The sequence below is a fragment of the bacterium genome (assembly GCA_021372615.1).
GTDB lineage: Bacteria > Armatimonadota > Zipacnadia > Zipacnadales > UBA11051 > JAJFUB01.
In genome coordinates, this window is sequence record JAJFUB010000014.1 from 1 (window position 1) to 40,648 (window position 40,648).

Below are 40,648 nucleotides of genomic sequence, written 5' to 3' on the forward strand. Positions count from 1 at the left end.
CCCACGCCGCGGCACCCACGACGTACCCTCGGCTAGCGCACGAACCTACCACGTGTACTAGCGCGTCTCTGAGAGCTTCTCCAGGCACTGCAGGACGCGCAACCGCACCTCGTCGGCGGCGTCCGGCCGCATCACATCGCCCTGGTGGGGGCTGTCCCCGACCACGCTGTCCACACCCGCCGCCAACAGCTCCTCCGCCTCCTTGGCCGTTGCCGGGCTGCCCTTCGGGGCGGCCTCGCGCAGCATGCGCAGGTACTCCACGTCCGCTATCCCCTGCCGCCAGGCCTCCCAGCGCTTGGAGTCCACAACCCGGTCGGGCCACCCGTAGATCAGCGCGTAGCTGACCCCCGAGGTGTAGTCGCTCGGCGTCGCGCAGTTGCCATCCACGTACACCCACATCCCCAGCCCGCCGAAGCCCAGCTTGAAGGCCTTCCAGGCCAGCCAGCGGTAGTAGGCGCAGGGATCGGAGTTCTTCTCGCTGGCGCACGCGTAGAGCCATGACGGCAGCTTGGTGCGGCGGCACACCTCCACCCGCGCGGTGTTGGCGACTTCCCCGATACTCGGGCAGTAGAGGTCGTAGCTCGGCAGGGCCTCCTCCAGCATCGCCGGGGTGACGCTCTCGACCGGGTTCTCCCAGGTCAGCATCTGCGGGTCCACACGCTTGAGGGCCTGGCTGGCAGGCACGCACTGCTCTCTCCATGCCTTGTCCCCCGGCTCGTCCCGCCAGTACCAGGCGAAGCGGTCGCGGCCGATGCCCTTCTCCGCCAGGTGATCGCGGATCTGCGTCACCCACTGCTCGAAGACCTTATCCCACACCGGCCCGCCGAACTTCGCCGTGCCCAGGCGGTCGAAGCCGAACTCGAAGCCCGCCCACAGGAGCCAGAAGCGGCACTGCGGGTTCCACTCGATCATCTGGTCCATCTTCGTGAAGTCCAGCGGCACGGTGAAGTTGCCCTGCGCGTCGGGCTTCGGGTACGGCAGGTAGCTGTGGTTGAGGACCAGCGAGGTGTTGTAGTGGTCGAGCAGGTTCTGCGCCACCTCGAGTTCCCGCCCGACCACGACCTTCTCGTTGAAGTAGCCCCAGGTGTTGCTCTGCATGGCCGGGGCGTCGGGGAAGCGCAGGGCGGAGACGCGGAGGCGGACCGGAACCTGGATGCTGTTCACGGTGAGCGTGGAGGTGTAGACGCCGGGCTTGAGGGTCAGGCCACGGGTCTTGAAGGTCAGCCAGAGGCGCTTGCTGAGCCCGGCGGGGAGGGCCAGTCTGGCCGTCAGCCCGTTCCTGGGCCCGGAAGCCGGCGGGGTGTCCACGGCGAGGGGCACGATGGCATCATCGGGGTAGTTGTAGCCGAAGGCTTCGGTGTGGATGCACTGGGCCAGTTGCGCGGTGGCGGCCGGGAGCACTTGCGGGCCCCGGAAGTCGGCCAGCCTGACGGTCAGTTGGAGCGGCAGTGCCGACGCGCTGGTGAGGTTGAGGCTGCTGCACGCGAACTCGTTCTGCATCATCTCGACGCGAATCTCGGGCTTGCCCGCCAGGACGGGCACCGCCACCGGATTGAGGCGGTTCCAGTGCTTGTCCTGCCAGACGACGACCGGCGTTGCCGGCCACATCGCATCATTCAGCGCCCCGACCGCCGCGAAGGCCTTCCGCTCCGGCTCCCGGTACGGCGGGCCCTGCCAGTAGTCGGCGGGGGTGACAGTCGCGGTGGCAAGGGCCTCGCGCCGGGCTTGCTCGATGGCCTTCGCCGCAGTGTCACAGGCAGCCGGGGGGGCCTTCATGGCGCGGAGTTGCTCGACGCCCCCCGCCGCCTGCCGCACGAGCGCCAGGGTCGTGTTCTTCTGGTCTACCCATGGCTTTCTGTCCAGGGCGTAGGCGGCGACATCGGCGGCGGCGATGGGCCTGTCGTCTCCCCAGGTGGCCTGGGCGGCCGTGTGATCGCCCTTGAGAACCTCGATTTCATCGCAGAACAGGTAGAACCCGCCCGGCAACAGCACGAAGCGCACATAGCGGCCCCAGCCCTTGATGCCGTCCAGGACGAAGCGATGGCTCAGGAACTTGTCCTGGGGGAGGGACTCGGTCAGAACGTCGCCCACAAAGCGGTACTCTCTGCCATCGCTGCTCAGGAAGACCAGCGCCGCCGAGGGGAAGGTGACCTGCGCGCCGCCCGTGACGGTATCGAGGGTGATCTTCCCGACGGGTTGCTCGGAGCCCAGGTCCAGGTCCACCGTGAAGCTCTTCGTGCGGCCCACACCCCAGCCAACGGTGCCCTTGTCGCGCCACTCACAGCCGTTGTAGACGCCATCGGTGAGGTCGGTGGCGTCGCCCGGGTCGGTGCACAGCCCGTAGTTCGGGGCAGGAGAGAAGGTGCAGGGCTTGCCGAGGGCAAGGTTCACCCCGGGGGAGGGCTGAGGCCGAGGTGCGGGAGCTTGCTCCTGAGCCGCAGCCAGAGAGATCAGACAGCAACAGACTGACGCGAACAGCATCCGGATTGCCATGGTGGACCTCCTGCAGAGACGCGAGGCGGTTCGCCGCCGGGCCGCCGCAGGCCTGCCTGCGCGGGGACTCTGGCGTCTTTGACAATCCCTCGCTGCCGGAATATAATGCCGCCGTCAGCGAGCCGGCCATGCCACCCCAGCAGCCGGCTGTTTTGGTGTGCGTTGCCTACCGGGGCCTAGCGCCCCTGCCACGACATATCGTCCGCTCTCCGGAGGCCCCCCATGCGCAAGATCAAGCGAGCGTTGCTGAGTGTGAGCGACAAGTCCGGCATCGTGGATTTCGCCCGGGCCCTGGTGGAGATGGGCGTGGAGATACTGTCCACCGGCGGCACCCGCCGGCAGCTCGCCGAAGCCGGCGTGCCGGTCCGTGCGGTCGAGGAGTACACGGGCTTTCCCGAGATCATGGACCACCGAGTCGTGACGCTGCACCCCAAGGTGCATGGCGGGCTGCTGGCCGTCCGCGACAAGCAGACCCACATGGCCGAGGCGGAGCAGCTCGGCATCGAGATGATTGACATGGTGGTGGTCAATCTCTACCCCTTCCAGCAGACGGTGGCGCGCGAGGGCGTGACGCTGCCGGAAGCGGTCGAGAACATTGACATCGGCGGGCCGACGATGCTCCGGTCGGCGGCCAAGAACCACAAGTATGTCGCCGTCGTGTGCAGCCCCGCCTACTACGACGCGGTGCTCGAGGAGATGCGCGCCAACGGCGCCGCCCTGAGCGAGAAGACGCGGCAGAAGCTGGCCCTGGAGACCTTCGCCCACACCGGGCAGTACGATGCGGCCATCGCGCAGTACCTCTCGATGGCCTTCGCCGAAGAGGCAGCGACTTTCCCCAAGTACCTGGCCCCGTGGTACGTCAAGCGCGGCAGCGACCTTCGCTACGGCGAGAACCCCCACCAGGCCGCGGCCCTGTACGCCCACCTGGGCGCCCACGAGCCGGGCCTGGCGCTGGCGGAGAAGGTCTCCGGCGAGAAGGAGCTGTCCTTCAACAACTTCCTCGATCTGACCGCCGCCATGGAAGCGGCGCGGGACTTCTCTGAGCCGACCGCGATCATCGTCAAGCACCTCAACCCCTGCGGCGCGGCTTCGGGCGCGACGCTGGCGGAGGCTTTCGCCGACGCCTGGGCCGCTGACCCGATCTCGGCCTTCGGGGGCGTCATCGGCGTCAACCGCGTCGTGGATGTCCAGACCGCGCAGATGATCGGCAACGCCCAGATGCTGCAGGATGTCATCGCCCCCCGCTACCGCGAGGAGTCCGGGGACTTCGAGAGCACGATCCTGGCGGCGTTCGTCGAGGCGATCATCGCGCCGGGCTACGAGCCCGAGGCGCTGGAGCTGCTGCGCAAGCACAAGAACATGCGCGTGATGGTGCAGCCGGACTTCGCCCCCGCGGGGCGCGGGAAGGACTTCGACATCAAGAAGATCCCCGGTGGTCTGGTCGTGCAGACCCCGGATGCCCAGAGCGTCAACAAGCTCGACCTGAAGGTCGTCACGAAGCAGAAGCCGACCGACGAGCAGCTTGAGTCGCTGCTGTTTGCGGACAAGATCGCCAAGCACGTCAAGAGCAACGCCATCGTGCTGGTGCAGGGCAAGCGCCTCGTGGGGTGCGGCGCGGGGCAGATGAGCCGGGTGGACAGCTCGGTCATCGCGGCCCGCAAGGCCGGTCAGCGCGCGGCGGGGTCGGTGCTGGCGTCGGACGCGATGTTCCCGGCGCGCGACGGCCTGGACGCCGCGGCGCAGACAGGCGCGGTGGCGATCATCCAGCCGGGCGGCTCGATCCGCGACGCCGAGGTCATCGAGGCGGCCGACGAGCACGGGCTGGTCATGGTCCTGACGGGGATGAGGCATTTCTGGCATTGAGCGGGGGGCATGATGGCGAGAAGCGTTCGGCTTGGTCGACGACGTGAGCCGACGGAGCACTGGAGCGACAGGACCATCGCGTGGTGCGGAGTGATGGTCGGGTTCCTCGGCATCCTCCTCGGCGCGTTCTCATGGCTCGCCGCCCGCGAGGCTAACCGGATCGCGGACGAGGCCAACGCACTCGCCCGAGAGTCCAACCAGATATCCAGGCAGGCCTGCGACCTGGCAAGCAAACAGACGGCTCTCCAGGAGAGCGTCGAGCAGCGTGAACTCGCCCAGCAGACGGTGCTTCGGCTGGACGCCATCAAGTTCGAGGGTGTGCGAAAGCCGCTGCAGGTTACGTTCAAGCCCGTGGTGCAGGGCGGCTCGGTTGTTAGGAACGTGCAGGTCACTCTGGGCCTGCTCAATGCGAGAACACCTGAGGCTGGGCTCGCCAGACCCGATGGTTTCTTCAGCGGATGCTGGTGCCTGCAGAGGCATCTGTCCAGTAGCGAGAGCCCCTTCACTGTAGCGGCGACCGTCAACGACCTCAGCTATGGCATTGTGCAGTTCCGCTACCGAATGACGTGGCAATATGGGGAGGCAGCGACGGGCAAGTGCTACGGGGAGATCAGCTATCTGCACGTGTCCCGCTGGGCAGCGGTTCGTAGAGTGGCGGCGCCTGTAGCCGGCAGACCCGTACCCGATCTTTCGTCCTTGGTCGTCGCGACTTCGGCGGCCAAGAACGGCTACGTGCCAGTTTCCTGGATCGGGCGGCAGGACGGGCAGGTCCACACGGGTAATGCCCGAACAGACTCCCTGCAGCGGCAAGGGCTCATAGACAACATGTCGTCGAGCGGGCAGGGGACGGTTGATGCGGGGACCGGCTATCGCGACGTTGGCGCGCGGTTCGGCCCCGGGACCGACGAGGGCGAAGCCGGCAGGCTCATGGCGGGGACGACAGTGTGCTTTGATTGCCGTGTAGGGGACTGGCTTCACCTGTCTGACAATCGTTGGGTTGCTGCGCGGTGTGTCAGGTACAACGTGGGTCTGAGCAAGGGCCAGATGGTTCGGCCGACAGAGGGCTACACGCTGTTAGGGAAGACCTGGTGGTGTAGCGTCAACGGGCTCTCGGGAGCCGGCCCCGCTCCGTGAACAGGCGTCCGCGCAAGTACCGGCCTCGGACCACATCGAGCTTGGCCATCTGTTGCCTGCTGCTCGCTGCGGTCGCCCGAAGTTGACAAGATCGATGCCCTGCCGATCCAGCCGGACTTCGTGGTCGCGCTCGGTGGCAACATCGCCGGCGGGCAGGACCACGCGGTGCTGCAGGACGCGCGCGACGGCTTGGACGCCGCGGCGCAGACGGGCGCGGTGGCGATCATCCAGCCGGGCGGCTCGATCCGCGACGCCGAGGTCATCGAGGCGGCCGACGAGCACGGGCTGGCCATGGTCCTGACGGGCATGCGGCACTTCTGGCACTAGACGGCAGACAACCGGGGTCTGGGAGCAGGGAACTGGAATCCTCTCGCGCAGGAGGATGCAGTGACCGAGATCAGCGACTTCAAGCAGTTGGATGCCTGGCAGAAGGGGCGGGACCTCGTCCAGATCATCTACGGGATCACGTTGCGCTTCCCTGGAGCCGAGCGCAATGCGCTGGCCAGCCAGATGCAGCGGGCAGCGATCTCCGTCCCTTCGAGCATCGCCGAAGGCTACGGCCGCGGCACGCGGCAGGAGTACATGCATTCCCTGCGTCTCGCCCGGGGCTCGCTGTGCGAGCTGGAGTCCCAGTTGATCCTGGCGCACGACCTGGGGCTCATCGCCGACCCGGAGCCGATCAGCGTCGTGATCCGTGACACGCACCGCCTGTTGCACGGTCTCCTGAGGGCGCTGCATCGGCCCCCCGGAGACGGGAAGGAAGTCTCACAGTGACGTCTCACCCGTCCGTCGGACGGACGTTCCCGGTTCCCCGTTCGCAGTTCCCTGCCTTTCCGGCCAGGGGCGGTTGCGGTATTCGCCCCGCGCGGTAGCCATACCGGCGCGGGGCCAACTGATTGCGCGCGTCCGCCACGGACGCGCCCACGCGCACCCTAGCACACAACTCAAGGAGCCCCTCCATCATGATGAACCGCACACTGGCCCAGGCCGACCACGAGATCGCTCGCATTCTGGCTGACGAGCTGGAGCGCCAGAAGTATACCTTGATGCTTATCCCCTCCGAGAACTACGCCTCGCGCGCCGTCATGGCCGCGGCGGGCTCGGTGTTCACCAACAAGTACGCCGAGGGCTACCCCCGCAAGCGCTACTACAACGGCTGCGAGAACTACGACCGGCTCGAGCAGCTGGCCATTGACCGTGCCAAGGACATCTTCCGGTGCGACCATGCCAATGTTCAGGTCCACACCGGCTCGCAGGCCAACATGGCGGCGTACTACTGCCTGCTCAACAAGGGCGACCGCATCCTGGGCATGAGCGTCGCCCACGGCGGTCACCTCACCCACGGCCTGGACCGGAACTTCTCGGGCCTGTTCTACGAGAGCCATTCGTATGGCCTCAACCCCGAGACGGACCGGCTGGACTACGACCAGATTCTCGAGGTCGCCAAGACGGTGCGCCCCAAGGTGATCGTGGCGGGCGCCAGCGCCTACCCGCGCATCATTGACTTCCAGCGCTTCCGCGAGATCGCCGACGCCGTGGATGCCTGTCTGATCGCCGACATCGCCCACATCGTGGGCCTGGTGGCGGCCGGCTCGCATCCGGACCCGGTGCCCTACTGTGACATGGTGACCTCGACGACCCACAAGACCCTGCGCGGGCCCCGCGGCGCGCTCATCCTGTGTCCGGACAAGTGGGCTGACAAGCTCGACCGCGCGGTCTTTCCCGGCGTGCAGGCGGGGCCGCTGATGCAGATCATCGCCGCCAAGGCGGTGGCCTTCAAGGAGGCGCAGGAGTTCGGCTTCCGCGAGTACCAGCGGCAGATCATCCGCAACGCGCAGTTCCTCGCCCAGGCGCTGCTGGATGAGGGCTTCCAGCTCGTGACGGGCGGCACTGACAACCACCTGATGCTGGTGGACCTGCGCAGCAATAACATCAGCGGGCGCGACGCAGCGAATCTGTGTGAGATGGCGGGCATCGTGGCCAACAAGAACCTGATCCCCGGCGACCCCGCCAACCCCGTGGAGACCAGCGGCATCCGCTTTGGCACGCCGGCCGCCACCACTCGGGGCATGAAGGAAGCCGAGATGGTGCAGATCGGCCAGTGGATCGCGCGCGTGATCCACGACGGGCGCAACGAGGACGGCAGTCCGAATGAGGCCGTGCTGGAAGACATTCGCGGCCAGGTCCGCAGCCTGTGCGAAGCCTTCCCGATCTACGAGGACCTCGACGTCAGGTAGTTGACTCGCTCACCGGGGAGCCGCCGGCGGTTGCGCCGGCGGCTCTCTCGTTCGTGACGCGGAGGCGACCGATGTCTCGGACGAAGCCACCGTCGCGGCATAGAGGGATCGCGCCCAGGCTCATGGTGCTGCTGGCCATGTGTGGTGTGGCCTATGCCGGCGCGAGCCTCCTGCACCGCGCCACGACCGGCCAGACGGACTTCTCGGTCTTCTACCGCACGGCAGAGGCCATCCGGGGAGGCGCCCCGGCCGAGTTCTACGCGCGGAGGGACGAGGCCACCGGCTTCCACCGCTGCATCTCCCCCTCCGGGACGGCCCTGTTCTTCTACATGCCCTGGCTGAGCATACGCGGGGCAGCCCTCGTGTGGATGGGGCTGAACCTCGGCCTGCTGGTGGTGTCGGCCTGGTGCCTGTGGCGCGTCTTCGGGGCCCTGGAGCGGCAACGCCGGCTGTACCGGGGCACATGGCTGTGGGCTTGCGCGGTCCTGATGATCCTGTCGGTAGACTGTCTGCAGGTCGGGCAGTTGAGTCTGCTGTTCACGACCTGCTGGCTGGTGTACCTGCTGGCCGGCGAGGGACTGCCCGGGGCCGTGCTGCTCATGCTGCCGACGGCCATCAAGCTGTACCCGGGGCTGCTCTTCGCCGTGCCGGTGGGGCTGCGCCGGTGGCGGCAGGTGCTGTGGCTGCCCGTAGCGGCCATCCTGGTCGGCTGGCTGCTGGCATGGCTGCCATACGGCGGGCACCTGCCGGGGATGTGGGCGGGCTTCTTTCGCTACATGATCCTCGGCGGTGAGAGCAGCCGCGCCCTGGCGATGGTAGACCCCTACCTACCCAGCAACCAGAGTCTCGATGTGACCGTGCTGCGCTACCTGGCGGACCTGCCGGGCTTCAGTCAGGCTCACCCCCACTTCCCCCACCTCACCCTCGACCCGGCCGTCGTCATGCGCCTCATCCTGGCGCTCAAGTTGGTCATTCTGGTACTCACCGGCATCGCCGCCTGGCGGCTGGGCAAGCGAGCCGCGGCCCGGCCGCACTGGACGGCGCTGGTGATGCTGGCCCTGTGGTCGGTGACGCTGTACCTGCTGCTGCCGGAGACGAAGGCGCGCTATGCGGTGTATACGTTCCCGGCGTGGCTGCCGCTGCTGGCGATGACCGGCGCGCAGCGCCGACGACGGGGGCCGTACCTGGGCCGCTGCGCGCTGATTGCCCTGGGGCTGGCCGCGCTGCTGGAGCTGCTGCCGGATGAACTACGGCTATACGGCACGGCCTGTGTGGCCACAGTCGTGGTGTGGGGGATGCTGCTGAGTGCCTCGTGGCGGGGGAACCTCGGGCCGCCACGGGTGTCAACACATTGAGAGTGTGTCTCCTGTAGCCGCCGCGACATCAGCCGCCGGGAGGGGTTCCATGCGCGCTGTCAGCCTCGTCGTGTGTCTGGTCTGCCTTGTCTGCTCCGTCGCAGCCGCCGTGCCCGTGACCGGGAAGGTCTCCGATGCCGCCGGCAAGCCGTTGGCCGGGGTGCGCGTCTATGTGCTGGTCATCGCCGACCGGGACGCCGAGAGCTTCCGCGCCCCGTGGAAGCAGGTGGTGACCGGGGCGGATGGGGCCTTTGCGCTCGATTGGCCGCTCGCGCCGGAGAAGGTCTCCTACTCCATGGCCATGGTTTACCAGCCGGGGCTGGCGGTGGACTTCGTCTCCGGGGGGAGGCTCGTGCCGCTGAGCTTCGTGCTCAAGCCTACGGTGCCGATCAAGGGGAGTGTGCTGGGGGACGATGGCAAGCCGCTGGCCGGAGCGCGCGTGACGCTGGACTCGTGCTATGAGCAGAGCGAGGGCAGCTACAAGCATGGCCAGGTCCCCCCCGAGTTGCGAGACGTGCTCGCGGTGCGGACGGACGCCAACGGGCAGTATGCGCTGGAGGTCGTGGCCACCGGCGTACGGCCTACGCTGGCGATCAGCGCTCCCGGCTACGGGGAGGCGCGGATCACCTTCGAGAAACAGGTGACGCCGGTGAGGCTCACACGGGCCGGAAGCCTGCGGGGGCAGTTGGTCTGCACCGATCCTGCTGTCCCACTGGCTGGCTGGACTGTGTCCGTCTACGGCACTGGCCCACCGGGCGGCAACACCCACTCGTACTACAACAGCGTCTGCCAGACGCAGGCGCAGGGGCAGTTCTCGCTCCCGGAGTTGCCGCCGGCGGACTACCAGTTCCGTGTCACCGCGCCGTCCGGGGTCGGTTACGGCGCGCGCGAGGGCAAGGCGACCGTCACCTCAGGCCAGACCGCCGAGATGAAGCTGACCGTCGAGAAGCTGCTGCCGGTCAAGGGGCGCGTGGTGGGGGCAGACACCAAGAAGGGCCTCGCCAACATCGGGGTCAGTGTCGGCTCGTCCGGGGCCCAGACCGGCCCGGACGGGACGTTCCGTGTGCAGTGTCTGCCGGGCACAGTCACCGCGTACGCCTATGACCGTGACTCCAACTACCGCTCCTCCGACTACCGGAGCCCCAAGCAGTACACGCTGGCCGCGCCGGGGCTCGACGTAGGAGACATCGTGCTGCAGCCGGCGTTCAGAGTGTCGGTGCAGGTGGTGGATGAGGCGGGACAGCCGGTGGCGGGAGCGAAGCTCAACTACCAGCAGTCCGGTGACGATGCCCTGCCTCCCTTCGCGCGCAGCGACCTGGCCACCGATGCCACGGGCAGCTACACGCTCAAGGGGCTGACGGGCGACACGCTCGTCGTGTCGGCGACGAAGGACGACCTGGCCTCGGAGCCCGCGCAGGTGGATGTTGCCAAGCAGCAAGGGCCGGTGAAGCTGGTGCTGCGGCCCGGGCTCATGTGCGCCATGACGGTGACGCTCCGCGACCAGGACGGGCGGCCGATCACCGATGCGGCCGTGCAGGTCTACGAGCAGACGAACCAGTACGGCAGGAACCGTGCCGCTCCGCCGGCGGATGCGACAGGATGCATCACGGCGGTGCGTCTGACGCCGGGCAACGGCTACAACTTCGAGATCGAGGCGCCCGGCTGCTGGCCCATGGGCACCCCGAAGTGGACCGCCGTGGCCGGGCAGACGCATGACTGCGGGGTCATCACACTGACGCGCAACCGGGGCCTCGTGGCGGGGAAGGTCGTGGACGCCGCGGGGAAGCCGGCTGCGGGGATGATCGTCGTCTGCTCTATGGAAGCGCCCCAACCCGCGTCAGCGACCACCGGGGCAGACGGGAGCTTCCGACTGGCGGGGCTGATGGAGGGGCCGGTGTGCCTCTTCGTGCACAGCGGCGGGCTGCGCTGCACGGCGCAGATAGCCAAGACGGGGCAGGAGGACGTGGTGCTGCAGGCGCCGGCGGCGCGGCCGCTGAGGTACAACGCGGGCGAGGCCGCCCGCGCTACTGGTGGAGGGGGTGAGGCCGCCGGTGCTGGTGAGCCATCTCCCCAAGCGGCCCAGCAGGCGCAGGACCTGATCCTCGAGGCACTGGAGAAGACGAAGGGCGGAGACACCTGGGATCGCTGGCGGCTGCTGCTGGCGCTGGCCAAGCGCGACCCGCAGTTGGCGCTGCAGACTGCGGCCGCCCACGGCGACAAAGATGACGGCGTGCGGGCCGTCGTGGCCATGCAGCACCTGTGCGATGCGCCGCAGGATGCGAAGCTGATGTTGCAGGCCCTCGATCCCGAGCAGGTGCAGCAGAGCATCATGTATGCCCATGGGTGGCACCTCGGCCGGGTCGCGCCGGAGATGGGGGCGAGGATCGGTGAGGCGCTGCTCGAGAGCGCCCGGCGCCAGCGCGGCAGCGAGAGCGTCTCGGGATGGGCCCTCGCGCTGCGGTGGCTACAGCGGTACGACCCGGCGCAGGCCGAGGCGCTGATCCCCGGGTTGCTGCTGCGGGCCCAGACCCTCGGCGTCTCCGAGCGCGATGCCTATGCCCGGACCATGGCGGCCCAGATCATCGTGGGACAGGACCCGGCGGCGGCGCTGGAGCTGCTCAAGCCCATCGCCGATGACAACGACCTGCAGCGCTACACGGCCAAACTGGCGCCGTGCCTGGCCGGCCGCGACCCGAAGCGCGCTGTGGCCCTGCTCAAGGGCCTCAAGCAGGACTGGTACCGGGAACAGGAGATGCCCGAATGCCTGGCGGCCTTCCCGGCGGCCCAGCGCGACCTGGCGCTGGCCGAGGCGCGGCAGCTCAAGAGCGCCTACGCGAAGGCCCGGGCACTGGCGAAGCTGGCGCAGTTGCTCCCGCGCGAGCAGGCACCGGGGCTGCTGACGGAGGCCGCCGAGGCGCTGTTGCAGGGCGGCGACATGCGTGGCTACCCGATGCAGGAGAACGTGACAGGCTTGTTGTGCCTGGGGCTCGTCGCGCAGCGGCTGGGCTGTGAGGAGTACCGAGAGATCGTCTGGCGCGGCGTCGCCGCGCACGCCCCCAACGCCGACTATGGGCCGCGCCCTGTTTCCGAAAGCGCGCGCACGCAGGTCCAGTTGGCCTCGCGCCTGGGAACGTGCGACCCGGTTCTGGGGCGGCACATTCTGGAGTTGGCCCTCAAGCGCGTGGGCGACTGGCGCCAGGAGGAAGCCTACACGCAGCGGAGCATCGTCTCCGCGGCGGCGGCGATTGACCCGCAGTGGGGGCTGGAGCTGGTGCGGCAGATGCCGCTGGACCCGGACGTGAAGAAGCGGGACGGGTGGACCGCCGGGATGCTTGCTGTCGCCGGCCGCCTGTGGCAGAGCGAGGCGGAGCGGACGACGGCGCTGCTGCAATCCGACGGCATGGGTCGTTCATGGCTTGCGGAAGACGACAGCCTGGATTAGGATAGGCACAGGGAGGCTATGATGCGTCCGGCTTTCGGGCTGTTAGCGTTATGTGTGGTCACGGCCAGCTCGCACGTTGCGGCAGCGGCGGCGCCGACGCCCCTGCAGTTCGTGGACGAGTGGGCCGCCCTGGGCACGCCGCTGTACGGGCAGCAGGCAGTGGCGCTGGGGGCGCCGCAGCAGGTCGGCGGCGGCAAGCAACTCGAGGCGACCTTCAAGTTCAGCGGCACGAAGGGCGCTGTCGTCCCGCTGAAGGTGGTGCTGGTCGAGGGCGTTCAGGACACGTCGCTGCTCGTGGACAGCAATGGCGATGGGACATGCACACCCGAAGAGGCCGCGGCGGTCGCGACCGACGCACAGCGTCCCCCCGGGTTCGCTCCACCCACGCAGCAGGTGTGGGTGGCGGAGCTGCAGCAACCCGTCAAGCGCACGGTCGCCTTCCGCCTCAGCGCCATCCCCGGGATGATCGCCATGGCGCTGCGCGGCTATGCCGCCGGTGAGGTCGTGTGCGGCGGCGGGGCCCATCGTCTCTTCGCGGCGGATACGAATGCCAACCTCGTGCTCGATGAGGGCACGGACACGCTCACCGTGGACCTGAACAATGACGGCAAGCTCGACGGGCCGGGCGAGCGGCTCTTTGTGGCGTCGTCGGTGGACATCGCCGACCGCCTCGTGCAGCCCACCCTCGGTGCGTCGTTCCAGAGCCTCGCCCTGACGGTACAGCCTGCCGGTGAGGTGCCCGTCCGCTTCGCCCTCGCGGCACTCAAGACGCCGCCGGTCAAGCTGCTGGCCTCCGTCCAGCGACAGGGCGGTGGCGCGATCCTGCTGCAGAGTCTCAGCCAGCCGGTGAAGATGCGCACAGGCGACTACAGCATCGAGAGCCTGTCGGTGGGAGTGCGCGGGGCCAACGGCAAGAACATGTACTACAACTTCGAGCGGACGGGGAAGGGCGTCAGCTTCCCGGTCCGGATCGGCGGACCGGCCAGCGTCGAGATGATAGGGAAGCTCAAGCTGGTTCCGCGCTGGAGTCTGGAAGGCCCGAACGGCGAGGCGCTCAAGAGCGCCGCGCCCGGGGCGGAGTTGCGCTGCGAAGTGGATGCTGTGACAGCCACGGGGCTGAAGCTGACGGGGTGCAACACGGGCAACGCGGAGGAGAACTATCCCACCCAGGTGCCGCCGCGGATGGCGCTGCTGGACCCGGCCGGCAAGGTGCTGTTCAGCGGCGCCATGACCTTTGGGTGAGGGAACTCCATCTCGGGCTCCGTGCGAGTCCCCTCCGCAGCTGCACCCGGCAGCTATACGCTGCGCATGTCATATGACCTCGGCCCGCTGGCGGGAACCGTCGTGGGCGAGACGACGGTGCCGGTCGTGAAGTAGTCACTGCCCAGGGGGATCCGGGCAAAATGCAGGGGCGTTGTCTCCCGCTGCTCTTCATCTCAGTGTGCCTCGCCGGCTGTGCGGTCAGACCGACCGAGCCGACGATCTTTCATGCCGCCCGCGCCGGTGATGTGCGGGCGGTGCGCTTCTTCCTGCGCGAGACCGAGGTGGGCGCCGCCGACCGCTCGTGGCAGATGACGGCCCTCCACCACGCAGCCTGCGCCGACCAGACCGCTGTCGTCACTCTGCTCCTGCAACGCGGCGCCGACGTCAATGCGACCGATCGCGAAGGCCTCAGCCCGCTGCACTGGGCCGCGGCCCACGGCCGCGAGCGCACCGCCCAACTGCTGGTCGCCGCCGGGGCCGATGTGAACCTCCGCAGCAAGGAGGGGGTGCGCCCGCTGCACTGGGCGGCCCTGGGGGGCTCCGAGGCGATCGTGGCCCTGCTACTGGACAAGGGCGCCGACCCCAACGGCGGCGATATCGCTTTCAGCAAGACCACTCCCCTGCATCTGGCCGCCTGCTACAACCGCCTGGCCATCGCCCGCCTGCTGCTGGACCGCAAGGCGGATGTGAACGCCTGTGATGCCGCCGGCAACACGCCGCTGCACGAGGCGGCCGGCAACGGCTACGCCGACATGGCGCAACTGCTCCTGGCCCACGGCGCTCGCGTGGCTGCCTGCGCGGCCGATGCGGACGCGCTGGGGACACCCCTGCACGAAGCGGCATTCTACGGCCGCACGGACCTGGTCAAGCTGCTGCTCGCGGCGAGGGCGCCGGTGAATGCCCCCAACGTGCAGGGGGCGACGCCACTTGTGGCCGCCGCCGCGGGAGACCAACCGGAGACGGCCCAGGCGTTGCTGGACGCCGGCGCCCAGGTGAACGCGACTGACCACAACGGCGACACGGCGCTCTTCGCGGCGGCGGGGGCAGGGGACCCGGAGATCGTGGCGCTGCTGCTGCGTCACGGGGCTCGGGCTGACGTGACCGACCGGGCGGGAAGCACACCCCTGCAGGCAGGGGTCGAGAGCGGGCGCGCCGAGGTCGTGACCAAGCTGCTGCAGGCCGGCGCCAACCCCAACCGGATACTCTCCCCCACCTCTCGGACCATGGTCTTGCATGAAGCTGCCCGGCGCGGCTACACGGACATCGTGCAGGCGCTGCTGGAGCGCGGGGCGCAGGTGAACGCGCGCGATGGGCAGGGCCTGACGCCGCTGTACTGGGCGCGCACGAAGGGCTTCGACGAGACGGTCGCGGCGCTGGCGGCCCGCGGGGGGAAGCCATGAGGCGACGAGTGAGATGCTGCGTGGGCCTGCTCCTGGTCGCGGCGCTGGCGCTGTCCGGCTGCCGACCGCGCCCACGCGCGAGCCAGCCGGTCATGCCCCTCGTCGGCCCCGAGAGCGGGGAGGACATCAAGGCCTTCGCAGCGGCACTCAGCCGATCGAACTACACCAGAGCGGCCGAGCTGGCCCGGATCGGGCATGTCCTCAAGGAAAGGGACGAGTCGGGACGCACGCCTTTGCACCTGGTGACCGCGCGCAGCGGGCCCGATGGCGTGTGGCGCCCGGACGGCGACTACGAGGCCTACGGCCTGCGGGGGACGCCGCTGATGGCCCAGCACCCCATCTTCTTCCTGGCCGAGGACCTGATCGAGGCCGGCGCCGATCTGGAGGCGGTGGACAGCCAGGGCAACACGCCGCTGCTGGCGGCGGCACAGGTCGCCGGGGCGCAGATGGTCACGCTCCTGGTCAGCAAGGGCGCCAACGCGCGCGCCGCCAACAGCCAGGGACAGACGGGGCTCCACCTGGCGGCGTTTGCGGCCAGCGCCGACACGGTGCTCGCGTTGCTGGGGGGCAAGGCGGACGCCAACGGCGCCGACCACGAGGGCAACACGCCCCTGCATGTCGCGGCCCGCGAACCGTCCGAGGAGGTCATCAAGTACCTGCTGCAGGCCGGAGCACAGGTGAACGCGCGCAATGGGCAGGGAGAGACCCCGCTGCACGTGTGCGCGCGGACCTGGCACACGGTCACGGCCCGGGCGCTGCTGCAGGCCGGCGCCGATGTCAACGCCGGGGGACCCGGCGGGGCGACGCCGCTGCACGTGGCGGCGGCGAACGCTCAACTGGAAATGGCGCGGCTGCTGATCGAGCAGGGGGCGTCGCTGCAGGCGCGGGACGACCAGGGGAGGCGGCCGGCGCAAGTCGTGGCCGCGTCGGCCCGGCCGCAACTGGCGGCTCTGCTCGGGGGACAGCAGCAGACCCGCCGGACCCTTGACCCGGCCCTGGGGCAGCGCCTCTACGACGCTGCCGGCCATCGCGACACGGACACCGTCCGGGGGCTGATCGGTCAGGGGGCCGACCCGAACTGGACGGGCCCGGACGGCCGCACGCCCCTGCACCAAGCCGTGGAGTGGCAGGAGAAGCCCGAGACCACGAGACTGCTGCTGGACGCCGGGGCGAGCCCGGACGCGCGGGACGCCGGGCCCGGCAAGACAGCGCTGCACCTGGCTCTCGACAAGCGGCACCCGGAGGTGGCCAAGCTGCTGATCGTGCGCGGGGCCGACGTGAACGCCCGGGACCGCCGGGGGCGCACGCCGCTGCACATCGCGGCGGAGCAGGGCTATGCGGACGTGGCGAAGATGCTGCTGGACCGGGGCGCGCTGGTGGACGCGCGGACGAAGGACGACGGTGAGACGCCCCTGTGGCAGGCGCTGGCGCCGGGCGACCTCGCGACGGTGAAGCTGCTGGTGGACCGTGGCGCGGACGTGCGCGCGCACCCCTACCGCACGATCACGACGATGACGGAGTACACACACCAGCCGGAGATCAGGGCGCTCCTGGTCGCCCACGGAGCGCCGCCGGATAACTGACGCACCAGGTGAGACATACCGATGACCTTTGCACAACGCCTGCGGACGATCGTCCGCTCGTGGCTCCACGCCCGCCGCGGGCGCTCGACCGACACCGGGAAGCGCGTGGCGGCCATCGTCGCTGACATCGCGACCGCGGTGAACGAGGCCAAGCTTGCGGCCGCGCACGCGTCGGCCGAGGCCAAGCGCCTGGAGCGCACCCGCGAGCGGACCCGGACCGAGGCCGAGGAGTGGGCGCGACGGGCGACGGTGGCGCTGGGCAAGGAGCGCGACGACCTGGCGGCCGAGGCGGTCAAGCAGGAGGCCGCGCTGCGGCAGGCGGCCGAGGACCTGCAGCCGACCATCAAGGCCCTGCAGGAGCGTGCCACCGATCTGTATGCGCGGGTCCAGCCGCTCGAGACGCGACTGACGGAGGCGCGGCTACGACTGACGGAACTGCGGCTCCGCGAGGGTTCGCTGGAGGCGGCCCAGACCGTCCAGGGGGTGCAGGAGCAGTTGGCCGACCCCTGGCGCACCGGGAAGTTTGATGAGCTGGACCAAGCCATGGACCGCTGGGCGGCCGAGGTGGGAACGCGGGAGCTGATGGAACTCGATCCCATGCAGGCCAAGCTGCGCGTCGTGGACCGGCACCTGGCGGAGATCGAGCAGCGCCTGGCGCAACTGCGTCGGGCGGAGCAGAAGCCGTAGCGGCGCGATTCATCGCGCCCCCGGGGGGCGGGCGGTTACCAGGCGCGCCAATGCGCACCATCACGGGAGGGGCCACATGCTGGCCAGCCGAGGAGTCCATGTCGTGCTGGCGCTGGCAGTCGCCATCGTCACACTCTACGCCGGGAGAGCGCTCAGTCCGTGGCTATACGTGCCGGGACTGGTGCTGTTTGCGCTCCTGGCGATGTCAGCCACCGACCTCATCGAGACCATCGCGATCCAGCGTGCCTGGCGTGAACTGAAGCGCCACGAGCGTTTCGCGGAGCTACTGGCCGACGCGGACAGGCTACTGGCTGAGGACATGCCCGAGGAAGCCGAGGAGGCCTACCTGGCGGCCTCGGAGTTGCGCGATGACCCGGCCGTGGTGATTGTCCGGTACATGCAGATGGCGAACCGCTCGCGGGAGATGGGAGACTACAAGGAGGCCGGCAAGTGGCTCGAGCGGGCCAAGCGTATGACCAGGTCGTAGGTCGGCTGGCGGCCTGGGGGGCGCTGTTAGTGGAACGCTACCGCCCCGCGGCGCTGCGCGGGCTGCAGTGGGCCCGGGAGCGCTACCGGACGCTGCCGCCCTGGTGCCATCAGGCAGTGGCCACCGGGCAGCGACTGGGGGCGCGCGGTCTCGTGCTCGGCAAGCAGTGGCTGCTGGACTTCCCGGTGCATCCGGTGCGCACGCGGCGGCCCCTCGCGGCGGCGGCGCTGGCCTATGTCGCGCTCCTGGTGCTGTGCCTGGTGGCCTGGCAGAATGTGATGGTGGACGTCGAGACCAAGCCGGAGCAGAAGCCCTGGGAGAAGGAGATGGCCGAGGCGCCGGACCTGCCGACGAGCTACGACGTGAACCCCTTCATCCTGATGGCCGGCGACCGAGGCGGATGCCGCAGGCCGGACCAGGGCATGGTGGCCATACCGGCCGGAGCAGTGATCCTGGGGAGCGACGAGTACGACTTCGGCACCCAGGGCAATGAACTGCCACGCCACCGGGCGAAGGTGGCCGCCTTCGAGATGGACAGGACGGAAGTGACCAACGAGCAGTTCTACCGGTTCCTCCAGGCGACCGGGGGCGAGATGCCGAAGGCGTGGGGCGGCCGGCCCCCAACGGCAGCCATCGCCTGGCGCCCCGTCGTGGGCGTCCCCTTCGCCCAGGCGGAGGCCTACGCCGCGTGGGCCGGCAAGCGCCTGCCCACGGAGGCGGAATGGGTGCGGGCCGCACGTGGCGATACGCTGCGCACCTACCCGTTTGGCGACATCGAGCGGGACCGTGTGGCCTGCGGCTGGTGGCACATGCCCACCATCGCCGGCTCGATGGACGATGACCGCAGCCTCTATGGCGTGCGGGACATGACCGGCAATGCGGCCGAATGGACCAGCGACGTGTACCGCACCTTCCCGGGCAATCCGCAGCCCGTGCTCGACGAGACGCAGCGCGTAGTGAAGGGCAGCAGCTACTGGGGATCGGTGGACGAGGGCCGTTGTGCGGCGCGGGTGGGGGTGCCCCTGTCGGGGGAAGGCAAGCCCGTGGGCATCCGCTGCGTGCGCAGCCTGGCCCACTGAAGCAGACGGAGCGTAGCAGATGTCGGCAGCCATGCGAGCGATGGCAGCGTTCCTGGGCCTGGCGTGGGTGGTCGTGCTCCCGCTGTGGATGATCGGCGAGAGCATCCCGTCCACGCTGCGGTCCGAACGCGTGCGCGCGGCCGACTGGCAACGGGCCATGCAGGCCGAGATGGACCTGCCGCACCGTTGGCAGTCCGGTCATGGCCGCCCGCCCCTGCTGCCCGTGGATGGCAAGCTGTCGTGCCGGGGCTCCCAGGTACTGCTGACAGGCACCGCGCTCGTCCCGGGGACGTTCCGCACCGACAGCATCGCGCTGGCGGTGGCGGGGCCGGGGGACCCCGAGGCCCCCTATGTTCCCCCCCGGCCGCCGCTGATCCCCTTCCTGGGGCCGCCGCCCGAGAAGATCATCCCCACCCAGGTCCTGGAGCTGTGTTGCGGCATACAGCAACCCGGAGAGGCGCAGCGCCAGGGCCTCCGCGTCCGCTATGCGAAGTACGAACTGACGGTGTTCGGCGCCGATGCCGAGACGCCGCTGTTCCCCCCGGCCAACGTCTGGCATAGCGGGATGGATGACGCAGCGCCGGTGCTCGCGCTGGCAGTGCAGGACAACCACGTACAGGTGCGGCTCAATGGCCGCCTGGAGTTGGACTTCCACACGACGGCGCCGCTGCCGGGCGCGGTGGGAGTGACAGCCCGCGACGGGGCGCTACTGCTGGGCCGGATCGAGGTGACGCGCCCCCGCTAAGATGCGCACCCGCAGCCGCCTGGCCATTGCACTCGGCAGTATCCTCTGGCTCCTGGGCCTGTCATGCCTGATCGTCTGGCACCAGATCTGGGCGCCCGTCTTCGCCGCCCCCGGGCAGACGACGAGCACTGTCACCCCCTACTACGCAAACGACCCCGGCGGCTCGTTCCGCGACGACTTCGATGCCAATGAGCCCCTGGAGCGCCGGGAGGTGGACATCGTCCACCCGCGGCACGGCCCCTTCGCCTGCGAAGCCGATACTCCGGGCGGCGGGCAGGCGCGGCTGACGGGCGGGGCCCTGATGGCCGCCACCCGGCCCGTGCAGGACGGGACCGTGTCGGTGCGGTTCAGCCACCCCGACGGCGGCGACCCGACGGCCGGCGTCTTCGTCACCGTCTTCGGCCGCGTGCAGGAGGAGACGCAGCCGACGCGGCGCGACCTGCTCCCCTACCAGACCGGCTACGCCTTCGAGTGGGACATGCACGATGGGCGCCAGCGACTGTGGGCGGGCAACACGCTCCTGGCCGAGCGCCCGGCCCCCGGTGACAGCCATCCGCACAGTCTCGCCCTGGTCATGCAGGGCGCTGCGCTCGAGGGCCTGGTGGATGGCGCTGTGGCCCTGCAGGCCAGCGACAGCCGCTACCAGACCGGCCTGGTCGGGTTCGGGGGCCACGGGCGGCTGCCGATCGTCTTCACGCGGTTCGAGCTGGCGCGGCCGGGCCAGGGCGGCCCCAAGCCACCGGTGGATGTGGGGGCGCCCTTCGGCCTCACCGAGGCTTTCAACGGCCTGGGCGACGAGCCGGAACAGGACAGGAACAAGGAGACGTACTCGTACGGCAGCTCGGGCAAGCCGATTGTCTACAGGCCCTGGTATGCTGTGCACGGGAGCTACGGCCAGAATGTGCGCCGCCGCCGCGACGGCGTGAATCAGGTGGTATTGGCCGAGTGCTTCTATCTGCCGATTGACAGCAAGCACGCCCGGACCTGCACCGTCACGGCCTCCTGCGGCCGCATCCGCCTGATGCCCCGCGAGCAGGCCTACACGCCATCCCTCGAGCACGCCACCGTCAGCACGTTACTGGTGAGGGTCCAGTCCGCCGATGCGCCCCTGGCGGGGTGTTACGGTCTGGACTACGACTGGCAGCAGCAGAGGCTGCGGCTCTTCCGGTCGGACGCCACCGGCCCGCCGTCGCGGGAGCGCTGGCCGCGGCGGACGCCGACACGGCGCGTGGAACTGAAGGCCGCCCGGGTAGCGCCTGCGGTGGACCCGGCGCTGCTGGTGCTGTCGGTCCAGGGCACGACGATCAGCGGCGGCGTCCAGGGGCAGCCGCTGCTCACAGCAGTGGACGCAACGTACGCGCAGGGCTACGTGGGCTTCGGCGCCGCCGAAGACACCACGGCGGTGTTCGACTGGGTGAGGATGACGGGGGAGTAGCGCGAGAGGGTGCACCACGCCATGAGTGACGACCAGCCGACGTACACGACGCTGGATGGCTCGCTGATCCGCGAGATCATTCGCCCCGAGCGGCAGGGCAGCCGCCACCTGAGCCTGGCCGAGGCCACGATCGCGCCCGGCCAGTCCACGACGCGCCACCGCCACCGGCAGTCCGAGGAGGTCTACTTCGTGCTAAGCGGCGAGGGGATCGTCGAGGTGGCCGCGCGGCAGCAGCCGGTGCAGACGGGCGACGCGGTGCTCATCCCCCCCGGCGCCGAGCACCGCGCCACCTGCCTGAGCAACACCCCCCTCCGCCTCCTGTGCCTCTGCAGCCCGCCCTACCAGCACGAGGACACGGAGCTGACGGAGGGAGTCGTGGTGTAGCGGGACGGGGAGTTAAGTATGGTGTCCCCGAGATTCCGGGATTCCCGAGATGCCTGATCTCCGGGATCAGACATGACGGGTGCGTTCGAATGGGCGCAGGTTAGCCCGGGTGGGAGGGTCCTCGTGTCTACACGCGAAGCCATTGCCGCCATACGCAAGCGTATGGAGAGACTACAACCGGTGGTTCTCCTGTGGCAAGATAGCCAGCACGAACAGGCGTCGGCCTGGGCGGACGTGTGTCCCCTTGATGACAGTACCGTAGCTCTGGCACCGATCCGCGGGACCAAAGGCATTCCGGGTGGCGTCTTCCAGGCCCGAGTCGTGTTCACAGTACCCCACTCATCAACCGTCATGGAGATTGCGGGGACAGCTTCTCGCGAGGAACTGCCGCCCTTGCACACCGGACTGACGAAGGCCCTCTCAATGGGGTCACACGGCGGCCCGTGGTCTCGAGACGTCGGCCTGTCTGAGGCAGTGAGAATGGTAGTCGATGGCGCACGGGAGTGCGCTATTGGCGCCTGTCCGCCTTCGCACTTGGCCGAACTGGGTCTGCGCGTACCCTTCAGCCTCCCGTTCACCGATGCAGCCTCACTGGACACGGCTTCGCGTCTGCTGGAGGAGACGCTGTACGATCCGTGCTGGATCGACCATGATGAGAGTCAGCAGCAAGTGCGACTGAAGCTCTGGGAGGTGGACGCCGGAATATGCCGCCACGGTATGTGTGCTGCCGTGCCCTGGGAACTGGAGATCAACTCAGTCGTATCGTTGCGAGTCCGCGATGAGACAGCTCTCGGTATGGTCGACTTCTGGGGCATGACCTATACCTCACGTTCCCAGGTCATGCGTTTCCGGCGTAGACCTAGGTTTGGCCTGACCACTTGGAGGTATCCGCTTGTGGAACTGCGGGTAGCAGGGCTTGAGGGCGCTGTGCGCTCCTGCGGTCAAGCCACATGGGCGTGGGCGGAGAGCGACAGGGCGCGATCGCGGTAGCAGAGAGCGATGGCCTCAACCTGCCAGAGCGGGAACGCCTGTGACAGGCTCTACGCCGTGACGGCCACTGCGTCCAGCGACTACTTGCGGGACTACCGCCCGCCCGGCAACCAGCGTTGACGCAGTTGGGGGACGCCATACTTGACTCGCGCCGTCGGGGCAGGGGCATGCGAGGGCCGAACACCGCGCCACCTGCCTGAGCAGCACCCCGCTCCGCCTCCTATGCCTCTGCAGCCCACCCTACCAGCACGAGGACACGGAGTTGACGGACGAGGTTGTGGCGTAGGGGGAGTTAAGTATGGTGTTCCCGAAATAGAGGAGGCGTGGCGTGACATCGAAGGAGCGCGTGCTGCGTAGCATTCGCCACGAAGCGGTGGACCGGACGCCCTATTACTACCTGGGGGGCCGCGTGGATGCGGCGCTGGCTCAGCGTCTGGGGGTGGCGGCGGGGGACAGCGAGGCATTGCTGCGATGCCTGGGCGCCGATGTGCGGTATGTGTGGCCGCGGCTGGTCCAGGCTCCCGGTGAAGTGCGGTACGGGTACAACTGCGGGGCCGTGCATGCCCGGCTGCACAACCAGCCGGGGGGACAGGGGCCAGCCATCTACCCCGTCGGCACGGCGCAGAACGTCGCGGACCTCGACCAGTGGCGCTGGCCCGACCCGGACTGGTTCGACTACGACGTTCCTGCCGACGTGGCCGCCGCCTGGCGCGACCAGGCGGTGGTGGCCTATGACATGGGCATCCTCTTCCTGTTCGCCATGGGCGTGCGCGGCCTGGAGCAGCTCATGATGGACATGGCGTGCGAGCCTGATCTGGCGCACGAGGTGTTCCGGCGCATCGCGGAGTTCAACCTGGAGCGCACGCGGCGCTTCCTGACGGCGAATGCCGGGCTGATTGACATCCTGGGGCTGGGCGACGATGTGGCCGGCCAGGGCGGCATGGTCATCAGCCCGGCCATGTGGCGGGAGTACATGAAGCCCCACCTGCAGCGAATGGTTGACCTGTGCCGCGAGTTCGCGGTCATCCCCTACTTCCACGGGTGCGGGGGCTTCCGCGACCTGTACCCGGACTTCATCGAGATGGGCATCGCGTGCACGGGCAGGCTGCAGACCGAGGCCAGGGGGAACGACCTGGGGGACGTCAAGCGCCGGTTCGGGCGGGACCTGTGCCTGTGGGGCGGCATTGACGGGCAGCAGGTGACGGTGCGAGGCACGCCCGATGAGGTGCGCGACCACGTGCGAGCGGTGCTGCGCATCGGGGCGCCCGGCGGCGGCTTTGTCGCGGGCCCCACCCACAGCTTCACCGAGGACACCCCGATCGAGAACATCGTGGCGGTGTACGAGGTCCTGCGCCAGGCGGCTGAGTGAGCACCGCCGGGACGCGCCGTCGGTACGCAGCCAGTTATCCCCAGACCGGCCATGCTTGGAAGGTAAACATACCCTCTTAGGCGAATGCCACCAGTAGCAGTGGGTGCCAAGCGTCGTCGCCCTCGCCGTTGCCATCTCGTTCGCAGCGCTCACACGTCCGGGCACTTGCTGCCATGTTCCCGTTTGGGAGGTGTTCGGCATGCCACGGATGCGCGTGCCTCGCCCTTGCTGGGTATCTCTCGTCTCTGCCGCCCTGACTGTGCTGTTGCTCTCCGCTTCATGTGTGACTTCCCAGCCGCAGCAGGCGATTGCCTTCACCAGCTACCGCGACGGCAACGGGGAGATCTACCGCATGACCGGCAGCGGTGAGGCTCAGACGCGCCTCACCTCCGATCCCGCCGAGGACCGCATGCCCAGGTGGTCGCCGGACGGCCGGACGATATTGTTCGTCTCGGCGCGGGACGGCAACACCGAGCTCTACTCGATGCGCGCCGACGGCGGCGAGCCGACCAACCTCACCCGCAACGCCGCCAATGACGACAGCCCGGCGTGGTCGCCGGATGGCTCCCGGATCGTCTTCGTGCGCTGGACGGCCGCAGGCAAATGGGACGTCTGGGTCATGGACGCAAGCGGCGGGGAGCAGCGTCAACTCACCCGCAGTCCCGAGGACGACATGTGTCCGGCCTGGTCGCCGGACAGCCAGTGGCTCGTGTACATGGGCAGCCAGGGGGGGCGCTTCCAGATCTTCAGGGTGCGAGCCGATGGCGAGATGCTCACGCAACTGACCCGCGAGGCGCCGGGCGCGGTGGATCCCGATTGGTCGGCGGATGGTGACTGGATCGCCTTCATGAGCGACCGCACTGGGGACTGCGAGATCTACAAGATGCGCCCTGACGGCTCAGCCCAGACGCGCCTCACCCACGCTCAGGGGATCGACCGCTACCCGCTGTGGTCGCCCGACGGAGTTGAGATCGCCTTTGTGAGTCAGCGCGACGGCAACAAGGAGATCTACAGCGTCCGCGCCGACGGCAGTGGCGAGAAGAACCTGACCAACAACCCGAAGGATGATTGGGACCAGGAGTGGTCCGCCAACAGCGAGTACCTCCTCTTCGTCACTGCCCGCGACGGCGCCGACGAGGTCTACGCCATGGACCGCTATGGCGCGCGGGTGCAGGCGATCTCGCGACATGAGGCGGGCGATGCGATCCCGCACCTGGGGCCGCCCCTCGCCGCCCCCCCGCCGCCGGTGGCGCAGCCGCAGCCCGGCCGAGGCATCATCGCCTTCAGCCGCGGCGGGCAGGTCTTCCTGATCAACCCCGATGGCAGCAACATGCGCCGTGTCGAGGGTATCGGGAACCTACAGGGGCTTTGGGCAGGACCCCGCCTGTCACCGGACGGACAGGCGGTGGCCTACGCCCGCGTCACCGATCCTGCTCGGAACCGGTTCCTGACGGATCTGTTTGTCTACTATCTGCCCAGCGGGCCCGAGGTGCCGGTAACGCGAATGCCCAGCGCCTACGGGAACATCTCGTGGAGCCCGGACGGAAGGCGACTGCTTGCCTGGTCGAACAGGGACCCCAACAACGACTTCAGCCTGGCCACTCACTGGTGGTTCCCGTTGGACGGTTCCCCCCGGGCAAAGCTACCCGCCCTGTACCCCGGGGACCGGTACTTCAGCTCCCAGTACGCCGACCTGTCACGCGACGGGCAGTGGGTTGCATATCTGCACGGATCCCAGGCCTCGGCCGCGAGGCTGGACGGAAGCAGGGCGCACCGCCTCTATGACCACAGCCAATCCCCCTGGGACTATGGGGACAGGACGCTATGCTTCAGCCCGGACGGAACCCAGATCGCGTTCCTGCGCTTCCCCGGCAAAGACCCTGATGCCTGGGGGCCCAGCCCACTGCGCGACGGCACTAAGACGGCGCTGAAGCATGAGTTGTGTCTGGTACCTGCGACCGGCGGTGTACCGCGGATCGTTGCTCAGGGGCTGGAGATCACCTTCGGCTGTACCGTCTCCTGGTCACCCGATGGCAGCGAGATCCTGATGGTGTGTGGGCTGGTCTCCGACCCGAACGACCGGTACGCCCTGCACATTGTCAACTTGGAGACCCGTCGCGTGCGCAAGCTGGTGACAGAGCCCGTCAACCAGCCGATTGTCTCGGCCGACTGGCGGTAGAACATCAATTCGGGGACACCATACCTAACTCGCGCCGTCCGGGCAGGGGCACCGCGGTAGCCGAGGACCGCGTGGTCTATCCGGGAGTTAAGTATGGTGTCCCCGAAATAGACCTACCCGCCGGGGAGGGCATAGCTCCAGAGGTGGGAGCCGATCGCGAAGTAGATGTGGTCGCCTACGAGGGCCGTGCCGCCGGTGATGGTCGCGGGCGGGGCGGCCAGCTTCTCGACCGCAAACCCCCGCTGTGTCACCCGTACCACTCCCCCACTCAGCACCGTGAGCAGGTGACCCTGGCCGTCCGGGAGCAGCGCGCTGCCAAACACCGCGCCCCCGCAGTCGGGCAGAGCCTGCGACCGGACCACCCTCTTCTCCTTCGGGTCGAACACGAAGAACGTGGCCGGGCTGGCCAGGCCGTAGACGAGGCCGTCGCTGCTGGCGTGCAGGGCCGCGATGCTGCTAGAACCGGGCACCGGCACGAGTTGGTACGCGACCTGCTTCGTCGGCCAGTCCAGGACGAAGAGCACGCCCTCCTTCGCGGCGGCGACGGTGCCGTGGCCGCCGGCGACAGTCGTGCCGCAGATCACGTTGCCATCGGGCAGGGCCGCCATCGCCGCCACGCTGTGGTCGGGGATGAGCTGTTTGTGGGTCAGCAACTGGCTCTCGTTGGTCTCCAGGTTGTAGAGGCCGATGCCCCCGCCCAGGTAGCCGTAGCCCGGCTCGCCGGACATCAGCAGGTGCTTGCCGTCGGGGTAGGCCAGGGCGCCGACGGGGACGTTAATGTCCGGGGCGTACTGCTTAAGCAGGCGGGGGTTGTCCGTCGCTGCCGTGCCGGGCCCGGTCCACGGCTGGCGGGTGTCGTACAGCCACAGCTTCCCGCCGGTGTATTCGTTGCCCATCACGTATGGGCCCTGGAAGGCAATGGATTTCCAGGCCTGGTGGCCGGGCTTGACCTCCAGCTTCTGGGTGCGCGGATCGAACGTGCAGGCGAAGGACGGGTGGGCCGAGGAGCCGTAGACGAGGCCATCCGGCCCGCCGGCGAGCACCCGGAGGTGCGTGCCCTCCGACTGGTAGTCGAAGGTGATCTTCCTGACGGTCTTGGCTTGCGTGTCCTCGACTTCCAGCCACTTCTGCTCAAGGTCATAGGCGCGGACGCGACGGCCGTCGGGCAGGTTGCTCAGGAGGGTGCCCCAGCCGATGTTGTGGACTGCCGCGCGGGGGCCCATCTGCTCCTTGGTGATGGGCGTGGCCTGGCCCCCGAAGAGCTGGAAGTGACTGTCCTTGAACTCGCCGTAAGCCTTGCCGTCGGCGCCGGGGTAGACGACGGCGGTGCCGATCTGGCGGTCGGCTTCGGGGATGAGCTGCCGCCGCTCGCCGGTGGCCGGGTTGAAGGCGACGATGTTGTGCCGGGCGGTGCCGATGCCCGCGTACACCCAGCCGGCGCTATCCACCGCCAGGTGCGAGGGGTACTGCTGCACCGGGTCGAGACGGCCGCAGTCCTTGATTTCGCGCGTCTTGGGGTCGAAGCAGATCAGGTGACAGCCGGAGCAACTGCCCGCATAGACGCAGCCATCGGGGCCTTCTGTGAAGCCCAGGTAGCACTGGCCGGCGACGGGGGCGGCGTGGAAGGTGAACTCGCGGGTGGCGAGGTCGAGCTCCAGGAACGTCGCCCCCTCACAGGTGTAGAACTTGCCGTTGCTGCCCAGGAGCGAGCCGTAGGGCGGGGAGTTGGGGGTGCCCTCGGGCATGAACACCTGGGTGGTCACGCCGGTGTCGAGGTCGATGACCAGCACCCAGGGACGAGGGCTGAGGTCGAGGCTGCAGGCGACGGCGACGTGTTTGCCGTCGGGCGTGCGGGTGGCGACGACCCCGCGCCGCTCGGCGAGCGGAACCGCCGCGCCGTGATCCATGAAGCCTGTCTGGGCGAAAACGCCCGTTGCGGCCGCACTCAGCGCGAGCATCGCCATCGTGATCGTCCCCCGTAGCGAGGTGGACATGGTTGCACGTCACCTCCGTCAGTGACCGACGCGGCGAGTGTCTCAGCCGTCGCGGCGCAGCACCCGGCCGAAGTGCCCGGCGGCGGTCACGTCGTTGTCGACCGCCACCTGCCCGTTGACGAGGACGAAGGGCATGCCGGTGGGGTACTGGTGGGCGTTGGTGAAGGCCGCGTTGTCGGCGACCGTGGCCGGGTCGAAGATGACGAGGTCGGCGAAGTAGCCGGGGCGCAGCCAACCGCGGTCGCGCAGCCCGTAGCGCCGAGCGGGCTTGGAGGTCATCTTCTCGACCGCCTCGCCCAGGGACATGAGCCGCTCTTCGCGGACGTACTTGCCCAGCACGCGAGGGTAGGTGCCGTAGTTGCGCGGGTGGGTGGCATAGCGGCCGAAGACCTCCAGGTGGGCATCGGTGCCAACCATCACGAGCGGGTGCGCCAGGATGGTCTTCAGGTTGTCCTCGCTCATGGTGAAGCCCACCGCGCCGATGGCGTTCTCGGCATTGCGGCGCTCGATCTCCAGGGAGACATCAATGGCTTCGGCGCCCCACTGCGCCATGAGGTCCGCCACGGTCTTGCCGTCCACCTCCGGGTCGGGCTGCTTGAGGGAGGTGAACATGAGCTTGTCGGGGCCGCCGTACTGGGCCAGCAGGCTCGCGATCTCCTGGCGGAAGTGCTCGATGACGTCCGGGTCCTTCAGGTGCTCGCGCCCCCCGCGCTGCTGTGCCTCCTCGTAGCACCAGCGGTTCATGATGTTGGTGGAGCCACCGTGCCAGCCGATGTACGGATAGCGGTCGGCGGCCACGTCGAGGCCGCGCGCCACGGCGTCCTCCATCATCTCCAGGACGAGGTCGAGCTTGTCCCAGAAGGCGGGCCCGTCGGTCTTCAGATGCGAGATCTGCACGGCGATGCCGGTCTGGTGGGCGACCTCGATGGCCTCGGCCACCGCCTGGAGCAACCCCTTGCCCTCGGAGCGGATGTGGCTGGCGTAGATAGCCCCGGCGTCCGCGGCCGGGCGCGTCACGTCCACGATCTCCTCAAACGTCTCGTGGCGCTGGGCATAGCCGACCGTGATGCCGATGGCGCCCTCCTCCAGCCCCTGCCGCACCATGTCCTGCATGGCCACCGTCTGCTCGTAGGTCGGCCACGGGCTCTCGCTGCCCTCCATCGCCACGCGCCGGATCGTGTGGTGGCCGACCAGCATGGCATAGTTGCTCTTGAAGCCCTCGCGCTCGACCTTGGCCAGGTGCTCGCCCACCGGCCAGCCGGAGCCGCCGCAGTTGCCCGCGATGACGGTGGTGATGCCCTGGCGGAGCAGGTTGTCGGAGTGCAGGATGTCCTTGTCCACATCCACATGGCAGTGGGTATGGGGGTCAATGAAGCCCGGGCAGACGGCCAGTCCGGTGGCGTCAAGGGTGCGCGGCGCCACGGCCTGCGACAGGTCGCCCACAGCCTTCACGCGGTCCCCCGCCACGCCGACATCAGCGCGGAAGCCCTCGCTCCCACTCCCGTCATAGACCGTCCCGCCGGTGATGATGAGATCGAGATCCATGTCCATACTCCCTCTAATTCGGGGACACCATACTTAACTCGTCCGGCCTGCGGTCTCTACAGGAACCCGACGCCGCGGCCCTCCAGCAGGCCCCGCAGTTCCTCCCCGGGCAGGTCTCCGGGCATCGCCCCTGTCCGCGCGGCCCAGGCGGCGGCCAGGCCGGCGGCCTGGCCCATCGCCATGCACGTGCCGGTGACGCGGTAGGAGGCGTGGGCCTCGTGGCTGCCGGAGATGCAGCGGCCGGCGAAGAGCAGGCCCTGCACGTTCTCGGGCAGCAGGCAGCGGTACGGGATCTCGTAGGCCTGCATCGGTGCGCCATGGCCCGAGGGGACGCCGGCGCCGGGGGCGGGCTCGTGGACGTCCACCCCGAAGGCGCAGCACGTCACGGCATCGGGGAAGCGCCGCCCGGCGGCCAGATCATCCAGCGTCAGGCGATAGCGCCCACACAGGCGACGGGTCTCACGCAGGCCGAGGGTGGGGGCGGTGCGGACCAGGCGGACGCCCTCGAGCCCTGGCACGTGGCGCAGTGCCGTGACCAGGTCGTACGCCTGCCGGCGGGCCGTGACGATCCCCTCCGTCACATCGCGCGGGTTCAGCCCGTTGAGGCGGTAGACGTGGGTGGCCTGCACCATGGCGCTGCCGGGGCGGGGCATGGTGATGATGGCCGGGGCGTAGTTGACGCGACCGATGGGCAACTCAACGCCGAGGTCGTATGCGGCGATGGCCTGCGCCAGTTGGTCGTACGTCTCCTCGGTCGCCCCCTGCTCATAGCCGCCGAGGCCCTCGATCTCGAACATCAGCGTCATGGGCTGCATGAGGCCATCGGAGAGGCGGCCCAGTTCGTAGGGCACGCCGGCGCGGGCGGCCACATCGCCGTCGCCCGTGCAGTCCACCACGACCGAGGCCAGGACAGCCTCGCGCCCCGCCTTGCTCTCGATGATGACGCCCCGGACCGCGCCCTCGGTGACGATGGGCTCGGTCATCAGCACATGGTACCAGAAGGTCGCCCCTGCCTCGGCGAACATCGTCTCCAGCAGGCGCACCATGGCCTCGGTGTCGAAGGTGGCGCGCCAGGCGTGGTGATGCCAGGCGCCCTCGGTCTGCAGGCGCTCGACCAGCTCGGCCACGAGCCAGCCCTTCTTGCGGAACTCGAAGAAGGGATTGACCAGGCCGGCGGTCCACATGCCGCCGAGCATCCCGTGACGCTCGAGCAGCAGCGTGCGCGCCCCCTCACGGGCGGCCGCGAGCGCCGCGCCCACGCCGGCCGGCCCTCCCCCCACGACCAGCACGTCCACCTCGGCCACGACGGGCGTGTCGCGCGGGGGCTCCGTGACGATGTCGCGCCCTGTGCCCAGGCGAAGGGCTCGGGGCTGCTCCTGGTGCAGACGAGGGTTGCTGTCAGTCATCGCTCGGCTCGCTACTTGATGTCGAAGTAGAGGCTGCGGCTCACGGCCTGATCGCTCTTGGGCACCGTGACGCCGTGGTTGCGCGGGTCGCTGACCTTCTTGCCCTGATAGGTCATCGTGACGTACAGGGCGCTGAAGTTGTCGTAGCCCCCGGCAGCGAGCGGCGCCGAGACGAACTCCACCGTGTTGAGGCGCCGCAGCGCCGTGGCCGGCACTTCCAGGCTGAAGTTCTGGCGTTCCTTCGCATCGGCAGGGAGCGTGCCGATCTCCTGGCCATTCACCTTGACGAGGTTGGCGGCCTGGACCCCGAACAGCATCATGCTCAGCTTGGCCGGGGCCGTGGCCGCGAAGGGCTCCTCCCGACCGGTGAGGACGAGGAAGGGCTGGCGCTCGACCATCGGCTCGCCAGGGCCGTGCAGCGTCAGGACGAAGTCGTGGACGCCATCCACCAGCGCGGGCAGCTTGAGCGCACAACTGAACCTCCGCGTCAGGCCGTCGGGCCGGAAGTCCGTCACGGCCTGCTTCGCCTCACCCAGGCTCACGTCCACCGAGGTGACTTCGCTTTTCAGGTCCAGAAAGCGCACGTCGCAGGCGGCCTCGTCCCTGAGGGTGGCGGAACGCGCGGGGGAGACGACCGTCACCGGGTAGCGCTCGGCCCAGTCGCCCATCACGTCCTCGAAGCCATCGGGGGTGATCTTCACGAGGTGGTACGCCATCGCGTTGGGGGCGAAACTGCTGCCGTGCCAGGCGTAGCTGACCGCCCCGCCCTCGGTCTCCATGCCGCCGGCGAAGGGCACGCGACTGAGGCTGTGTCCGTGCCCGCACAGCGCCATGATGACCTTCCGCCCCTGCAGGAGCTGCTCCACTTCCGGCTTCTGGGCGAGCGTGAAGAACTCCTCGTGAATCATCATCACCAGCGGTGTCGCCATGTCCACATGCGGCAGGTAAGCTTTGAGCCACGCCATGCACTCCTGGGGGATCTCGTACGCCACCTTGCCGCTGCTGACGTCGGTGCCGTCCATAGCGATGAAGCCGACCCCAGCGTAGTTGAAGGCATAGTGCATCGGGCCGAACAGCCGCCGGTAAATGCCCTTGCCCCAGTCGGGCTCGGTGCGGGGCCCATCCAGGCTGCCCGCCCCGGCGTGCTCGTGGTTGCCGGGCAGGTTGAACAGCGGCATCTTCAGGGGCGCGACCATCTGCTGATAGAGCTTCAGGCGACGCTCACCCTCGGGCAGCGGGCATCCGGTGGTGTCCACGGCCAGATCGCCCGTGTGCACGACGAAGGCCAGCGGCACGGGCAACTCGTTGAGGGTCTTGACGTACTGGGCCATCTGCGCCGCGGCGCTGTCCTGGATGTGCAGGTCCGTGCCATGCACGAAGTAGAACGGCGTCTTCTGCTCCTGCCGCACGAGGGGGAAGTCGGCCTGTTCCGCGCCAGTGGGGACATTGCGGTAGAAACCGGCCGCGGGCCACGTGCCGGTGGGGTTGACCACGAAGACGACCTGCGGACCGTCGGGGGACTGGAGCTGGTAGGCGCCGTCCGCGCCGGGGGCGACGATGGCGATGCCGTCGCTCACCAGCACACCGGCGGCGGGGGGCTCGCCGGCCTGGTACTGGCCGTCACCGTTGGCGTCGAGGAAGACGTGGCCGGAGATCGTGCCGGCGTAGACGAAGGCGGACAGGAACACCAGTAGCAGGGGAAGTGTCAGTCGGCGCATGGGGTGTACCTCAGCGTGTAGATGGCGCTGTCTTCGCCCCGGCGGGTGCGAATCCCTCGCCGCGCAGGATTCCTCGGCCCCGGCCGGGAAGCCACAGGGGTGACCCTCGACGAGCGATTGCGCGCGGCGGAGCGGCGCCTGGGCAAGCGGATCGTGCTGCGCGGGGTGCGCGACCCGGACCCGCAGTGGCGCGGCCGCCTGACCGAGCGCCCATCACACTTCCTGCTGGAATACCGCGACGCCACCGTCGGCTTCTTCTGGCACCACGACATCATCCGCGAGCTGCTCGACCTGCTGGAACAGGGGGAGACGGCGGCAGTGTTGAGGGATGAGGAGTAGGATGGCGGGATGGGGAGATGGGGAGATGGTCGCGTGGGCGCGCGTGTCCCCACGCGCGCAAATGCGTTCGCGGACAGCTGCGGCTCTGGAGAGCCGCGCTCCAGAGGCCCCCTCTCCCCCGCCTCCCTGGCAGGACAGCGGTATGGCACGACACACGAAACCCGACCTATGACCAGAGCTTACCTGAAGTACAGTCTCCTCCTGATCGGCATCATCGCCGTCGCCATTCCTGTCGCCTGCCTGTCGCAGCAGCGAGTGCTGGTGCGCGTCAACGACCAGCCGATCACCGAGGAGGACCTGCAGCGGGAGTTGGTGGTGCAGGAGGGCGCCAAGCTACTGCTGGAGATGATTGACACGCAACTGATCCTGCAGGCTGCGCGGCAGGCCAATGTGTCCATCACCGAGCCGGAGCTGGACATGAAGGAGCAGCAGGCCATCGCGCGCATTGGCTCGGAGCGGGACTTCGCCGAGGAGCTGCGCAAGAACCGCCGCACCAAGGCGGAGTTCCGGCAGGAACTGGCGGCCGAGGCGTTACTGGAGCGCCTGGCGATGGCCAACCACCCCCTCGACGACACAGACCTGCGGCGCTACTACGAGGCCCACAAGTCGGAGTTCTCCTACCCCGAGCAGGTGCGCCTGCGCCTGATGCTGTTCCGCGACAAGGCCAGCGCCGACGCCGTGGCAACGGCCCTCCGTGACCCGCAGGCGGACTTTGCCGGCCTAGCCAAGGCGTTCTCGGAGGACCCCGCCACCAAGGACGACGGGGGGGACACCGGCTTCGTGAGCCGCGGCGATTTCGCCAAGCCCATCAGCGACCGCGCCTTCGCGATGCAGCCCGGACAGATCAGTGCAGTGCTCCAGGTGCCGGACGGTTGGGCGATCATCAAGCTGGAGGCGAAGCGGCCGGCGGGGGCGCAGTCGTTCGCCAGCGTCCGGGAGACGCTGAGGGCGCGGGTGCAGGTCGAGCAGTTGGAGCAGGCCACGACGGACTGGCTGGACCGCGCTCGCTCCCGCGCGCAGATCACGATCCCCGACCCCTTCCTGGCCACGCGCGTGCAGGGCCTGATCGCGATCCATACTCCGTTCCAGCCCAGCAACCTGGTGCCCGACATCCCGATGGCGCCAAGATAGCGAGACACGGGGGGCCGGAGCGCCGGCGGCGCCGCCCGGCCCCGCGACCACGCCATCCAGGAGACAGCCATGAGCCCCTCTGCCGCGACGCTGCTGCTGGTTTGGGCCGTGCTACTGCTCGGCAACCTGGCCGCCGCCGAAGACCAGGTGCTGTATGGCTTTGAGGAGGGCTTCCAGGCGGCGAAGCTCCCGGCCCGCGGGGTGCAGGTGGAGCGGGTCAGTCGCGACGGCCACGGCGCCCTGCGGCTGACCACCGGGCACGCCCAGGACTGGCCGGGGATTGACCTGCCGGCGGCCTTCGGCCCGTGGGACCTGAGCAAGCACGAGTACGTCGCCGTGGATGTCCGCAATGTGGGGACCAACGCCGTGACGGTGTGCTGCCGGGTGGACAACATGGGGGCCGACGGCATCCGCAACTGCCTCACCAAGCAGCTCACGCTCAAAGCCGGGGAACAGGGCACAGTCCAGGTCCCGCTCAGCCGCCTGGCGCCGGGGATGGAGCAGATCAAGCTCTTCGGGATGCGCGGGCTGCCGTGGGCGATGGCGACGGACAAGGTCATCAACCCCGCCGAGGTCGTCAACCTCGTGATCTTCGTGCCCAAGCCGCAGGAAGACCACGCCTTCGAGATCAGCAACGTGCGCGCCGGGGGGACGTACCAGGCTCCGGCCGAGATCGGTCTGGACGCCGCCACGTTCTTCCCCTTCATTGACGAGTTCGGCCAGTACATCCATCGCGACTGGCCCGGCAAGACCCACGCCCCAGAGGACTTCGCCGCCCGTCGCCTGGCCGAGGCGGCCGACTTACAGGCCCGCCCCGGCCCCGAGGGCTGGGATCAGTACGGCGGCTGGCAGAGCGGGCCGCAGCTGGAGGCCACCGGCTTCTTCCGCACGGTGAAGCACCAGGGCAAGTGGTGGCTGGTGGACCCCGAGGGGCGGCTGTTCTGGGCCCACGGCGTGGACTGCGTGACCCCCTATGAGGGCGGAACGCCCCTGGACGAGCGCGACAACTGGTTCCGCAACCTGCCTGCCGCCGACGGGGAGTTCAAGGCCTGCTACGGCAAGACCTGGCGCGTCGTGCACGGCACCTACACCGGCAAGCAACCCCGCACGTTCGACTTCGCCCGCGCCAATCTCATGCGCAAGTACGGCGCGGACTTCATGCCCGCCTTCGCCGATGTCAGCCACCGCCGCCTGCGCAGTTGGGGCCTCAACACCATCGCCAACTGGTCGGACGCAACCATATACCTGCAGCGCAAGACGCCGTACACCGTCAACCTCGGGTTCAGCTCCAAGCAACTGGAGGGGAGCCAGGGCTACTGGGGCAAGTTCCGTGATGTGTTCGACCCGAGCTTCGCCGACGCCCTCGCCAAGGCCATGGCCGGGCAGGTCGGCAAGTCCGCCGACGACCCGTGGTGCCTGGGCTACTTCGTGGACAACGAGCTAGGCTGGGGCGATGAGACCTCCCTGGCTCTGGGGGCGCTGCTGTCGCCGCCGGAGCAGGCCGCCAAGCAGGCGTTCATCGCCGACCTGCGGGCCAAGTACGACGATATCGCGCAGCTCAATGCCGCCTGGGGCACGACCCACGCCTCGTGGGAGGCGCTGCTGCAGTTCCGCGGCGTCCCGGACAAGACGAAAGCCGGCGCCGACCTGAAAGCCTTCTACACCCGCACGGCGGAGACGTACTTCAAGACGATCCGCGATGGCATCAAGGCAGTCGCACCGCATCAGCTCTACCTGGGCTGCCGATTCGCGTGGGTCAATGACCGCGCGGCGGCGGCAGCAGCTAAGTACTGCGATGTCGTGTGCTGCAACCTGTATCGTCCCTCGGTGGCTGACTTCAAGCCCGCCGGCGGCGCCGACGTGCCGCTGATCATCGGCGAGTTCCACTTCGGGGCGCTGGACCGGGGGATGTTCCATACCGGGCTGGTGCCGGTGGCGAACCAGGAAGCACGGGCCAAGGCGTACCGCGAGTACGTGCAGGGCGCGTTGCGCAACCCGTACTTCGTGGGCAGCGGCTGGTTCAAGTACATGGACGAAGCGACGACCGGCCGGCCGCTGGATGAGGAGAACTACCAGATCGGCTTCGTGGACTGCTGCGACACGCCGTACGGCGAGACAATCGCGGCGGTGCGCGAGGTGGGATACGGGATGTACCAGTACCGGTTCGAGGGGCGATGAGTCGCCCCTCCGGGGCTCACACGGCAAGGCAAGGGGGGGGGAGGCCGTGGGACGGGGGCTTCCGCCCCCGCCGAGGTTGAGCCGCGCCTCCGGCGCTGGACGGCCACGGCGCTGGACGACCACGGCGCACGACGACACGGCCACGGCGGCCACGGCTCGCCTCCGATGCGAGGCGGATGGTGTGTGCGAGGCCCGGAGGGCCGACTCAGACTAGGCGGGGGCGGAAGCCCCCGTCCCGGCGCGCATCTGCCCTTCCCTCCGGCCGAAGCCCCGGAGGGGCGACGGTTGATGTCATCAACCTGCCTACTGGAGGCACACGGTGAGGGCTTACTTGCTGCCGCTGTTGATGCTGGGCGCCGCGCACCTGGCGCACGCGGAGACGCTCATCTCGCTGGACTTCGAACAGTCCACGGACGTGAAGGCCTACCCGGTGCTGAGCTTCAGCGGGTCAGTCACGGGTGAGGTGGTGCCCGGCGGTCCGGACGGCAAGGGCCAGTGCCTGAAGTTCACCAACGCCAAGCCCGACAAGTACTGCCAGGCCAGCATCAAGCTCGATCGTCCCATGGTCAAGGACCTGGCGATCTCCTTCGACCACCGTGAGGTCATCGAGGAGGGCAAGAAGCCCAACTACCTGGGGATCATCTTCGACGGCCCCGGAAGCAGCCAGTGGTTCAGCAGCGACAAGTTCACCGACCAGTGGCGGCATGTCGAGGTGTCGCCGGCGGACCTGGAGTCGCCGACCAAGACGACACTGACGCTGGAGACGCTGCTCTCGCGGGTCAACCTGTATGGCCGGGCCGACAACGAGACCCAGGCGATCATGACGGTGTGGCTGGACAACATCCGCATCCATACCGATCCGCGCCCCGCGCAACTGTCCGACCGTGTGCGCACCTCGTATACGGCCGCGCCGTTCTTCCACTGGGCGCGCAACATGGGCCCGGTGCGCCTGGAGTACTCGCCGGACCCGGCCTTCCCGGCGGCCCAGACCACGACGGTGGAGACGAGCCGCAACTGGGTGGTGCCCGACAAGGCGCTGGCGCCCGGCGACTGGTACTGGCGCGTCCATCGCGACAGTCCCCTGGCTTCCAGCGTCACCCCGGCTGAGAAGATCGTCATTCCCGCCGAGGCGCACCGGTACATCGGCCCGCCCATCCCCTTCGCGGAGCTGAACCGGCGGGGCTATCCGCGCCTGATTGGCGGCGGCCTGGCGCCGGAAGCGGAGCGCGCGTCGCTGATCAGCCAGGCGAGGTCATCCTACCGGCAGGGCATCCCCGACGACCCGCCGGCCTACGCCCCCGGCAACCCCGACTGGCCGACCTGGATTGACTGGTACGGCAAGGTGCATGGGGGCATCACCTCCCGCACCGGCGGGAGGCTGCAGCAGATGGCCGAGTTGTATGTGCGCACGCGTGACCCCCAAGTGCGCGACTGGCTCAAGGAGATGGCGCTGAAGGCGGCGACGTGGGACCCGCTGGGCGGCAGCTCCATCAAGGGCGGCGACATCGGCTTCCAGCACCTGCTGCGGGGCCTGAACTGGGCCTACGACGCGCTGCATGACGACCTGACGGACGAGGAGCGTGGGAAGCTGCGCGGGGTGCTCATCCGCCGGGCCGAGCTGTTCAGCAACTACCTGAACCCCTTCCGCGTCGGCGGACGCGAGTACAACAACCACGCCTGGCTCTGCGCGCTCGCGCTCGGGGAGAGCGGCCTGCTCCTGACCGGCGAATATGAGCCGGCGACGAACTGGGCCCAGTACGCCTACGACCTGTACTGCGGCCTGTTCCTGTGCGGGCTCGGCTACCAGGGCGACAACAACGAAGGCATCGGCTACTGGGGCTATGGCCTCAGCTTCGTCATCAAGTATGCCGACATGATGAAGCAGGTCTGCAACATTGACCTGTTCCAGCACCCGTGGCTGTACCAGACGGGCCGCTTCCCGATGTACACCTGCCCGCCCGGCGCGTGGGCCGTGTCCTTCGCCGACACCGCCAAGCCCAACCACAGCGTGTTCGGCCCGGCCATGACCTCACAGGTCAGAGAGCTGGCGCTGCGCACGAAGGACCCGTACGCGCTGTGGTATGCCGGCGGCACGGCCGCCGAGGCGGGCTTTGAGCCCAAGCCGCCGCTCGACCTGCCGCAGTCCATCTTCTACCGTTTCATCGGCTGGGGTGTGTTCAACACCTCGCTGCTCAGCGGCGCCGACGGCGTCACGGTCGCCATGCACAGTGGCCCCTTCTGGGCCGGGCACCAGCACGAGGACCAGAACGCCTTCGTCATCCACGCCTACGGCGAGAAGCTGGCGATTGACTCGGGCTACTACGACTGGTATGGCAGCCCGCACTTCACGAACTACTCGACACTCACGCGCGCCCATAACGCCATCCTTGTCAACGGCCAGGACCAGAAGTCGCGCCGTCCCGGCTGCGACGGCGTGGTGCGGGAGTGGTTCGACAGCCCTGCCTTCGGGGCCATGCTGGGCGACGCCTCCGACCCGGACCTGTATGAGGGGGCGCTGAAGCGGTGGGACCGCCGCATCCTGTTCATCAAGCCGGGGTTCGTGATCGTGCACGATGTGCTGGGCGCGAGCCAGGGCCCCGCGCAGTATGACTGGCTGCTCCACACCGTCGCGCCGATCGAGACCGACGCGAAGAGCCAGTCGTTCAGCTTCACCAGCGGCCAGGCCGGCCTCAGCGGCCGGTTCATCGCCCCGACGGATGTGGACCTGAAGGTCGTCGCGGGCTATCCGGTGGAGCCGGTGGACGGCTACAGCACGCGCCCCGTGCCGCCCGAGAAGTACTCACACGAATGGACGCTGTGGGCCACGCCGCGGGAGAAGCGCCAGGCCGAGGACTTCCTGGCCGTCATGCAGGTTCGCGAGGCGGGGGAAGCGGCCGCGAAGCTGGAACCGCTGGCTGTGCGCAACGGCCTGGGCGGGCGTATCACCGCGGGGAAGGAGACGACGGAGGTGCTGGTTCGTGCGCGCGAGGCGCAGGGCCCAATGGCCTCCACCGGGGTGACGGCGAACGCCGCGGCGGCCGTCGTCACCGTGGCGGCCCAGGGCCGGCCGGTGCAGGCGTTCTGCGGCGGCGGCACGCTGCTCAAGAGCGCCGGCATCAGCCTCGTCGAGGCCGACCAGCCTGTGGACTTTGCCTGGGTGGACAACACGCTGGGAGAGATCATCACCCTCCGCGCGGACAAGCCCGCGCGCCTGCTGACGATGCTCAACCTGCGCGGCGAGCCGGACCTCACCCGGGCCCCCGGGGTGAAGATCAGACCCGTCAAGGGCCTGTGGGAGTTGCAGGTCCCGGCCGGCGAGCACCAGATCATCTGGCCGGCTGCCACGACGAAGGCTGCCCGGCCCGCCGGGGTGAAGCTCACCCACTATCCGCTGCCGGTCGGCACGGAGGCGACGCACTACTGGTGGGGCGTGTGGGAGGCGCCGGCGCAGGGCCACTACGAGATGAGCCTCCGGAGCGTCACGCCGCCAACGAGCCTGACGCTGGACGGCAAGCCGGTGGGCCTCAGCGGCGGCACGCGCCGCTGGCTGCAGGCGGGGCGGCACGCGGTGCTGCTGAGCGGCCCCGACGTCGCGCCGGACTTGAGGCTTACCCCCCTCCCGACCGAGTTGCTGCCGGCCACGATGCTGCCGGTGGAGTACGCCCCGCCCGCCGGGGCCCTGGTCATCGAGGCTGAGAAGCCGGCCAGCGAGGGGCAAGTCAAGGGGCAGGTCATGGAGAAAGTAGGGGCCAGCGGGAAGCTCGCGCACTGCGTGTGGGACACCGAAGGTCAGTGGGCGACGTGGGAGTGCACCGTCCCGCGCGAGGGCGACTACCGGCTGCTCGTCCGCGGCTGCAGCGAACAGCCGGAGGTGCTGCGGTCGCTGCAAGTGGACCAGGTGCTGTATGACCTGCGCCTCAGCGGCACCGGCGGCTGGTCGCGGACGACCAGCGACTGGCGGTACTTCGCCCTGCCAGCGAAGCTGCACCTGAAGCCCGGCGCGCACACGCTGAGGCTGGAGGCGCTGAGCGGCTCGATGAACCTGGATTGCTTCGTCCTGGAGCCGCAGTAGAGCCGTCGGCTGTGGGGCCCGCCGCACACGACGTGGCACCCACGGCCTGTTCCCATGCTTGTACGAACCTCAGCAACAGCGCCACAGGGCAACGTGCCGTGGTCGGCGTCGTCGGAGCGCGGCTCTCCAGAGCCGCACAG

The 40,648-nt window shown here is 68.9% G+C and carries 27 protein-coding genes; 22 read left to right on the forward strand and 5 right to left on the reverse strand.

The window, feature by feature from the left end; all coding sequences use genetic code 11:
* Positions 1 to 57: 57 nt before the first annotated feature.
* Positions 58 to 2,493 carry a hypothetical protein gene (locus tag LLH23_01760; GenBank protein MCE5237201.1) on the reverse strand — a complete coding sequence of 812 codons (2,436 nt, stop codon included), beginning with the start codon at positions 2,491 to 2,493 and terminating at the stop codon, positions 58 to 60.
* Between the two features lie 222 nt (positions 2,494 to 2,715).
* Here LLH23_01760 and purH point away from each other — a divergent pair, with 222 nt between their 5' ends.
* From purH to LLH23_01850, 18 genes are all read left to right on the forward strand, one after another.
* Positions 2,716 to 4,356: a bifunctional phosphoribosylaminoimidazolecarboxamide formyltransferase/IMP cyclohydrolase gene (purH, locus tag LLH23_01765; protein MCE5237202.1), complete on the forward strand. Its 1,641-nt coding sequence runs from the start codon at positions 2,716 to 2,718 to the stop codon at positions 4,354 to 4,356.
* A 93-nt stretch (positions 4,357 to 4,449) separates the two neighbouring features.
* Positions 4,450 to 5,490, forward strand: a complete 1,041-nt coding sequence (locus tag LLH23_01770; protein MCE5237203.1) for a hypothetical protein — start codon at positions 4,450 to 4,452, stop codon at positions 5,488 to 5,490.
* Between the two features lie 120 nt (positions 5,491 to 5,610).
* Positions 5,611 to 5,817, forward strand: coding sequence for a hypothetical protein (locus tag LLH23_01775; protein ID MCE5237204.1), 207 nt, complete (start codon positions 5,611 to 5,613; stop codon positions 5,815 to 5,817).
* A gap of 60 nt (positions 5,818 to 5,877) precedes the next feature.
* Positions 5,878 to 6,264 carry a four helix bundle protein gene (locus LLH23_01780; GenBank protein ID MCE5237205.1) on the forward strand — a complete coding sequence of 129 codons (387 nt, stop codon included), beginning with the start codon at positions 5,878 to 5,880 and terminating at the stop codon, positions 6,262 to 6,264.
* 191 nt (positions 6,265 to 6,455) lie between these two features.
* Positions 6,456 to 7,727 (forward strand): serine hydroxymethyltransferase, encoded by a 1,272-nt coding sequence (locus LLH23_01785; protein ID MCE5237206.1) that lies wholly within the window; start codon positions 6,456 to 6,458, stop codon positions 7,725 to 7,727.
* Positions 7,728 to 7,798: 71 nt separating this feature from the next.
* The gene (locus tag LLH23_01790; protein MCE5237207.1) at positions 7,799 to 9,082 is read left to right on the forward strand and encodes a DUF2029 domain-containing protein; all 1,284 of its coding nucleotides are present in this window, start codon (positions 7,799 to 7,801) and stop codon (positions 9,080 to 9,082) included.
* A gap of 49 nt (positions 9,083 to 9,131) precedes the next feature.
* Positions 9,132 to 12,524 carry a carboxypeptidase-like regulatory domain-containing protein gene (locus LLH23_01795; GenBank protein MCE5237208.1) on the forward strand — a complete coding sequence of 1,131 codons (3,393 nt, stop codon included), beginning with the start codon at positions 9,132 to 9,134 and terminating at the stop codon, positions 12,522 to 12,524.
* 21 nt (positions 12,525 to 12,545) lie between these two features.
* Positions 12,546 to 13,766, forward strand: a complete 1,221-nt coding sequence (locus LLH23_01800) for a hypothetical protein (protein ID MCE5237209.1) — start codon at positions 12,546 to 12,548, stop codon at positions 13,764 to 13,766.
* A gap of 161 nt (positions 13,767 to 13,927) precedes the next feature.
* Positions 13,928 to 15,187, forward strand: a complete 1,260-nt coding sequence (locus LLH23_01805) for an ankyrin repeat domain-containing protein (GenBank protein MCE5237210.1) — start codon at positions 13,928 to 13,930, stop codon at positions 15,185 to 15,187.
* 8 nt (positions 15,188 to 15,195) lie between these two features.
* Positions 15,196 to 16,770, forward strand: a complete 1,575-nt coding sequence (locus LLH23_01810) for an ankyrin repeat domain-containing protein (protein MCE5237211.1) — start codon at positions 15,196 to 15,198, stop codon at positions 16,768 to 16,770.
* A gap of 21 nt (positions 16,771 to 16,791) precedes the next feature.
* Positions 16,792 to 17,457, forward strand: coding sequence for a PspA/IM30 family protein (locus LLH23_01815; GenBank protein ID MCE5237212.1), 666 nt, complete (start codon positions 16,792 to 16,794; stop codon positions 17,455 to 17,457).
* 76 nt (positions 17,458 to 17,533) lie between these two features.
* Positions 17,534 to 17,944, forward strand: coding sequence for a hypothetical protein (locus tag LLH23_01820; GenBank protein MCE5237213.1), 411 nt, complete (start codon positions 17,534 to 17,536; stop codon positions 17,942 to 17,944).
* The gene (locus tag LLH23_01825; protein MCE5237214.1) at positions 17,908 to 19,023 is read left to right on the forward strand and encodes a formylglycine-generating enzyme family protein; all 1,116 of its coding nucleotides are present in this window, start codon (positions 17,908 to 17,910) and stop codon (positions 19,021 to 19,023) included. The genes LLH23_01820 and LLH23_01825 overlap by 37 nt, the downstream gene beginning before the upstream one ends.
* A 31-nt stretch (positions 19,024 to 19,054) precedes the next feature.
* Entirely contained in the window at positions 19,055 to 19,768 is a 714-nt protein-coding gene (locus LLH23_01830) for a hypothetical protein (protein ID MCE5237215.1), read from the forward strand.
* A 1-nt stretch (position 19,769) separates the two neighbouring features.
* A complete protein-coding gene (locus LLH23_01835; protein MCE5237216.1) occupies positions 19,770 to 21,203 on the forward strand; it encodes a hypothetical protein in 1,434 nt (477 codons plus the stop codon).
* Positions 21,204 to 21,224: 21 nt separating this feature from the next.
* Positions 21,225 to 21,587 carry a cupin domain-containing protein gene (locus tag LLH23_01840; protein ID MCE5237217.1) on the forward strand — a complete coding sequence of 121 codons (363 nt, stop codon included), beginning with the start codon at positions 21,225 to 21,227 and terminating at the stop codon, positions 21,585 to 21,587.
* Between the two features lie 1,318 nt (positions 21,588 to 22,905).
* On the forward strand, positions 22,906 to 23,946 hold the full coding sequence (locus tag LLH23_01845; GenBank protein MCE5237218.1) for a hypothetical protein: 1,041 nt from the start codon (positions 22,906 to 22,908) through the stop codon (positions 23,944 to 23,946).
* A gap of 199 nt (positions 23,947 to 24,145) precedes the next feature.
* Positions 24,146 to 26,125: a hypothetical protein gene (locus tag LLH23_01850; protein MCE5237219.1), complete on the forward strand. Its 1,980-nt coding sequence runs from the start codon at positions 24,146 to 24,148 to the stop codon at positions 26,123 to 26,125.
* A gap of 113 nt (positions 26,126 to 26,238) precedes the next feature.
* On the opposite strand, the gene LLH23_01855 is transcribed toward LLH23_01850, so the two are convergent.
* The 4 genes from LLH23_01855 to LLH23_01870 are packed head-to-tail and all read right to left on the reverse strand — an operon-like array spanning position 26,239 to position 32,788.
* Entirely contained in the window at positions 26,239 to 28,119 is a 1,881-nt protein-coding gene (locus tag LLH23_01855; GenBank protein ID MCE5237220.1) for a hypothetical protein, read from the reverse strand.
* A 42-nt stretch (positions 28,120 to 28,161) separates the two neighbouring features.
* Positions 28,162 to 29,664, reverse strand: a complete 1,503-nt coding sequence (locus LLH23_01860) for an amidohydrolase family protein (GenBank protein MCE5237221.1) — start codon at positions 29,662 to 29,664, stop codon at positions 28,162 to 28,164.
* A gap of 56 nt (positions 29,665 to 29,720) precedes the next feature.
* Positions 29,721 to 31,070 (reverse strand): FAD-dependent oxidoreductase, encoded by a 1,350-nt coding sequence (locus LLH23_01865; protein ID MCE5237222.1) that lies wholly within the window; start codon positions 31,068 to 31,070, stop codon positions 29,721 to 29,723.
* An 11-nt stretch (positions 31,071 to 31,081) separates the two neighbouring features.
* Positions 31,082 to 32,788, reverse strand: coding sequence for a metallophosphoesterase (locus LLH23_01870; protein MCE5237223.1), 1,707 nt, complete (start codon positions 32,786 to 32,788; stop codon positions 31,082 to 31,084).
* A 99-nt stretch (positions 32,789 to 32,887) separates the two neighbouring features.
* Between LLH23_01870 and LLH23_01875 the strand changes: the two genes are divergently transcribed.
* From LLH23_01875 to LLH23_01890, 4 genes are all read left to right on the forward strand, one after another.
* The gene (locus tag LLH23_01875) at positions 32,888 to 33,127 is read left to right on the forward strand and encodes a hypothetical protein (GenBank protein ID MCE5237224.1); all 240 of its coding nucleotides are present in this window, start codon (positions 32,888 to 32,890) and stop codon (positions 33,125 to 33,127) included.
* Positions 33,128 to 33,295: 168 nt separating this feature from the next.
* Positions 33,296 to 34,258, forward strand: a complete 963-nt coding sequence (locus LLH23_01880) for a peptidyl-prolyl cis-trans isomerase (GenBank protein MCE5237225.1) — start codon at positions 33,296 to 33,298, stop codon at positions 34,256 to 34,258.
* Between the two features lie 69 nt (positions 34,259 to 34,327).
* Positions 34,328 to 36,436 (forward strand): beta-agarase, encoded by a 2,109-nt coding sequence (locus LLH23_01885; protein MCE5237226.1) that lies wholly within the window; start codon positions 34,328 to 34,330, stop codon positions 36,434 to 36,436.
* Between the two features lie 319 nt (positions 36,437 to 36,755).
* Entirely contained in the window at positions 36,756 to 40,508 is a 3,753-nt protein-coding gene (locus tag LLH23_01890; protein MCE5237227.1) for a DUF4962 domain-containing protein, read from the forward strand.
* Positions 40,509 to 40,648: the final 140 nt, after the last annotated feature.

Coding starts and splice junctions, on each gene's coding strand:
- LLH23_01760 (MCE5237201.1), bottom strand. CDS start 2,493: ATGGCAATCCGGATGCTGTTCGCGTCAGTCTGTTGCTGTCTGATCTCT.
- purH (MCE5237202.1), top strand. CDS start 2,716: ATGCGCAAGATCAAGCGAGCGTTGCTGAGTGTGAGCGACAAGTCCGGC.
- LLH23_01770 (MCE5237203.1), top strand. CDS start 4,450: ATGGTCGGGTTCCTCGGCATCCTCCTCGGCGCGTTCTCATGGCTCGCC.
- LLH23_01785 (MCE5237206.1), top strand. CDS start 6,456: ATGAACCGCACACTGGCCCAGGCCGACCACGAGATCGCTCGCATTCTG.
- LLH23_01790 (MCE5237207.1), top strand. CDS start 7,799: ATGTCTCGGACGAAGCCACCGTCGCGGCATAGAGGGATCGCGCCCAGG.
- LLH23_01795 (MCE5237208.1), top strand. CDS start 9,132: ATGCGCGCTGTCAGCCTCGTCGTGTGTCTGGTCTGCCTTGTCTGCTCC.
- LLH23_01800 (MCE5237209.1), top strand. CDS start 12,546: ATGCGTCCGGCTTTCGGGCTGTTAGCGTTATGTGTGGTCACGGCCAGC.
- LLH23_01805 (MCE5237210.1), top strand. CDS start 13,928: ATGCAGGGGCGTTGTCTCCCGCTGCTCTTCATCTCAGTGTGCCTCGCC.
- LLH23_01815 (MCE5237212.1), top strand. CDS start 16,792: ATGACCTTTGCACAACGCCTGCGGACGATCGTCCGCTCGTGGCTCCAC.
- LLH23_01820 (MCE5237213.1), top strand. CDS start 17,534: ATGCTGGCCAGCCGAGGAGTCCATGTCGTGCTGGCGCTGGCAGTCGCC.
- LLH23_01830 (MCE5237215.1), top strand. CDS start 19,055: ATGCGAGCGATGGCAGCGTTCCTGGGCCTGGCGTGGGTGGTCGTGCTC.
- LLH23_01835 (MCE5237216.1), top strand. CDS start 19,770: ATGCGCACCCGCAGCCGCCTGGCCATTGCACTCGGCAGTATCCTCTGG.
- LLH23_01840 (MCE5237217.1), top strand. CDS start 21,225: ATGAGTGACGACCAGCCGACGTACACGACGCTGGATGGCTCGCTGATC.
- LLH23_01850 (MCE5237219.1), top strand. CDS start 24,146: ATGCCACGGATGCGCGTGCCTCGCCCTTGCTGGGTATCTCTCGTCTCT.
- LLH23_01855 (MCE5237220.1), bottom strand. CDS start 28,119: ATGTCCACCTCGCTACGGGGGACGATCACGATGGCGATGCTCGCGCTG.
- LLH23_01860 (MCE5237221.1), bottom strand. CDS start 29,664: ATGGATCTCGATCTCATCATCACCGGCGGGACGGTCTATGACGGGAGT.
- LLH23_01865 (MCE5237222.1), bottom strand. CDS start 31,070: ATGACTGACAGCAACCCTCGTCTGCACCAGGAGCAGCCCCGAGCCCTT.
- LLH23_01870 (MCE5237223.1), bottom strand. CDS start 32,788: ATGCGCCGACTGACACTTCCCCTGCTACTGGTGTTCCTGTCCGCCTTC.
- LLH23_01880 (MCE5237225.1), top strand. CDS start 33,296: ATGACCAGAGCTTACCTGAAGTACAGTCTCCTCCTGATCGGCATCATC.
- LLH23_01885 (MCE5237226.1), top strand. CDS start 34,328: ATGAGCCCCTCTGCCGCGACGCTGCTGCTGGTTTGGGCCGTGCTACTG.